This is a genomic window from Terrabacter terrigena, assembly GCF_042676085.1.
GTDB lineage: Bacteria > Actinomycetota > Actinomycetes > Actinomycetales > Dermatophilaceae > Terrabacter > Terrabacter terrigena.
Map to the genome: position 1 here is coordinate 1 of NZ_JBHTKH010000007.1, position 51,979 is coordinate 51,979.

Consider the following 51,979-nt stretch of genomic DNA (forward strand, 5'->3'; position numbering starts at 1 on the left):
GTGGCGGCCGTGGCGGCCGTGGCGGCCGTGGCGGCCGTGGCGGCCGTGGCGCCCGGGGCGGCCGTGGCGCCCGGGGCGGCCGAACCCGCTGAGCGCGCCGACGCGATGCGCCGCTTGGCCACGGTGCCGAGGAACGGCGTACGCGAGGGGCCGTGCCGGTTGCCGTCCCACGGCGCCGGCATCGACCCGCCCTCACCCGCGCTGGGGGCGGCCTTGCGGTCGGCGCGCGTCGCGTAGACGAGGGGGGCTCCCGGGCGCACGGCCTCGTCGGGGTCGACCACGAACGGCTGGGGGGTCACCCGCACGTCGAGCTCGCGGGCGATGCGCCGCGCCTCGGCCGGCGAGTCGGCCGCGACGACCGCGATCGGCTGCCCCGCCCAGCGCACCCGCCGGTCGCCGGTGCCCTCCCGGGCCAGCAGGTCGACGCCGACGACGCCCGCCGGGAAGGTGACCGGCCCCACGATGCCGGCGGCGACGTCCGAACGACGGAACGCGGCATGCAGCATGCCGGGAAGGCTGACGTCGGTCGTGTAGACCGCCGAGCCGGTGACCTTGGCGGGTGCGTCGACCCGCTCGACCGTGCCGGCGCCGCCGTCGTGCTCGCCGCGGCAGGCAGCGGCGACGGCGCGGTAGATGCCCTCGTAGGCGCCGCACCGGCAGAGGTGTCCGGCCAACGCGTCGGCGATCGTCTCGCGGTCCGGCTCGTCGGTGCCGTGCTCGGTGCGCCAACGGTCATGGAAGGCGACGGCGCCGACGACGAATCCCGGTGTGCAGTAACCACATTGGAGCCCGTCGTGGTGCGCGAACGCACGCTGCACCGGGTGCAGCTCGTCGCCGTCGGCGAGACCCTCGACCGTGGTGACGCTGGCGTCGCGCAGCCTCGTGGCCGGGGTGAGGCAACCGAGCACCGGCTCACCGTCGACGAGCATGGTGCACGCCCCGCACACCCCGCTGCCGCAGACGAGCTTCGTGCCGGTCAGGCCGAGCCGGTCGCGCACGACGTCGACCGCTGCCTCGGTGCCGGCGACCTCGACGACCCGCGACTCGTCGTTGACCGTGGTGGTGAGCTGCATGGCGCCTCCTCCGGCGGTGTCTCGGCAGGATGGCTCGAGACGGTCCAGTGGCGACGCTACCTCCGGACCGGCGCCGGGCGCGATGATGGCGTCAGGGCCCGTAGCGCGTGCCCGGGGACGAGGAGGCGCGGTCATGCGGTTCGCAGTGCTGGGCACGGGCGGGATCGGCGGCTACTTCGGCGGACGTCTCGCGGCGTCCGGCCACGACGTCACCTTCGTCGCGCGAGGTGCGCACCTCGAGGCGATCCGCGGCCGGGGCCTGCAGGTGGCGAGCGTCGCCGGCGACTTCACGGTGCACCAGGCGACGGCCACCGACGACCCGACGACGGTCGGGGAGGTCGACGCGGTGCTGCTCGCCGTCAAGACGTGGCAGCTGGCTCCGGTGCTCGAGACGCTGCCCTCGCTGGTCGGGGCCGCCACGGCCGTGGTCACGACGCAGAACGGCGTGGAGGCACCCGAGCAGGTCGCCGCCGTCGTCGGGAGGGGCGCGGTGCTGCCGGGCATCGCCAAGATCTTCGCCTTCATCGACGGCCCCGGAAGAGTCACGCATGCCGGCGGCCCCGCGTCGCTGGCCTTCGACGAGTGGGAGCCTCGTCCCGGCGGCCCCTCGCAACGGGTCGCCCGGCTGCGCGAGGCCGTCTCGGCCTCGGGTGCGGTGTCGCCGGTGCCGGACGACATCTGGGCCGAGCTGTGGTCGAAGATGCTCTTCGTCGTGCCGTTCGGGGGCCTCGGAGCCGCCCTCGCCGCCACCCTCGGCGAGCTGCGCGGCGACCCGGCCCGTCGGGGACTGCTCCAGGACGCGATGCGCGAGGTCGAGGCGGTGGCCCGGGCACGCGGCATCCGGCTGCCCGAGAAGGTCGTCGACGGCACGATGGCGTTCGTCGACGACCAGCCCGCCGATGCCACCACCTCTCTCCAGCGTGACCTGCTCGAGGGCCGTCGCTCGGAGCTGGACGCCTGGACGGGCGCGGTGGTGCGCCTCGCCGCCGAGTCGGGCGTCGACGCACCGCTGCACCGCCTCCTGCTCGAGGTGCTCAGGAGCCGTCACCCGGACGCGCTGTCCGGTTGAGCGGCGGCCCGCGGAGGCGATGACCGCAGGGCGCGGTCAGAGGTCGGGGCGGCAGCCCCCGCGACCGAGGATCGCGAGTCCGCGGCGGTCACCGTCAGCCGGCCCGTCGACGGCGCCCCCCGACTCGGACATGAGCTGCGAACCGTCGGAGACGTGGTTGAGCCCGATCACGTGTCCGATCTCGTGCTCGACCACCGCCCTCGCCGAGTCGTGGCGGCCGGCTCGCAGCAGCGCGGTCATGGCGTCGCGGTCGAGCCAGACCGAGCCGGAGACGTAGACGAGCACGCCGTCGTCGGCCGCGCGCGGCGTGCTGCCGCCGAGCCCGATCGTGCCGCCGGCGAGCCGCGGGATCTGGTCGGGCGTCGCGAAGGAGATGTAGACCGGCGCCCAGCGGTCGCCGTAGCGGTCGGGCTGGTAGGGATCCCGGTCGGGCGTCGGCGGCTCGTCGGTGAGGCCGTCGTCGACGAAACGCAGGCCGCTCGCCTCCGACATCGTCGCCACGGCCTCGTGCACGAGCGCGTCACCGCCCTCGGGGAGGCCGACCGTGCTCGTCGTGAAGTGGATCGGCCGGCACGGGTCGTACGCGACCGGCTCGGTGCCGTCGGCCTGCATCCGCATGAACGTGTAGCCGCCGCGGCCGCCGGGGGTCGCCGGGGGCGCACCGAGCGGGGCCTGCGCGGCACCGATGCCGGCGGGCGGCGCATCGGCCCCGAGCCCGAGGCGCGAGTCGAACGGCCGCGCCTGCCACCACCACACCGGCAGCGCCACGACGAGCAGCGCCATCACCACCAGCCCGAGCCAGCGTGGCCGGCGGGCGTTCCGGGCCTCCGCCCGGTGTCGACCCGGTGGCCGGGCAGCGCGGACGAGAGGCCCCTGAACCATGTCCTGCATGCTGCCGTGAACCGCCCGTCCTGTCGCCTCGAGACCCGTCCACCCCCGAGACCAGGAGGCCGGTGGACGGGTCCGCCTGTCCCGTACCCCGTGGACGGCCACCTCAGGCGCCCACACGTGCGTGGGCTAGGTTCGGCGCTCGTGAACTGGTTCGAGGCAGTACATGACCGGGCGGTCCCGGCGACCGGCGACGTCGCCCTGGTGGCACCCCGCCTCGTCGTGGTGCTCGCCGTCGCCCTGGTGCTCATCGTCGTCGAGCCGCTCTGGCGCGTGGTGCGCCTCGCCGTGACGCTCGTCCACGAGCTCGGGCACGCCGTCGTCGGAGTGCTCGTCGGGCGGCAGTTCACTGGCTTCGTGCTGCGGGGCGACATGTCGGGGCACGCCGTCACCCGGGGTCCCGTACGCGGCCCCGGACGGGTCGCGTCGACGTGGGCCGGCTACCCGATGCCCGCGCTGCTCGGCGCCGCCATGGTGTGGGCGGCCGGGCGCGGCTGGGCGGCGCCGATGGTCACCGCGGGCCTCGCCGTGCTGCTCTTCGCCCTGGTCCGGGTGCGTTCGGCGCTGACGGTGCTGGTCATGGCCGTCGCCATCGTGGGCTCTGCCGCGCTGTGGTGGTGGCGCGACGACGCCCTGCAGCCGCAGGTCCTCGTCGGGCTCGGTGTGGTGCTGCTCGTCGGCGCCTGGCGTCACCTCGGGGCCGTGCTCAAGGACCGCAGCCGCGGCAGCGACCCGGGAGTCCTCACCTCGCTCACGCGCCTGCCCCGCGCCGTCTGGAACGGCTCGTTCGTCGTGGTGTGCGCCCTGGCGACGTGGCTCGTCGTCAGCGAGATGGTCGCCACCCTCGCCTGACCCGTCGGAGACCGCGCCCCCGCGCCGCACCTCCCGCCCGGGGGCCACGCCCCGACGGCGGTCAGTTCAGGCTGAACGGCGGCACGGACGGTGGGGCGACCGCGCCCAGAGCCGAGGCGAACTCGCTCTCACGCCGCACGAGCCTGAGCCCCAGGCGCAGGCGTGACTCGGTGTCGGTGCACTCGAGGAGGCGCTGACGGTCGGCCACGTCGAGGCTGACGGTGTCGGGCACGGCATACGCGAGCATGCGGGGGTCGTCCGGCAGCTCGTCCGGCTCGGGCTCCGTGCCCAGCGACGCGGCGAACGCGACGAGCTCGGTGCGCAGCGCGGTGGCGAGCTCGGCGACCCTCGGCACGTCGCCGTCGGCCTCGTCGAGCCACGTGACGCGCGCCGTCGCGTAGGGGGTGCCCGCGTCGTCGTCGATGGCGTCCAGGCGGAAGCGGTCGGTGCCCTCGGACACGACGAAGAACCGCTCACCCTCCAGGGCGGCCGCCTGGGTCAGCAGAGCCCCGCACCCGACGGGGTGCAGAGCCTTGACCGCATCGTCGCCGACCTCGTAACCCTCGCGGATCGCGACGACTCCGAATACTGGTGACCGCTCGTCCTGACCGTCGATCAGGTCATGGAGCAGCTGGACGTAGCGCGGCTCGAAGATCTGCAGCGGCAGCCGCGCCCCGGGCATGAGCACCGTGGCGAGCGGGAAGATCGGCAGGGTCGCCATCCCGCCAGCCTAGGCGCGCGGGCAGCCGGTCAGGCCCCGCGGGCGGAGTCCTCGCGGTCGGACCGGAGCGGCGTCGGGGCCGGCGTTGCCATCGCCTGGGTCGCGGCGAGCTCGGCGTCCTCGCCGGCGCTGCCGGCGCTTCCGGCGGTGCCCGAGCCGACGGTCGCGTTGCCGTTCGAGTGCCCGACCTCCTCGGCCAGCTCCTCGACGTTCTCGATCATGTCGGCAGGAGCACCGTTGATCGCGGTCGCGAGGCCCAGCGCGAGACCGCGCAGCTCCTGGTCACCCATGCCGAGGCGAACGGCGACAGTGGCTGCGTTGGCGGGCCGCTGCTCCGGGTCCTTCTCCAGGCACTCGGTGATGAGCTCGCGGAGGTCTTCCGGCACGGTGTCCGGCAGCGGCGGCGGCGGCTCGTTGACGTGGCTCAGCGCGGTCGCGATCGGCGTGCCACGGTCGAAGGGTCGCTGGCCGACGAGCATCTCGTGGGCGACGACGCCGAGGGCGTAGAGGTCGCTCGCGCCGGTCGCCGCGTGGCCGAGGGCCTGCTCGGGACTGATGTAGTTGGGCGTGCCCAGCATCTCGCCGTGCTGCGTGTGACCGGAGGCATCCAGCGCGCGGGCGATGCCGAAGTCGGTGAGCTTCACCAGCCCGTCCTCGCGCACCATGATGTTCGCCGGCTTGATGTCGCGGTGCACGACGCGGGCCTCGTGCGCGACGCCGAGGGCCAGAGCCGCCTGACCCATGATCGAGCGCACCTCGTGCGGCGGCAGGGGGCCACGCTTGTTGAGGATCGCCGAGAGCGGCTCGCCCTCGACGAGCTCCATGACCAGGAAGGCGAGACCGTCGTCCTCGCCGTAGTCGAAGACGGTCGCGATGTTGGTGTGCATGAGGCCTGCGGAGTGCACGGCCTCGTCGCGGAACCGCAGGGCGAAGAGCCGCTCGTGGTCGGTGTCGGGGCGCATGACCTTGATCGCCACGTTGCGCTGCAGCACGTCGTCGGTGCCACGCCACACGTCGGCCATGCCGCCCGAGGCGATACGGCCCTCGAGGCGGTAACGGTCGCCGAGGACGAAGCCTTCCTGAAGACGGTTCATGAGAGGGGGCACCTGGGCCTTTCGGACGGAAGGTGCGCGTCGTGTGACATCTGAGAGGCCTTCGTCAGCGGTCATCGTACGGGACCCAACGGTTGGATCGAGCATTCGTAGACCAGTCGTGGGATTGGTCTGTGTGGTGGCCGACCCCCGGGCCATGGCTCACGCCTACATACCCCTGTGCCGCCGCTGCGAACCACCCGGCGGCACGACTTTCGCCGGTTCGGAACCCTCGGCACGCACGCGCACGACATGACCCGGCGACATACGGGAGGCGTATGCCGCCGGGTCGGGTGGGAGTCGTCGCTGCCGGCGCATGGGGCCGGCAGCTGCCGTCGACCCGTTGCGGTCAGGCGCGTCAGGCGGGCCGGGCCGGCCTGCGCCGGCTCGCGGCCACCAGGGCGACGCCGCCGGCGAGCACGGCCGCGGTCGCCGCGCCGATGCCGACCACCGGGAGGTTGGTCGGCTCCCCGAGCGGGACCTTGATCTTCGGGGTCGCAGGTGCGACCGGTGTGGCGGGGATCCCGCGCTCGGCGACGTTCGCAGAGCCCGTGAGGCTCTGCTTGGGGAAGAGCCTGGCCTCGCGGCACTCGACGATCGAGCCACCGCCCATGTAGGTGCACTCGGTCGCGGCCGGCGGCACGGGCTTCGGGCTGGGCTCCCAGGGCTGCTGGGCCAGGGCTGGGCCGGCGAGGGCCAGCGAGAGCACAGCGGAGGCACCGAGGGCTGCCGCGGAGCGGCGGCCCAGGCCCGAGGACGTGGTGGAGGACTGACTGGACATGTGGCGCTCCCTTCTGAGTGGAGAGTGACCAGCGCCGGTCGCGCCTGACCGTGATCCCATCCCCCTGGTGCCGCGCCGTCGGGAAGGTCCGTCGGGTCCGGCTGGTGGTGATCGAGCTGGGTGACAGGAAGAGGTGCGCGCCGGGCCACAGATACCGGTCGCCTGCTCAAAAGGCGAGGTTGCGGGTTATCCCTGAGGACAAGCCCTGCCATGCCCGGCCAAGGCGGACGTTGCGGACCGGCTGGTCGTACCGCTGGTTGCGCGGGCCCGACAGTGAGAGGGCCCCGACCTTGGTAGGTCGGGGCCCTCTTCTCCACGCGTGCGCGAGGGGGGATTTGAATTCCTCTCAGCGCTCGTTTGCCGCCCTCCTCGCCGCGGGGCTGAGCACGGTAGGCGTTAGTGAACCGCAGTCGGAAGGGGTGTCACGGTACCCCCGGGGTACGGCGCTCGTCCGTGGCATCTGAGGCGGCGGCGGCGCGCGACACCTCCACGTCGAGATGGGCGGTGGCGGCCTCGACGTCCTCACCGATCGAGTAGCGACGGTTGACGGTGTCCGCGAGAACCAGTTGCACGGTGTCCGGGCGACTTTCGTCGAAGACCCAGAAGAGCTCATCCCCGGGGGAGACACCCATCCTCGATGCGAACCGGGTGGGCAGCCTGAGCTGGAGCTTGGCACTCACCTTGAAGGGTCCGTCGATCGTCGCCATCGAACGAGTCTAGGTCGTTCCCTTACTTTCCTTGCCGAGTGGCGTACACTCGAGCTAAGGGCTGAACAGGACGCATGTCCTGGGTAGGCACTTTCCACCCCCCGGCCCACGGCCGGGGGGCCCTTTTATGTGGGCGGCTACTCACCTGATGACGATTCCAGGCTTCGCCCGGGCGACACGTGAGTTCACCGCGGCATGCGTAGCTGTGCCGATCTCGTCCCACATCGTCGGCGGGCACGTGGTCGCGAGGGATGCGCTGGGCGGTATGTGAGCTCGGAAGGCCGCGTAGGCAACCAGGTCCGCCATCTGGATGAAGTAGGACTGATGAGACAGGCGCGGTGAAGGGTCGTCGACGAGTCGGTCCGCCTTAAACGTCAGGCGCCCCGTCCCGAAGGCCGATCCCGCCGTGAGGTACCTCCGGGACCTGCGCACCCACTTCCGGACGGCTTCATCTTCGCCCTGGTCGTGCATGACCATGAACGAAGCCTGCTCGTAGCGGCTGGTCAACGTTAGTCGCTGCAGCAGGCCTTCCCATCCGAGGTCGAAAGTCTGGGTCGCGGATTGCCACTTGCCATGACGCTTGTCCACCACGATCGCGAAGGCGCGAGTGCCGGGCATGCGGGCGAGCGTCTGGAGATGAGCTCGGTAGATGACGTAGTGACCTCGCGGTCCGAGGCCAAGGCCTCTGAGGGCTCCCGAGCCGCGAAGCAGGAAGTTCGCCTTGACTTCGTCGCGAACCTTCAAACCGAAGTGAGCCTTGAGGCGCCGACGTAGTTGCACGAGTTCGTCGAAGGCCGGGGTCCAGGTCTCGGCGTCGACGAGGACGCAGCCCAGTGTGTAGGTGTGACTTCCCCCTGCAGCGGGGTCACCCGTGTTCCCAGACTCATCAACGTAGGCGAGCAGCACAGCCTCATGGTGACATCACAGAAATGCGGAACGGCGCATAGTCTCCGAGGACACGAGAAGGGGCCCCGCTCACCACGAGGTGAGCGGGGCCCTTCTTGTGGCCGCTGTGATGGCGTGGGGCGCCACGGCCAGCTGTTGCGATGTGGTCGCGGGCGAGAGCCTACGTCGAGGCGCCGACAGTTACTGCCGGCGGAGGAACGCGGCCGCGGCCGCGGCCCCTTTGCGCATGAACGCGAGGGCGCGCACGATGACGCCGCCCCAGTAGCCGCCGTTGGGACCGAGGCCCTGGCCGGCGCGGTCCTTGAACCACCAGCGGAGCCGCTGCCACCAGGTGAGCCGCCAGCCGAGCAGGGTCCGCAGCGTCCTCTCGATGTCGCCGGAGGACGGTCCGCTCACTCGCGCGAGCCGTCATCATGCGCAGCCGGTGACTTGCGGTCGCCGGCAGAGGTGACCGGCTCGACGTCGACCGGCGGCACGGGCTGTGGTTCGGCGGCCAACCACTTGAGGAACCGGTTCGAGCGGAGGAAGGCCTCGACCTGCGGGATGGCCATGATGCGTGTGATGACCGCGGCCACCGCGGTGACGACGGCAGCAGCGCCGAGCAGTGCGGCCCGCAGCCAGTCCGGCGCTGCCTCGCCGAGCTGCTCGAGGATCGCGTCGACGATCTGCGGGACGACCAGGCCGAGGGCGAGCAGGGTCGGGATGCCGACCTGCAGGATGGTCCGCACGACGGCGCGCGCGGAGAAGCGCACCTGGGTGGGCGCGTCGATGGTTGGTGCAGTCACGATGACTCCTTCGATCGGGTGAGACGGAGAGCGACGGCAAGACCTGTGCCGCCGCCGAGGAGAGCGCCGACCGCGAGCGACCCGTACCAGAGGACAGGGGCGAGGCTCGCGGTGCGGCGCAGAGTCACGACTGGCTCGGCGGCGCGAGTGCGGCCCCAAGGGCGGCGACGACGGCGTCAGCCACGGCGGCAGGCTGGCCGGCGGCGAGCACCGCCTCACGGACGGTCGGAGCGATGGCGCCCGCGACCTCGGCTGCGAGCTCCTTCTCGTCGAGCTGGACGCCGACCTTCGACGCCACGCCGGTCAGTGCGCTGGACAGCCAGCGGAAGCGGCCCGAGTCGACCTGGTACCGGTCGGACTCGACCTTGTAGCGGCCGTCCTCCTCGGCGTCGTGGGCGACCAGCGCCCTCTCGATCCGCTCGAGGCGGGCGCGGTCGTTGGCGTCGAACATGTCGTCGGCCTCCTGTGGGGCGGTGGGGGTGATGGTGGTGCCGCCGGCGAGCTGCAGGATGCGGGCGACGTTGAGGGCGCCGGGGTCGCCGTGGCTGTTCCCCGACGCGTGCTGGTGGCCGAGGACGCCGCGGAACGCGCCATACGTCGGCCCGGACATCCGCACCGGCGAGGCGCCGGCGGACGCGGGGTAGGGCAGGAACCTAGGGGCCACGAGCGGCGGACCGCCCCACTCGGCTCGGACCCACGCGATGAGGTCGGCGATGTCGCCGAGCTCATCGTCGGTGAGCTCGGACACGGGGAGGTGGCCGCGTTGGCGGGCAAGCTTCTCGTCGGCATACGCGACGATCTCGATCTGGACGACGTTGTCGCGGTTCTCGCGCACGACGGTGTCGGCCGGGTCGACGAGGGCCCGGGCCGAGCGGTCGAGGTAGCAGTGCTGCCGCCAGGCCCGCAGCCGCGGGTGGTAGGTGAGCGAGGGCGCCTTCGCGCCGGCGTCGTAGCCGGGCCAGCCGCCCGTCTCGGTCGTGTGCAGCAGCACCTTCTCGATGCTCGAGAACGTGCCGCGGCTGAAGGCCGTTTCCCACCACTGGGTCTGCGCGTCGGCCTTCGGGTAGATGCGGGTGCGTGCCACGGGAGCCTCCTCGGCTGGGGTATGAGTGAGCCCCGCGCCGGCGGTGGTGCCGGGCGGGGCTCGAGGGGTGGGCGTGGACGTCAGTCCGCTGGGCTGGGGCTGCCCCAGTGGCGCAGCATCGGGTCGATCAGATCTCGCAGCTCGCCGGGGACTGCGGGCTCGGGCCCGTGTGCGCCGGAGCGCAGGTACCGGATCAGCTGCTCGATGTAGCGCAGCGCCGCGCTGAGCGAGGAGTCGAGCGTCTCGACGGACGAGGCGAGCGAGACTACCTGCCCCTCGAGGCGCAGCTGGTTGGCCTGTGCCTCGAGCTTCACGTTGGAGAGGTCGGCCCGCAGGTCCTTGATGTCCTGGCGGAAGTCGCTGGCGACGCCGCGCATCATCTCGACAGCCTCGGCCGACGTGGCCACGGCCGCTGACTGCTTCGGGATGGGATCCTTCTGGTTGTCTCGCCGCCGGATCAGGTAGCCGAGGCCTCCGCCTCCGGCGATCAGCAGGGTGACGAGTGCCCCGATCACTCCTTCGCTCATGCCACGCCTGCCCTTCTCATCCGCGCGCGCACGCGTTTCTCCTCACGGCGGGTGGCCCACAGCCGCAGAGACGGCGCGCCGGCGCCGACAAGCAGGCACAGCAACCACGTCAGGACGCTGGACGGGAACGACCAGACGATCGCGATGAAGAAGGCGAGCCACGCGGCGATCGTGAGCACCAGTCCGGTCCGCTCGATCTTCCAGCCCTGCATCAGGTCGTCGTCGTCGTCGAGCAGCCCACGGACGATCTGGATGCCGCCGAGCGCGAAGAGGATGCCGGTCGCTGCGACTAGCGGCTGAGGCAGGCGTTCGATGGCCTGGCTGACGGTGAAGCTGAACAGGGTCGTGAGGACGGCGAGCGCGCCGGCGATGACCTGCCAGACGGCGAAGGTGATGGCGTATGGGTGTGCGAGTAGGTGGTCGAGCACGGTTGGTGGCCGGTTGTCGGTGCTGTAGCCGCGCAGGGGCATAAGCCTCTCCTCGGGTTCGGGGTCAAGCGTCGATGCGGTTCGGTCCGTGGAGGTGCTTTTCGGGCATTTCGTGCACAGGCGTGCTGTGGGCGGTTTACGGTCTGCGCATGGTGAGGTTCTGGAGGTGGCTGCGGTACCAGTGGGTCCGCTCGACGCTGTGGTGCGAGATCTGCGGCGAGCCGGCCATGCCAGACATGCGGAACTGCTGCAGCGAAGAGCACGCCGCCCAGGCGCAGGCCCTCTCGTTCTGACGCCGGTGACACAGGTCGCCACGTGGGTCCTCGGTCGTCGGCCCGCTCTCGACGGGCTCCGCGGGCTCGCGATCCTTCTGGTGCTGTGCCATCACCTGCAGGTGCTTCACATGGACGGCGCCGGCGCGGGCGGCGTCACCGTCTTCTTCACCCTGTCGGGGTTCCTCATCACCGCGCTGCTGCTCGAGGAGCGTGAGCGCGTCGGGCGGATCAACCTGCGCCGCTTCTACGAGCGGCGCGCACGCAGACTCCTGCCCGCGCTAATCCTCAGCACCGCCCTCGTGCTCGCCTTCGCGCCCGTGTTCCGGCCGATCTTCGGCGACGCCTATCTACAGCCGCGGGACCTGCCCGCGGTGATCTTCTACTACGGCAACTGGATCGAGGCCCGACCCCACGATGACATCGGGGTGCTTGGAGCGACATGGTCCCTTGCCGTGGAGGAGCAGTTCTACCTCGTCTGGCCCCTCGCCGTCATCGCCATAGCAGCGTTGGGGCGCCGGCAGACCGTCATGCTCGTCGCGCTCCTCGGAGCGGCTGTATCTCTGCTCGTGCGCGTTGAGCTCCTCGCGGAGGGTGCGTCGAAGGACCGCATCTACTACGCGAGCGACACCACCGCATTCGCGATCCTGCTGGGCTGCGCCCTGGCTGCATGGCTCGGCACGCGGCGAGCGCCGCGGCCGCGCTGGGTCTACACGGTGGCGGGGATGGGTCTCGTGATCCTGCCGAGCTGGTGGGTGGCCGAGATCGCCAACCGGATCGCGCCGCCGATTGTGGCGGTCGGCGCCGTGCTGCTCCTGGTGAATATCGCCGGCGACCGGCCGCGGCGCGTCCTCGAGCTGCCGGTGCTGCGGTGGTTCGGCACCCGGTCCTACGGCCTGTACCTCTACCACGCGCCGCTCTTCCTGCTGCTCGCTCGGCTCTACGGCTGGTCCGGATGGCAACTGGCTGCCGGGGTACTGCCCCTCTCGTTCGTGCTCGCCGAGTGGTCCTACCGCCGGGTCGAGATGCCGTGGCGCCGTGGACCGTCGGCGGCCGAGGCAGCGCCCGCAGGTACGGCGCCGGCGGTGTCATCCGGGTCAGTCGGGCACGAGCCACGCGACGTGGTCCCACCACGCCACGCCTGACTCGTCGAGACGCTTCACCTTGAGCGGCATGCCGCCCGGCGGACGATTGTCGGGTCCGTGTACGGCGTACTCGGCCGCGGTCAGGTCGCGCCAGCGGCCACCGCTCGGCACGCGGAAGATGCGCGTCTCGGTGTCGGGCTTGCCGAACCCGACCGGGCACCAGTCGCCTTCGCCGGCCTTGACGAAGAAGCGGGGCTCGAGCTCGGGCGCCGGGACGGCGGCCGGGTCGAACCACTCGTAGGCCGGGACGGCCAGGTGCGGGTCGGGTCGGGTGAACCCGGCGAACACGGTGGAGAACGTGTCCTCGGTGGGGGCGGTGAACCACAGCGGCGCGAACGCGGAGAGCAGCAGGAACGGGGCGTCCGGCAGGCGCATCTCCCCGGCGGCGGGGAACTGGGTGATCGCCGCGCCGGTGGGGAGCCGGAAGTCGACGCCGCCGTAGAACCCGCCGACCGGGACGAACGGGGGCCGGCCCGGCAGGGCCTCGACGGCGAGCCCGCCGGGGCCGTCGATGTGCGCGGTCGCGCCACCCCAGCTGGTGAACTCGGCGATCAGCGGGCCGCCGCCGACGGCGCGGACCGTGCTGGTCTTCTCGTACTGGTGCTCGTGTGGGTCGACGCCAGCGGTGACGCCGGAGCCGGGCTGCACGTCGGTGATGACGCGCGGGTTGGCGGCGAGCACAGCGAGCCCGTAGTTGCCGGCGGCGAACGGCTGGAACGGCTCGGAGGTGAAGTTGCCCGAGACGTTGAAGTGCATCTGCGCCGACCCGTCGGTGGCGAACTGCCACTCGGTGGGGCCCTCGGCGGCAGCCAGGCCGGTCTTGCCGAGCGACCATGCCTCCTCGAGGGTGGGCACCTGCGGCGACTCGTACCCGAGCGAAGTGCCGTTCCAGATGGCGACGCCGCCGGAGTTGACCAGGTCCCAGCCGGGCGCCGCGGTGGTGACCCATGCCCCGCCGGCGCCTTGGGCTGGCCACACCCGGAGCTTGACCTGCTTGACCTGCAGCGCACCTGACACACAGTCGACCCGCACGACGGGCAGGTCGTCGCCGGCGACGAGCATCGCGTGGGTGATCCCGGTGACGGGCGCGGAGACTAGGGTTGTCGGGCCGGTGACGGCATACGCCCCGAGCGCCTCGGTCGCCGAGGTCGGGTTGCTCGCGTTCCAGGTCGGGTCGATTCCCGAGGCCAGCTCGACGGTGCCGGAACCGGCCGTGACCTCGAGCACCCACCGCACCGTGACGTCGCCCGTGTAGGCCGCGAACGCTGCAGAGTCGAACGAGTCGGCCATGCACCCCAGCAGCCACGCGGCGCCGCCGGCGAGCGGTTGCGCATCGTCCTCGAAGTGATAGAACAGCTCGCCCAGCGGAACCTCCGGGCCAGCGAGCACCGTACCGATGGTGTAGCCGAACGACTCCCCGTACCAGTCAGCCACGGTTGACTCCTCCCGCTACTCGCCGGACGTGTCGAGCCACGGCGTGCCGACCTGCCACGACAGGTTCTCCTCGGGCCCGATCTGCACCAGGAGGGCCGCCGTCTCGGACTTGTCTCGTTGACGGCGCAGCTGCTCGATGTCCTTGCGGATCGCGGCCAGGTCTCTGCGGATGCCCTCGTCGCCGCGCGGGCTCGGGTTGGGGGTGGGCACGTCACGCCTCCTCGAGTGAGACCATCAGACGAAGGCCGTCAGGATGGGTCTGCCGCTTGGTGATCCGAGCGAGTTGGTCGATGTCCCAGGGCTCGTCGAGGATGAGTCGCACCGTGTCGCCCTTGCTGGTGTGGGCGAGCACATCCGGGATCGCCCACGGGTCGATGTCGAGCCAGTACGCCGGCGTCGAGCGGCGCGCCCAGCCGAGCTCGGCGACGGCCGTCTCTGTGAGCTCGTTGGCCGGAGTCTCCTGCTCGGCGGTGATGAGCCGTTCGAGGCGCAGCCCGCCCAGGGCGCGGCTGTCGATCGCGTATCCCTCGTCCCGGACGGAGCCGCCGTCCTGCGCCTGGGCGATGACGAGCGAGCCGACGTCGCGGGTCGCGGCGGGGACCGCCCGCGCGACGTTGCTGCCGAGGGCGAGCACGTAGTCGGTGACTTGGCCTTGGCGCGGGTAGTAGGTCGTGACGGTCGTCTTCGTAGGGTGTGGCGGGACGTCGATGTCCATGCCGGCGAAGAGGCCTTGGAACTCGGCGAGGACCTCCTCGACCGCCTGCCGGCCGGAGTGCGGGTAGATGCGGTCGCGCTTCACGCCCGTGTTGGGTGTGCGCGTGCCGACCTCGATCGACCACTGCTTGCCCATCGCCGGGTCTTGCATGTGCTCGACGACGCCGCGGACGATGCCGGCCTGGTCGGCGCCCCAGAAGTACAGCTGCTCCTGCGGCTCGAGTCGGACCCTGGTGTACGAGGCGAGCGCCGCTGGAGCGTAGAGGTAGACCTCGACGGTATAGGTGCGGCCGTCGGGCGGGATCCGGACGGAGGCGCCCTGCTTGAGCCAGCGGCCCACCGGGTCCGTGTCGCTGATGCTCGAGGAGCCCTCGTCGTGGATGGTCGTCCAGCCCTTGCGGCGAGCCACGATCCGGACCGTCATCATGTTGGCATCCGCGACGGACCAGTCATCATCGATCTTGACCCACGCGGCCGCGGCCAGCTCGAGCTCGTAACGGGCTGCCTTCGGGTGGGTCACCTCGACGAGCTGCTTGATGAACTGCTTCGACTTGCCGCTGATGGTCTGGTCGTAGCTGATGACGACGCGGCGCTGCTCCTGGCTGTTCTTCGGGAACTTCGGGTTCGGGTCGTAGTAGCCCACGCCCTTGGCCGAGATGACGGCCTTCGGGCGCAGCTTCGCGATGCGGGCCTTCGCCGCGTTCGCGCGGCGCAGCGAGAGGCCCAGACCGTCCCCGGTGCCGTCGTTGGCGGTGTGGCCGACGATGCTCACCTTGAGGCCGTCGGTCTCCGGCATCGCCTTCGCGACGTCGTCGACGGCCGACTCCCCGCCCGGGCGGAACTTCGCGCTGTTCGGGAAGAAGACGGCGTTCGAGGAGAGCTCGGACTGGGTCACGGACTCGACGCCGGTGATCTGCGCCGCCTGGATGGGGACTGCGTCCTCGTAGTGCAGGATCTCCTCGGAGACGACGTGCACGTTCGGGCGCGCCTTCGGGATCGAGTCGACGTCGTATCCGCGGCGCCAGCCCGCCAGCCCGCGTGTGAAGTCGCCGTTGCGCAGCAGGTTCCGGTTCGGGACCCGGCCGATGCGGCGGCGGCCGGCGCGCCAGAACCACGACGGGTCGTGCACCCGGTAGGTGATGGTGGCGCCGTCGTCGGACGGGTTGCCGGGCAGGATCGGGCCACGGAGCAGCAGCTGGTTGCCGCGCCACACCTGGCACTGCCGCGAGACGGGCCGGATGAGGCCGTGCTCGAGGCTGTCGACCGGGATCGTGAAGTCCATGGTGGCCGGGTCGACCACGGCGTCTTCGACCGGCGAGTGCTCGATCTCGGTCAGTTCGCCGACGGGCGTGCCGTCGAGCTCGACGACGACGTAGCGCCACTGCTCGCGCAGGGTTCGGGGGTCGGTCGCGAGCGCGGCTGCCGGGCGGGCGGTCACGGTCGCGCCGGCGCGCAGGCTCATCGGCGCCATGGGCTTGACCGGGCGGATGGCGGCGACGTGGATCGGGCCGCCCGCGCCGGTGAGCTCGACCGGGCCCATGCGCACGACGGTGACGGTGCGCAGCGCGTCGATCGTGACGGTGCCCGCGCCGAGTAGCAGGGCGGTCTCGCCAGCGTTGGTGAGGAACGAGCGGCTGCTCGACCCAACCCCGACCGGCGACGTGCCGGTTACGACGGCGGCCCCCACCGTGGCTGCCGCACTCGACGACTCGATCGAGACCGGCGCCGACCCAGACGCCGTCAGGATCAGCAGTGCGGCGGACGACGACCCGACTCCGACCGGCGACGTGCCGGTGACGGCCGGCGTCGAGGGTGTCGACGACCCGGCGTCACCGGGGGCGGTCTGCCCAGGGAGCGCGAGGCCCGGGTATGCCGGCGCGGCGCCGCTGCTCGAGTCGCCGGGGATCGCCTGACCGGGGATCGCCTGACCGGGGAATGCGGCCACGGGCCCGCCCTTCTGCTAGGTCAGCTGACGCCAGAGACGCGGCGCAGGAACTCGTAGGACATGACGCCCTTCGTGCTGGTGCCCCAGAGCGACCCGACGAGACCGACGTGTGTCGGCGTCAGCGTCTTTGTGAGAGTCGCCGGGCCGGTCATCCAAGCAACACCGTTTGGTGAGATGTCGTGCCGCCAGGTGTTCGCTGCGATGAGCGAGAGTCGCAGGAAGATCGGGCAGCCCGACCGGCACATCACGTCGCCGGCCTGACCGCTCAGCGACCAGCCGGTGCCGTTCCAGATGTTGTTCGTCATCTGGTCGCCGTTGGCGCCGGTGCCGTAGGAGAGCGCGGCCACCTGTCCGCCCGCACCCGCGGCCGTGCTGTCAGTGAGCACGATCCCGGCCATGAGGAAGTTCGCGGTTGGGCCGAAGTGGGTCACTGCGGTGACGAACCCGTCGCCGACCGCGAGCGCCCCGCCTATGCCGGACAGGGGGCGGATCAGCCCGTGGATCTGGTTCGCCGGGGTTCCGCCGGCCAGTTGGTTGCACGAGAGCGAGTCGCCGCCCTCAGACCAGCTGATCGAGGACGCGACACTAGCCGGGTCGACCCGCGTCCATGCGGCGTCGAGACTGTCGTCGTCGAACTCGTCGACCGACGTCGTCGACGACGGGATGAGGAACTTCCGGTCGCGCACCGCCCGGGAGATGGCTTCGAGGTCGGCGGCCATGATGAGCGTCGAGGTGTCCGGCGCGTCCTTCCAGTCCTTGTTCGCCTGCGCCTGAGTGATCGCCATGTCACGCCCCCGCGAACGGGCCGACGCCGATGGACAGCTTGATCTGCGCCTGCCCCGTCGGCGACTGCGACGACGACAGGACGTTGCCCTGCCGGAACGTGCCGGCGGACGCGGCCGACCATGCGCCCCAATGGCTGTACGTGGCGGCGTCGACGTCGAACGTCACCTCGGACGACCACGCGACGCCGACCGTCGCAGGCTGCGCCGACGCGCCGAGCGGGCCCACAGCGCCAGCAGCGTTGAAGGTGACGGCCTTCCGCGCGTAGGCCGGCGAGCCGCCCGCGGCCTCGTTCGCGCCGGTCACGCCGGGCGAGCCCTCGTGCAGCGACAGGTGTGTGATGCGAGCAGCCTCCTGGTCGGCCAGGTAGTTGCGCTCGGCGTCAGGGATCAGGGTTGCCATCAGTTCTCCTAGCGGATCAGGACGCGGGCACGAGAGCGACGGCGAAGTCGCCGGCGTCGAACAGGGGAGACTCGCCGACCGCCCACGCCGCGGGGAACGTGGGGGAGTCGTGCAGCCACTTGAGCTCGTCGGTGGCCGGGTCGTGCAGGCTGATCGCGGCGACCGCATCGGACGCGACCGGCATCTCGACGACGACGAACGCAGCCGCGTTGGTGGCCTTCGCGATCTGCCCGCCGGTCGCGGCCTCGGCCGGGTTGAAGACGACGGTCGGCGGCGTGTAGCCGACCACCTCGGTGCCGCCGACGCCGGTGAAGTCGGGTGCGATCGTCCAGAAGTGCACGTCGACGCCGCCCGTGAGGACCATGTCGAGGATGTCGCACCCGGTGGGGACAGACGGTCCAGAAGCCATTGCGCCTCCTACGGCGGTGTCAGGGGTAGGTCGGGAAGTAGCGGATCGACAGGCCGGCGGTGCCTGCCTGGTGGATCGTGTTGTCGCCCGGGGCGATCGCCGGCCACTGCATCGGCTGCACGATGTGGCTGAACAGGTTCGAGTTCGCCGGCAGCGCGGAGCGGATCGTGCGCTTCGGTCGGGCGAACCCGGGCCCGGAGGTCAGGACCGCGCCCGAGGGGAGCGAGCTTGCGCGCAGGCGCAGTTGCCCGATCGTCAGGTCGACCGAGCCGGCACTGGTCAGGGTGACCTCGATCTCCGCCGGGGCTTTGCCCGCGGCTGTGTGCTCGACCGTCGCGCCGGCGAGGACCGGGATCGTGACCGCTGCCAGCTCGCGCTTGAAGGGGTACTCGGCCAGGAGCTTGAGGGTGAACTCGAACGCGCCGTTGACCGGCTCGCCGACCTCGGGCGGGCCGTCCTGCACGACGCGCAGCCGCTTGACTGGCTCCTCGTGGACGACGAGGTCCATCGCGCCCTGGATGCCGGGCAGGGCGCCCGTGCACCGGTAGTAGGCGTCCCAGGCCGCGGTGCGGGTGGGTGCCTCGACGAGGCCGTGTACCTCGAGCGAGCGCCCGCCGTAGATGGCGCGCGGCCGCAGGGTGCCCGGGCCGCTGGTCGGGTCGAAGCGGGTGTCGCGCTGGCTGGCGGCGGCCCAGCCGTCGATGCGGTGCACGAACCACTCTGCGCCGTCGGCGGTCGGCTCGAGCGTGCTCGTGACGACGTCTCCGAGGTCGACCTGGACGTGGTCGCCGAGAGCGAGCATCAGTCCCTACTTCCTGCGAGCGCGGTGTCGAGCTGGCGGATGCCCATGCGGGGGGCCGGTCCGCGGGAGACCGCCTCGGCGATGTCGAGGACGCTCTTGCGGCTGAGCGTGACCTGGCCGAGGGCTCCGCCGAGCTGGGACTGGTTGTAGATGTGGCCGGCGGTGTCGGGCACGAACAGCTCGGTGGTGCGGTTCCACGAGCCGTCGGGGTTGTCGCCGACGGCGTAGACGCCACTGGGTGACACCGGGCCGCCGGTCGCGCGCGGGGCGGGCACCAGCTGGCCGTTGCCGCCGTAGACCATGCGGGTGTTGACCTCGGCTGTGACGGTCCAGCCCTTGTCGAGGAACTCGCGGTGCAGCGCCTCGATCGCGAGGTTGGCCTGCTCCGTGTCGATGTTGACCTGCAGGTCGTCCTTGATCTGGTCGAGCTTCTCGTTGGCCTTGTCCTTGAAGGTGTTGAACTGGTCCGCGGCGCCCTGGAGCTTCGGGCCGATGCCGGGCACCCAGCCGAACGCCTTCGCGGCCCCGTCGAGGAGGCCGCCGACGACGGTGAGCCACACGTTGGCGAGGAACTGGAAGGCCGTCACGGCCACCTTCGCGAGGGTGAGCGCGCCGATCTTCACCATGCTGAACGCGGTGCTCACGTAGGAGCGGAACGTCTCGCTGTTCTGGTAGGCGTAGATGAGGCCGGCTGCGAGCGCGGCGATCGCCACCACGACGATGCCGATGGGGTTCGCGGTGAGCACGCCGTTGAGGAAGAGCTGCGCCGCGGCGTAGGCCTTGGTGTAACCGGTGATGACCGTCATCGTGATCTTGTAGATCTTGAAGACCGCGAGCGCCGTGCCGAGGCCGGTGACGAGCGCTCCGACGAGGGTGGTGTGCTCGCTCATCCACTTGGCCGCGACCTTGAGGGCGCCGGCGAGGCTCTCGATGATGCCGGGCAGGGCCTCGAGCGCGGCCTTGAACAGGTCCCAGGTGGAGATCCCGATGTTCTGGTAGGCGCCGTACAGCTGGGTGGCGATCTCACCGATGGGTGGGCCGAGGGACTTGGCGGCGTCGAACACCTTGCCGAGGGCGCCCTTGAACGCGTCGAGCACGGGGGAGGCTGCGGCGCCGACCTTGGGCAGGACATCGCGCAGGTAGTCGAAGACCTTGCGGCCGGCGTTGGCTGCTCGCTCCATGAAGCCGGCGAACCCGCTCGAGGTGACGTCGCCGTCGTTGGCCTTCCACGCGGCGCTGAACGCCTTGACGCCGCCGACGAGCGAGGTGAACGCGTCGCGGATCCCGAACAGGAACCCGACGACCGCGGAGTCCTCCTCGATGTGGAATGCCTGGCTGAAGCCCTTGGTGAAGTCGCCCTTGAACAGGATGTCGATGACGCCTTGGAGCGCGGGCAGGACCTTGCTCTGGGTCCACGTCGCGAGCTTGTCGATGAGCGGCAGGGCGGTGGTGCCGATGCCCTCCTTGAAGTTGCCCCACGCGGTGGACAGCTTCTCGCCGGCGGTGGCCGACGCGGCGGCCGCGCCGCCGACCTGGGACTCGACCTCCTTGAGGATGATCCTCTGCGCGTCGAGGGTCTTGCCGTGCTCGACGAGCGTCTTGATCTGCTTCTTCTGCGCCTCGGAGAACGTGACGCCCGAGCGGCCGAGTGCGGAGATGCCCTTGATCGGGTCGTTGAGCGCCTTTCCGAGCATCTTGCTCTGGCCGGCCATGTCGCCGAACCCGGCCGCGGACAGGTCGGCCGCGGCCGCGGTGGCGCGGTCGAAGATGTTGGCGCCCTTGCCGACCTCGTTCTTCACGTTCTTGAACGTGAGGAGCATGTTGGCGCCGGACTGGATCGCCTCGTCGTCGACGCCGGTCTTGTTGCTGATCGCGGTGGCGAGGTCTCCGACCTGGCCGGCGGTGATCTTCGCGGCGCCGCCGGTCGAGCGGATGATCGACTCGGTGAGCGCGCCGACCTTCTGCGACTCGCGCGCCTCGGCGACGGAGTCCTTCGCGAACGACATCGCCTTGCCGGCGAGCTCGGCGATGCCGAGGGTGGCGATGACTCCGGTGACGGCGCCCTTGAGCGAGGAGCCGAAGCCGTTGCCGAAGATCTTGCCCGAGGACTTGCCGGCCGTCTCCATCTCGCCGCCGAGCTGCGACTGGAGGCGGCCGGCGAAGCCCTGAGCCGAGGGGATGACCTCGAGGTAGGCGGTGCCGACGTTGGTGCCCTCGGACATCGGTCAGGCCTCCTTGCGGTGTCGTCTCTGGAACGCGCGTGCGCGCGCGGCGATGAGCCCGGTCCGGCGCTCCTTCTGGAGGTCCTCGCCGGGGTGGGGGATGCGCTTCGGCTTGTCGCCCTTGCCGCCGCCGCGCTGCCAGTTGGCGATCTGCCCGACGTCGATGGCGAGCGCCTGCAGGTGCTCGCCCGGCGTCCAGGCGGCCGACGTGCCGAGCGCGAGATGGACGGCAGCTCCGGGCGGGAGGTGCCGGGCGAAGAGTGCGACCTTGCGCGGTGTGATCCGGCGGCGCCAGAGGTCGAGTAGGTCCGTGTCGAAGAAGCGTTGCAGGTCGGCCTCGAGCGCCTCGCCGTGCTCGCGCAGGAGCAGGGCGAGGCCGGTCAGTTTCCCGCGACGGCGTCGGCGGCCTTGAAGAAGTCGCCGAGGTGGTCGATCGAGACGCGGCCGTTCTCGCCGCGGTTGGCGTCCTTGAAGGCCTTGTACTGCTTGGGGCCCAGGAGCATCTGGACGACCTTGGGCAGCAGGTAGGACTTCTCCTGCATCTCGCCGATGAGCTCGAAGAACTCGACGTCGTCGACGACGTCGCGCTCGATCGTGTAGTCGGCGCCGTTGTAGCTGACGGTGAGCGAGTCGCCGAGTGCCTCGGCCTTCTGCGCCTTGCTCTTCTTGGGTGCCTTCTTCTTGCGGTCCTGGGGGACGATGGCGCCCTCGGGGATCTCCGGCATGGTGGTGCTCTCTTCCTTGCAGGCTGCAGGCAGGCCAGCGCCCCCGGTGCCTGCGAACCGGGGGCGCTGGGTTCAGGTGGCTCCGGTCAGGAGCCGACGACGCCGGGGGCGTCGGTGATGACGAAGTAGTCGCCGTTGACGCCGACGGTGAACTCGTAGACCGTCATCTCGTCGGTCTTCCACACGACGTCGGCCGTGGTCTCGGCGGTGCCGGAGGGGATGACGTAGCGGATGGTCGAGCCGTCGTCGAGGTGCTCGTCGAGGACCCAGGCGCGCTCGTCGTTGATCGTCTGGTTTGTGACGTGGATCGTGGCCACGCCGGCGGCGATGGTCGGCGTCTGGCCCTTGTAGAGCAGGCCGAGGGTGATGGCGGTCGTCTCGAGGCACTGGAACTTGAAGGTGTCGTCCACGCTCGACGTGCGGCGCTTGACGATCTTGCCGCCCTGGTGGCCACGGAAGACCTGACGGTCCTCCGAGCGGGAGAACGAGATGCCGTCCTCGGAGAGCCAGCCGAGCTCCGCGTGGGGCGCGCTCGGGGCGGCGAGGGTCGTCGGGCCGGTGGTGCCCTTCGGTGCGGTCCAGACGGCGGAGTCGTCGCCGCCGCCGCCCAGGATGTTGGCGAGGTCCTTGGACATGGTGGTCAGGCTCCGTTCGGGTCGGCGTCGCCACTGCCGGCGTCGCTGTGGTCCTCGGAGCCGGACGGCTCGTCGGCGTCGTCGGGCACGCGGGCGAGGCCCTCGTGCAGCAGGCGGTTCGCCTCGGCGCGGTCGAGGGTGACCGTCGTGTCGGCGTCGTGGTGCTTCTTGACCTTGCCGTCGCTCCGCAGCTCGGAGTACGGGTAGGCCAGGGTGACCTTCTTCTTCATGACTGCACTCCCTTGGTGAGCAGCTCGAGGGTGAACAACGCCAACCGCTTGGCCGGGTTGGCGGGGTCGGGGAGCAGGACGGGCGAGGCGACGTCGCGGGTGCGCAGGGCGGCGCGTGCGCGGCCGTGCAGGATCCGGGCCATGCGCAGCGCGGTGGCCTGGGTGCGGACTGTGCCGTCGGCCCAGACGAGGACGTCGACGCGGGGCCGGTCGTGGGTGCGGCCCTCGCCGACGCCGCCGATGTGGCGGCAGTACACCTTCATCGCTGGCGTCGTGCCCGACGGGATGTCGCTGCCGGCGAACGTGAAGCCGGCGGGCTCGTCGACGGCCGGGACCGCCTGGCTGAGGAAGTCGGCCATGACCTGCAGCGCGTCGGCCTGCGTGACGATCGGGGACATCAGGACCTCCCGGAGTCGATCGCCGTGCCGAGCGCGCGGTCGTTGGCCTCGCCGCGGGCGCCGGTGCCGAGGCGGGTGACGTAGAAGCGGGCGCGGTTGACGCCGCCCTCGTTGACGACGACCTCGTCGCCGCTGGCGGCCGAGGCCGCGGCGGCCATCCGCTCGGCCCGGGCGCGCAGCTCGTCCCTCACGCCCTGCGAGGTGAGCGCGGCGGCGCGGACGCCGGCGCGGTCGAGCTCGATGCGGGCGCGGCGAGGCATCAGCCGGCCACGTTCTTGAGGCGGATGACCAGGTGGTCGAGCGGGGTGCCGACCTCCCAGCGCTCGATGGCGCCGTCGATCTCGTAGTCGGTGCCCGCGAACTCGACGCGGTCCGAGTCGAGCACGTCCGCGGAGATGGGCGCCCAGACGGTGTAGAGCGTGGTGATCGCCTCGCGGCGGTCGGCGAACTCGCTGCCGCCGCCGGGCTGCACCGAGCAGCCGGGGATCGGCTTCGCGTCGGGCTCGGTCCAGTCGGGCACCGTGTTGCCGTGGCCGGCGGTGGCGGTGCCGGTGGACCGCTTGCGCGTGATGGTCTGGGCGCCGAGGTTCACGAGCGCACCGGCAGCACGTAGCGGTCGAGGACGGCCTGCTGCTCGAGCATGAACGAGGCGGCACCGGGGACGCCGTCGACGCCGCCCATGCGGACCTGCCCGACCTGGGACACGGCGGATCCGGTGATGCCTCGCGAGGCTGCCTCGCGGAGCACGCCGAGGATCTCGCCGGGGCACGTCTCGTAGCCGTGGGTCATCGTGGCGGTGATGCCGCGGTACCGCCCGGTCCAGCTGCCGCGGACCATTCCGGCCTGTGACCACTCCGGGTCGCTGACTGCGGCGCCGTCGTTGGTGACGTCGGCGAGCGCCGTCAGGTGGAGCGTCGGCAGGAGCAGGACGCCGGTGCCGGGTCCGTCGAGAGTGACGGACTCGGTGAAGGACGGGGCGACGTGCCACCCGCAGTACGCACGGACCGCGGCGCACGCCGCCGTCCAGGCGTCAGCGTCGACACCGTCGGGGGTGTCGGCGAGGGCGGGCAGCACGTCGGCCACGGGTCAGGCGCCCTTGTTCTCGGCGTCGCCGGCCTTGTTGGCAGCAGCACCCTCGGTGTTCGAGGCGGTCGCGGCCTTGCGGGACCGGGTCGCCTTGACCTCCTTGGCGTTCTCGCCGTAGAGCGCCTCGGCGTCCTCGGGCTCGAGGAGCATCGAGTGCTCGATGCCGTTGATGTCGACGGCGTACTCCTTGCGCTTGTCGGCCATGCCGACTCCTTCCGTGGTGGTTGTGGAGCGGGGGGGGTGGAGGGGGCCGCCCGGGTTGGTGGCCCCCTCCTGGTGGGTCAGACCAGCGTCACCTTGACGGTGGCCGCCGGGATCCGGTTGGCGAGCGCGATGCGCTCCTCGATGCGGGTCGTCACGATGTCCTTGGTGAACTTCGAGGCGTCGCTGTTGGTGGACTCGACCCGGACGCCGCCCTTGCGGTACAGCGTGGTCGAGGCCTTGAGCGCGCCGACCACGACCGTCTTCGGGGCGACGGCCGCAGAGACGACCGTCTTGAGGCCCCACACCGGCGGCTGGAACTCCACGCCGCCGACGCCGTAGAGGCCCGAGAAGAAGCCGCCGCCGTAGTACTGGCCGTTGCCGTCCTTGCTCAGGCGCAGGGCCTGGTAGTCGGCCGGGTTGATGATGATGGCGTCGGCCTGCAGACCGGTGGCGGTCTGGACCTTCGTCATCGCGCGGAAGATCGCGTCCTGGGCGGAATCGCCCGTGGCCGCCTGCGTCTCGGTCTGGATGCCCGAGCGGTTGAGCAGGCCGAGGACGTTGGACCCGGTGCCGTCACCGTTGAGGACCTGGGACTCCTCGACGAGCGAGAGCAGGTACAGGCCGCGGTTGTTGATCTCGGACACCCAGAAGTCGAGGTCCTCGATCATCTCGTCGGCGGTGTCCCACCAGCCGGCGATCTTCTTGGCCGCGTCGGTCTTGGCGACCGGGTCTGCGATGTGCAGCTGCGGCTTCTGCCCGCCCTCGGCGACGGTGGCGAAGTTGCCCTCGGCCGCGCCCTCGACGAAGTAGGTGATCGCGTTGCTGCCGGCGCCGATGTTGCCGACGCCGAGCAGGTCGGAGACCGTCGCGCGGCGGAAGGCCGGCACGACGGTCCGGTCGACCTGCGTGAGGACGGGCCCGAACGCCGAGGGCGTGAGCTGCGGGTCGGTGTTGGCCTTGAACTCGGCCGTCGACAGCGACGTGCCGCGCACGCCCTTGAGTCGCGTGAGTCCCTCCTGACCGATCGACTTGGCGAAGAACTCGCCGAGGCTCTTGGCGGAGACCTCGTCGCCGTCCTTCTCGTCGTCGGCCTGGCCGCCGCCGAGACCGGCCAGCTGCGCCATGAGCGCGTCGGAGCCCTCGGCCGCCTTGATCCGCTCGTCGAGCTCGCGGATCTCGGCGAACTTGGCCTCGACCTGGGCCTGCTCGTCCTTGGTGAGGTCGCGGGCCGCGGCCTTGGCTCCCTCGATGAGGTCCTGCGCCGCCTTCAGCGCGGCGGCGCGCATCTGCTTGAGGTTCACGGTCGAACCCCTTCCTGCGCTCCCGTGAGCGCGTAGATGTGTGCTTCTGCCGCCAGCAGAGCGACGGACGGACCAGCCTTGGGCTCCTCGTCGGGCTCGGTCGACTTGGCCCCGTCGGGCTCCTCGTCGCCTGTGCCGGACTTGGCCGTGGGCTCGCCGCTGGCCTTCTCCTGGTCGTCGCCTCCCGCGTCGATCGCGGAGAGGACGTTCTTGATCTCGTCGGCCGCGCCGACGAGCTGCTCGTGGGCCGAGCGGAGTGCGGTTTCGTTCTTCGCCGACAGGACGCGCCCGGCCTTGGCCATGAGTGCGTCGGTGGCGGACTTGACCGCGAGGATCTCGGTCTCCTGGTTGGCGCCGATCGTGACGACCGAGACCTCGTAGAGCTTGAGCTGGCGCAGCTCGTAGACGCTCTTCTCGTCCTGGGTGACGGCGCCGCCGTCGATGACGTCGTAGGCGAACGACATCTGGTTGACGCGGCGGCCCTTGATCATCCGGTAGACCTGCGCGGCCTTGGCGTTCTCGAGGTCCAGCTGGGCCCGGACCTTGAGGCCGTAGTCGTCCTCGACGGCCTCGACGACGTGGCCGATGTTGAAGTCGGGGTCGGCCATGTTGTGGCCGAACAGGAGCGGGATGTTCTGGCCGGACTCCTTCCAGCGCGCGAGGTCGGCAGCGAAGGCGCCCTGGACGACGATGTCGCCGTAGGAGTCCTCGTTGCCGAAGACGCTTGCGTAGGCGGTGAACTCGCCCTCGGTCAGCCCGTCATCCGGGCCGGCCTTGACCTGCCGCGCGGTGAGCGCGGTGTCCTTGACCTTCATGTGCCCTCCTCGGGGCTAGGGGATGTTGATCTCCAGCTCGCAGTTGCATCCGGCGACCTCGTCGGCGTCGCCGGCGTCCCCGGGCCACGCGAGCCCGTTGGAGAAGTTCTCGGAGAGCGGCACCGTCTCGCCCGACATGGATGCGTGAGACGGGCGTGCGTTCGCGCCGGCGATCCACGTCTTCGTCGCAGCGTCGCCCGCGACCTGCTTCGCGGCCTCGCTCGAGGCGAACCCCGAGCAGGCGGTCACAGCGGTGATCGCGATCTGCGTCGAGCGTGAGGACTTCGCGACGTCGAACACGCCGGAGACGGCGTCCATCGGGTCGTCGTCCTCGAGGGCCGCTTCGATCTGCTTGCGGGTCGTGGCGTTGATGTTCGCGGCGCGCGACTTGGAGACTGCGTCGAGGAACGCGAGCGTGCGGTCGACGTCGTACTCGTCGGGCGAGACGCCGAGGCGCTTGAGCGTTGCCGCGGCGACCTGCTGCGATGTCGCGACCGCCAGTTTGTAGAGGTCCGAGGCGAGCTCGCCGTCCCAGCGCTCCTCGTCCCACCAGTCGTCGTCGGCCTTCGCGCCGAGACGCGACCGGACAGCCGCGGCCTGGCGCTTGAAGAACGCCTGCAGGACCTGCTCGTGCTTCGTGACGTAGGTGGCCGGTGCTCGGCCCTTGAGCGCCGGTGCCTTGCCCGCGTTGCGGTTCTGCGAGCCGGAGTCCGTCGGGGATGCCTGGCCGCCGGAGAGGACGTTGAGGGGCACCACGAGCTCGTCCGCGCCGGGGACGGCCGGGAGGTTCATCCGCGCCCGGGCCTCGCTACGCAGCATCCACGGCGCGCCCGTCGCCGACTGCATCGCGGCGGCCTGCTCCTCGAACGAGCCCTGCAGCTTCTCGGCGATGTTGAACTCGCCGTAGAAGCGCTCCGCGTCGACGCCGAGCATGGGCAGCAGGAAGGTGTTGACGCGCGCCTCGATCTGCGCCAGCAGCGGCCCGAGCGTGTCGCCGTACAGCATGCGCCGGAACTCGCGGACGTTGCTGTAGTTGGCGCCGTCGTTCTGGCCGATCATCGTCGGGTTGACGTGGAAGGCCGATGCCACGGTGACGAGGGAGAGCTTGGCCGCCTCGACGAACTGCTGCTCCTGGGCGTTGAAGTCGACGCGCTGCAGGGTCATGCCGTCCTCGAGGATCGGCGTGCCGCCGGCCTTCGGGCCGCGCCCGGTGTACTTGGCGTACCAGTCCTCGCGGAAGGCTTCGCGCGCAGGGTCGCTCCACTTCGGGGCGTTGGCCGGGCGCTGCAGCACGGACGAGACGCGGCCGCCGCGCTTCCATACCTGGGCGCGGTACTTCGACGCCTCGACCTGCTCCTGCAGCGTGGTGCGCAGCGACTCGATCGTGGGCGACCCCTTCTTGGGGTCGGTGGGCGAGTAGCCGGTGAAGGCGAGGATCTGCGACGCGTCGACGACGATCGACTGGTTGCCCTGGGAGATCCGCCACTTCTTGACCGTGAACAGGTCGGACTCCTCCACCGAGACCCACGACGGGGGCAGGCGCCGGATCATCCAGCCGGTCGGCGTCGCGGTCGACTCTGCGACGAACCAGAACGCGCGGTCGTAGAGGCAGACATCACCGACCAGCGCGTAGATCAGGTCGTAGCCGGTCATCGTCCCGTCAGGGAAGGCGAGCGTGCGAGCGACGAGCGAGGTGCGGTCGCGGCGGCGGTCAGTCTCGTCGACGCGCTCGAAGAACTGGAGGCCGAGCTGGGCGACGTTGCGGGCCAGGAACGACACGACGGTGCGCAGGTGCGGCTGCGTGCGCCACAGCGAGGCCGGTGTGGCGTGGTCGAAGGACGACGCGATGCCGTAGTGGTCGGCCAGCTCCTCGTTGCCGCCGATGTACTCGACGCGCGGGGAGAACACGGCCACCTGGTCGCGACGCAGGATGCTGTCCCAGAAGCCCATGCCACCCCTCTCAGATCGTCAGGACGCCACGCGCCTCGTAGGCGCTCTCGGCGGGTTTCTCGGTCGGTCGGGTCAGGAGCCAGTGCGCGCCGTTTGCCGCGCGCAGCGGGGCGATGTCGGTGGTGGACTTGGCGTCGTCCCAGAGGAAGGCGCCGGCGCCGAGCATCTTGGGAACCGCGGTGGCGGCGGCGATGTCGAGCGGGGGCTGGGGTAGGTGGTCGAACTCCCCGTCGCGGACGGCGTCGTAGAAGCGGCCGGTGCCCTCGGCGAGCGCCGACCCTTCCCACTTCGTTACCGGCATGCCGGCGAGGAGCAGATCCTCGAGGAGCTGTGACTCGGGGGCGCCCTTGCCCTGGCCCGTGATCTCCTCGATGAGGTCGACGCGCTTGTCCTCCTGCAGCCACGCCTTGACCCAGTCAATCCCGGCGCGGCGGGCGACGAGCTCGATCTGGGGGCGGCCGCGGTCGTTCGTGCCGGCGAAGGCGATCGAGCACATCGTCCGGTCCCGGGAGAGCGCGATGCCGGCCTTGACCTTGCCGACGATCTGGGGGATCTCGTCCTCGGTCTTGGCCTTGACGCGGCTGTCGTCCCACGAGCCCGGAGGGAAGGGCCCCTCGAGGGTCCCGTCGGACCACTGGCAGAGGACCTCGGTGCGGAAGATCCACTCGGGGTCGGTGCGGGCGGCCGAGGCGATCGTGCGCTCGGTGATCGTGTAGCCGAGCGAGGGGTTGGCCTGAGCCCAGCCGGCGCGGTCGTTGATGTCGCACCCGGGCGGGGCGGACCACTCGAAGAAGCCGAGGCTGTCGTCGTCGATCTCGAGGTCCTCGAGGTCGAGGTCCGGGTCGTCGAGGTCTTCCTCGTCCGGCAGGAGCGACTCGGGATCGTCGGCTGCGTTGATGCCGTCCGGGTCGCCGAGCTCGGCGTGCGCGAGCTTGCGCAGGTAGCGCAGCACGACCGAGGTGGCGTCGCCGGCGTTGGACAGGGCGAGCACGATGGCGATTGCGCGGGCCATCGTGGTCTTGGTGATCGCGCCCCAGGCGTCCCACGTCTGGTGCTCGCGCAGCTCGTCGAGCAGGATGAAGTCGCCGGAGAGGCCGCGGCCGGCGCGGCGGTTGGCGGCCTTCACCTTGTAGCGCTTCTTCGTCGTGAGGTTCAGGCTCTTCTTGCCGTTCACCTGCACGACCTTGTCCACGAGCGCGGCGAGCTCTGGGCGGACGTACTCGTCGGTCTCGTCGTCCGTCTCGGTGACGAGGTTGACCGCGCCCTCCCACACCTCCTCAGCGGTGTCGAGGTCCTGCGCGGTGCCGAGCACGAGCTTGAAGCCGTAGACGTACATGAACCACAGGGCGAGGACCTGCGAGAGGGTCGACTTGCCGTTCTGCCGGGCGACCAGGACGACGACGTTGCGGAACCGCGGCGTGTTGTCCGGCAGCAGCTCGAGCATGTGGATGAGCAGCCACTTCTGCCACGGCAGGAGTTCCATGCCGAGCAGCTCGCGCGCGAACTCGATGACGGCGAAGCCCAGCGAGGTCTGGGGCGTGAGCTTGCGCAGCGGCGGGGTGTAGATCCGCGGTGTCTCGCAGCCGTAGACCTTGGGCCGGACCTTGCGGGGCGCGGCCCGCTTGGTGCTACGCCGGGCGCGGGATGTTGCTGACGCTCGCAAGCTTGCCACGCGTCGGCTCCTTCGACTCCGGCAGCTTCGATCGGCTCGAGGGCGTCAGGCCGAGCGCCTCGCAGTAGCGCAGGAACAGCGCCGGCGTGTCCTTGTCGACGATGAGGGTCTCGGTGAACTGATCCATCCGCCGGGCCAGCAGCCGCAGCACCGCGACCGCGGCCGCGTCCTGGTCACCGAGGCGGCCCTCAACGGCGGCGAGCGCCGTCTCGACCTGCTCGACGACGGTGCCGGGGGTGACCGGCTCGGCCTTGCCCTGCTCGTCGGTGACCACGTCGACACTCGAGGGGTTCCGTCGGTGCGCTGCGCGGCAGGCCGCCGAGCAGAACCGCGAGGTCGCCCGCTTCGCCGGGTAGGTGGCGTGGCACTGGTCGCACTGCCGTTCGATCACGGGCATGGACGGTCACCACCAATTCGCTTGCAGCCCAACCGTGTTGGCGATCACGAGCCGCCCGCACGCTAAGGGGAGGGAGAGACGGGGGAGGGACGGACCACTACCGGCGAACTGGTCCGTCGGTCGACGGCCAGCGATCGCGACCCCCTACCCTCACCAGTCGCGCGATCTCGTCCCGAGCTGCGGCTCGTGGCGCGTCTGTGCCGACTGATTGCACCTCAAATGGGCAGCAGCGAGGTTCGCTGGGTCCTCGGCGAGGTGCGGATGGGTCGAGAGCGGATAAGGGAAGTGGTCGACGCTCTTCGACTCGGGGTCAGGTGTGCCCGTCGTCGCGCTGAGGTACGGGAGCGAGTAGTCGATGGCCTGGCCACACCGGCAGCACGGCGAGCGCCGCGCATACACCTCGGACTTGAGCCGCTTCCACGGCCGGCCCGAACGACCGGAGTGCTTGGGCATGAGCTCGGCGCCTCCCGAAGTCGTCGCCGGTGTGGCGCGTCCGTCTCCTGGCGTGAGCCCCATGCGGGGCTGGTGCCGGTCCACGTACCGCAACGGGCCGACCGGCGAGGCCATCGCGCCGGTCGAGCGCCCTCCACAAGCACCCGACCGACGCGTGGAATGAGGAAGGCCCGAGCCGCTGGGCGGTTCGGGCCTGATCGCGGAGACAGTTCTTCCGCTGACACTCATTGTGACAAATCGGCACCGTTGTGTCGAGCACGGCCGCGCGGGTTCTTCCGCGTGTTGTGCTCGACGTCCCACAGGTCGGCGAGCGCCAGCAGTAGCCGGCCGTCCACCTTCGTCGAGCGCACCTTGTAGCGGCGCTTCCACTGCCTGATCGTCGCCGCGGGGACGCCGAGACGTGCAGCTGCCTCGTCGACGGTGACCAGGGCGACGGCGCCTACATCGAGAGGTGTCATGCCTTGGCCGTCTTCTGGTCCTTGGCGGCCGCGACGGCCACGCGCACGAGCCACTGGTACTCGTCCTCGGTCCAGCGCCGGCGGCATCGCTCGCAGTGCACGACGTCCTCGCCGTCGATGCGGATGAGCGCGCGCCGGTCGCAGTGCGGGCATGCGCCGAGGTGGTGCACCAGCTCGTCGCGGCCGGAGAGTTTCTCCGCCCGCTTCGCCAGGCGCTGGACCTCGAGGCCCCACCGCTCGGCCTCGGGCAGCGACCACGTCACCGGGCGGGCGAGGATCCACCACACCGAGGTCGACAGCACGGTCGCGCGATGCTCGCTCGTGCCGTTCCACCAGTCTCCGTCGCGGGCCTCGATGCCGAGCCGGGCCCGCACCTTGTCCTCGACGGCGGCCGCCCAGGTGACGATCTCGTCGCAGGCATCCCACGACGGCGACAGGGACGGTGAGCCCTTCGTCGACGAGCCTCGCTCGGCGCGCACGGTCGAGAGCCGGCCGAGGTCGATGCCGGCGCCGGCGTGCCCGCGGTCCCACAGCCACGCCGCGAGGTCCGGCAGCCGGCGGACCGCACCCTTGATCGCGTCGAGGCAGTCGGTGCACCACACCGGGTCGCCGAGCATCGGCTCGATCGAGAGGCGCAGCAGCCGGCCCTGCTCGATCGACGTCAGGTTCCGCTCCTTCTGAGCGGCGAGCAGCTGGTCGCGCTCATCGGAGAAAGCCTGCGCCTTGCGCCACGCACGGTTGCAGTCGCCCGGGCAGACGGCCTGGTCGTTCACGCGGTCTCCTCTCGTCGGCAGCGGTAGAGCGGGCAGATGTCGCACCGGAGGCCGATGGCTCGTCGGCAGTCCGGCATCAGGCGTCGCCGGCGACGTGCCGGTCCCAGGGCGTGACCTCGCGGCGGATGGCGTACTCGTTGAGGTTCCAGCCCTCTTTGGACGTCGGTTCGTCCGGCGGGCACGCGTCTGCCCAAGCACCGGCCATGGCTGCCACCTGGATCAGCTCGCGACGTAGCCGTCCGGCGTCGACGGATCGCTCTTCGACCTCAGCGTCGTTGAGCTCCTTGGCGACCTCGCCGACCTCCTCGAGGAGGATGCGCAGCCGGCGCTCGGCCGTCCACGGTGCCGACTCCATCGACTTGTTGCCGTGCTTCGCGTGCGCCCGCTCGCGCTCGGCGTGCACCTCGGTCCAGATGTCGGGGAACAGGCGCATGAGCGTCCTCTTCTGCCAGGGCAGCAGCGGGATGTCGTGCTGCTCGGCGAACGCGATGATCGCGGGTGCGCCGGTCGCGCGGCGCTGGCCGGCGGCGACGTCGTCGGCCCAGAAGTCGGTCGGGGTGCAGGGCGAGGTGTCGCTCATGGTGAGCCTTCCTGGTGGAGTGAGTGCATCTGCTCGAGGAGCTGCTCTTCCTCGGGGGTGAGGCCGCAGCCGAGGTGGCGCCGTATGCCGGCGTCGACGAGGACCTGGGCGACGGGCGCGCCGTCGGCCGGGCACCGGACGGTGGAGTCGGGGAAGCGGCGCCCGTCGGGGCCGGCCTTCGCGGGACGGCCGGCGACGAGCTGGAGGTGGCCGCGGCGGCGCATCTGGCCGGCGGACGGGCAGGTCGCGAAGTGCGTGCGGTAGGCCCGCTCGGGTCGCGGCGCTGACTTGGGGACGACGTGAGCGAGGATCCCTCGACCGCGGCGCTCGAGACGCAGGTTTCCGTTCGGGTGTGGGAGCGGGTCGATCGGCATGGCCTTGTCGTTCTTCACGGACTCGACCCACTGGACCGGGGCGCCGCAGGCCTTGCACGAGTCGCGGACGCCGGAGCGCTGCCGGGTGATCCAGTCGAGGCCCTTCTCGGCCTGGGACCAGCTCGTCGACGTGACCCGCCGGTCGCCGATCGCGTCGACGAGCAGGGCACGGATCTGCTTGTCCCGGAGCTCGTTGACGGTGACCCCGCGGTCAGCTGCAGCCTCCACCAACATTCGGGAGACCTCACCAGGCACCAGCGTCTTGAGGGTGGTCATGTGCCCTCCCGAGGCTGAGGCGGTTTCCCACGACGACCACGACGACGAGACCTTGAGCGAGACGGGCTCCCGTCACGACCAGTCCCTTCCCGACCAGACCTGACCTGCCCCGGCCCGACCCGACCCGACCCGACCCGGTCGCCAGACCTCGTAACGGGAGTCCGGTCCGGGTCCGATCCCGGGTCCGTGCCGGATCCCGGTTCCGTGGCGGGGCGCCCGGAGGCGTCCTGCGCGGCGCTGCGAGCCTCTCGGCGAGCGCTTGGTGTCGTCGTGCCGGCGGGGGCCTGTTCGGGTCGCACAGCGGCCTGAGGGGCGCGTGCGGGGTCCGTGGGCTCGCCGAGGCGGGCGGCGACCTTCTCGGGGCCGAAGTAGGCCTCAAGGACGGAGCGGGTCTTGGCGGTGTAGTACGGGACGGTGGGGACGGGCAAGAGCGGGTGCTTGGTGTCGGCGTGCTCGTCGTTGAGGCGGGCGCTGTTGCACTGCTTGCAGGCGACGACGTAGGTCTCGACGGTGGCGGCCTGGCCGGGCTCGCGGTGGTCGTAGGTGCCGGCGCGGCCGGAGCGGTGGTCGGACCAGGAGACGACCTGGTTGCAGTAGCGGCAGGCGTCGCCGTCGCGGAGCCGGACCGGCATGGTGAGGTCCTTGTTGCGGCGGTCGCTGTCGCGTTGGCGGTCCCACTGGACGGCGGCCTTCTTGCGGATGTGCATGAACTCGTCGTCCTCGACGATCTGCCAGCGGCGGCCGCGGCCTTCGCCGGAGACGAGGCGCATGAGGCCGGTGGAGCAGGCCTGCTCGACGAGGAGCTCGAACCGGGTGGGGGACATGAGCTTCACGTCGCCGTAGCCGATGAGGTAGTCGGTCATGTGGGCGGCGCTGTGGAGGCCGAGGCGGTAGACGAAGCCGGCGACCTCGTTGACGGACCAGTCCTCCGCGGTGGGGAGTTCGTCGACGGCCAGCAGCGCGGGGTAGGACGCTGCGGTGTCGCCGGACTTCATCCAAGGCATGCGGGGTGGTCTCCTTTGAGTGGTGAGGGGCGTTGCGCGAGAACGAAGTCGGCCGCGGGGGCTACGGCGGCGGCTCGGCGAGCGCGGCGTGGATCCGGGCGAGGGCCGAACCAGGGATGGGCTCGGCCTCGACCGGGGCGTGCGCGGCCGCGAGCGCCTCGCGGGCGGTGAGGACCTGGGCGATCGAGACGTGGACCTGCGCGGTGGTTGCGTAGGCGAGGGAGGTGTCCCCGAAGCCGTGGTTGCCGTGCTCGACCGCGATCGCGGCGAGCCGGGTCGCGCGGGCGAGGTGCTCGTCGACGCTGAGCTGCTCGGGCTGCATCAGGCGCCGCCGGTCGCCTCGTAGAGGTGCCACACGAAGGGCGGTGCGATGACGGATCCGATGTGGCGCGTGACGTCGTTGGGGATGGGGTTGCCGGTGCCGACGACGCGCAGGTGTCGCTCGGTCTGCGAACGGTTGGGGTCGACCTCTGCCCAGATGAGCAGTCCCGTGGGTCCGTCGGGGGCGACGTGGACGATGTTGAGCGGCGCGGGCCCGTTCAGGTCGAACTCGTCCTGCACCGGGGCCTGGAACTTCCAGATGGTGCGGCTCACGCGGGCGCACCTTGCTGCTCCGTGCCGCAGGTGACGCAGTGTCCGAGCTGCGCGCTGCGCGCGTGGGCCTGGTCGCGCTCGTCGGCGCGGATTACGGACTCCCAGCACTCGCCGCACGCGACGCCGCCCACGCTGTTGCGGCCCTTGGACTTGTGCCCGAGGCGGATGCAGCGGGCCCGTGCGAGGCGGCCGAGGTTGTGGTCGACTCCCAGGTGCGGGTGGCCGGTGCTGTTGGGCTTGCCGACCTTGCCGGAGGCGAGGCGGCCGCGGCGGACCGCGTCGCCGAGGTTCATCTGGCCGGCGCGGAGCATCTCCTGCTCGTCGATGGGCAAGGAGAGGATCGCGAGACGGGACGAGACGTGCGCTTGGGATCGGCCGATGCGAGCGCCGAGGGCGGCGTCGGAGATGCCGCCCAGCTGTGCCTTGAGTCGGCGGAGGGCTCGGGCCTCCTCGACGGGGTCGAGGTCAGCGCGCTGGCCGTTCTCGATGAGCATGGCGGCGAGGACGTCGTCGGGGCGCATGCCGGCGCGGACGATGACCTGGACGCGCTGCCAGCCGAGGTGCTTGACGGCGGCGAGGCGGCGGTGGCCGGCGACGACGATGAGGCGGCCCTGGTGGCGTCGGACGACGAGTGGCTGCAGGAGCCCGGCTGCCTCAATAGAGGCCGCGAGCTCGCGGATGTCGCCGACGTTCTCGCGGGCGTTGTCCGGGTCGGGGTGCACGTCGGTGACGAGCACCTCGAGCAGGAGGGCGTCCTCGTCTCCGGCACCGGGCATCGGGGCCGCGGGCTTGGCTGCGCGGCCGGCCGAAGGTGTGGGGGTCACCCGGCCGCCGCTTTGGTCGACCGTGATGTCCGCCTGGCCGAGGTGGATGAGCTGCGCGGCCGCGGTGCGGAGCGCCGCGGTGCTCGGGTAGCCGTGGGCGTCTCGGAGGAGGACGACGACGTTCTCGGGCAGGGCCCGCTCGCGTGCGATGCGTGTGGTGGAGCGGCCCCGCAGCACGTCCTCGAGGACGAGGGCGGCCTTGCGGGCCGGGCCTCTCCAGGAGAGTGCGGCGACGACGGTGGTCGTGGTCATGGCGCTCACTCCTCGTCGATCGTCGAGAGGGTGAGGACGCCGGCGCCGTCGAGCAGACGGCGGGAGCCGCACATGTGGTCGACGGCCTTCGACCGGGCGCGCAGCTTGAGCGTCGTGTCGTCGCCCGTTCCCTCGGTGAGCACCGAGGAGAGGCGCACGAGGATGGTCTCGAGGGAGCCGCACCTGGGGCACGGCACGTCGACGATGTGGGTGCCGATGGACAGCGGCGGGGCGGGCTTCTCGATCTTGGCCATCAGTCCTGCCCTCCGATCAGCGCGAAGCGGCCGCTGTTCTCGAGCCCGGCCGCGAGGTCCCAGCAGTCCCGGGTGCAGAGCTCGCCCTGGCCGTAGATGGCGTCGAACGCTGCCTCGAGGAAGGGGCTGACCGCGGTGACGTACTTGCTGCCCTGCGGGCGCCACTCCGGCTTGGGGACGAATGGCATGAGCAGGCCGACGACTTCGTCGTCACGGAGGAGCGGCTGGGGCAGACGTGCGTCAGGTGCGTCGCCGACCGTGATGCCGGCCTGCGCGAGGGGTGCCAGCAGTCCCGCCCAGAACAAGGGTGAGGCCTCGACGGTGTCGGCGAAGCGTCCGGGCAGGTACGGGTCGACGAGGCGAGCGAGGATCTCGTTCGACTCCGCGGGCGTGAACGGCGTCAGGGTCGGCCGGTCGTCATCGTCGAGCGACTCGAGGGGCGGCAGCTGGTCGGCGCGCACGATGACCAGGCGGTTGGTGATCCAGTCGTGGCCTGCGTGCTCGATCTTGTAGAGCAGCTCGTAGCCGGGGGAGTCCTCCCACTCGCCCACGACGATGTCCTCGACGAAGTAGTCCCACGTCAGGGGCGTCGTCTCGGTGGGGATGGCCAGCGCGGTCACTGGTCGTCTCCGTCCTCGTCGGCGGGCGCGGCCGCGGCGAAGCAGTCGCGCTCGAAGGTGGAGGGCGTGTAGCCGTAGACGTCGACGAGCCGCTGGAACCAGGCGCGGGGGTGGGGCTCATCCCACCTGTCGTTGGCCAGCTCGTCCTCCTCGTAGGCGTGGAAGGCGACATCGAGCACGACGGCCAGCTGCCCGATCGAGAGGTCCGCGAGCGCCTGCGTCCAGAAGGCCTCCACGCGCTCGGTGCGGCCGTCGCCGTAGGTGACGACGTCGGCGACGTCGATTCCCACGAGGGACCCGACCAGGGTGATGACCTCGCTGGCCCCGTTGCCCCAGTAGCCGTCCTCGCCGGGTTGCGCGAGCGCGGACCGGAGGCAGTCGGTCGCGAGCTCGTCCGAGGGGCCGGCCGTGACGATCGCGGCGAGGTGGTCGAGACGGGTGCGCTGGGCGGCGTCGAGGTCGACGCGGCGGGCCTCGCGAGCCTTCTGCTGCTCCTCGAACTCCCGCTGCCGCTGTGCCTCGCGAGGCGAGATGGCAGGAGCCTCTCCGACTGTGTCGGTGGCGGCGCTCGTGGCAGCCGCGGGGGTGTGAGCGTCGGGAGTGAGGCAGTAGTACCGGACGATCCTCGACTCAGGCACCGCCTGGGCGGCGTGGCCAGGGCAGGCCGCGTGCTTCGCCGCGTGGACGTCGGCGTCCTGCGACCACTCGTGCACGTAGTCGACGCCTGGCATGTAGACGCTCAGGCTCTTGTACGACGGCGAGAGGGTGCCCGCGCTCGTCTCGATGCGGGGCAGGGCGTCAAGGTCGTCCTGGGTGAGGAAGCGGACGCCCTTGCCCTCGAGGGTGCGGACCCGATCGGCGAAGCGGCGCTCGTCCTCCTTGACGCGGCGGACACGGTTGACCGTGTGAGCCCAGTCGTCGGTGCCCACGGCCTCCGTCAGCTTGGCGAGCGCCTCCTCGTCGTCCTTGAACTCGTCGAAGGCGAGCGCGTCGGTGAGGGTGATCTGGCCGGCGTGGGTGAGGTCCTGCACGGTCTCGGGGATGCGGGTGAGCTTGAGGCGGTCGCGGACGCGGGCCTGGGTCTGGCCCGTGGTGGTGGCGATCTGCTTGACCGGGACCTTGAGGTCGAGCAGTTCCTGGTAGGCGTGGGCCTCCTCGACCGGGGTCAGGTCGGAGCGCTGCAGGTTCTCGACGACCATGGCCTCGATCTGTGAGGCGATGTTGTCGAGGTCGTTGCGCACGAACGCCGGCACGGACTTGAGCCCGGCCTCCTTCGCGCCGGCGAGGCGGCGGTGGCCGGCGATGAGGATGTGCGTGGCTGAGCGGGGCGCCTTCTGGTCGGTGTCGGTCGGCCAGGGCGCGACGACGACGGGCTCGAGGATGCCCTTGGTCTTGATCGACGCGGCCAGGTCGGCGACGTCGCCGACCGATCGGCGCGGGTTGTGCGGGTGCGGCGCTATCTTCGCGAACGTGAGCGTGAGCAGCTCCGGCGCGGAGGTCTTCGTGGTGGTCATGAGGCTGCTTTCTGTGTGGAGTGGGTGGTGCTGATGACTGCGGCGGCCGCCCGTGCAGCCGCGAGGTTGTCGACCCGGACGGCCGGGGCGCGGGCGACGAGGACGACCCCGTATGCCGCGGCTCCGGCGATGGCGGTGCCGGGCTCGTACCGGAAGACGGGGCGGCCGATGACGCGGGCGTGGGCTCGGGCGGCGACCTGCTCGAGGTCCTCCGTGGCTTCCCGCATGACGCGCGTGTAGGTCGCGGTCTGGTCGTTGATCGGCCACCAGGCGAGCAGGGTGTGCGTCGGCTCCGGCAGCTCCTCCTCGTCGTCGTGCAGGGCGGTCACCGGACGACCTCGACGAACGCGGAGTGCGTCTCGCGCCCGGTCGCGTCGCGGTAGACCGCCCAGATCTCGACCTCGGTCTTGAGGCGGGCTGCGACCTTCTTCGCCTGCTCGCGGGCGTCGGGGAGCTTGACCCAGCGAAGGGTCCGGGCGCCCTTCCGGGGGTCGCGGTAGGAGATCTCGTGCCACGCGAGACGCGAGCCCGTGGGGGTCGACGCCCCGGCCCCCGACAGGGGGGTAGGGGCCGGGACGTCGACGAGGTTGCGCGCAGGACGACGCGAGGGCTGAGGAACAGCGGCCCGCGGCTCGAGGCCGTCCTTCCTGTCCAGCGACGGTCGGAACGGACCGTCGGTGGTGAGGTTGACGCGCGTGTCAGTGGGTGTCGTGGGGCCGCTCGAGAACGGCGGTGAGGCGGCCATCAGCGGGCCTCGTCCGGGAGCTGTGCGAGGCGGTAGACCCGGGCGGGCTTGCCGTTGTTGCCGGACGTCGAGCCGGTCGTGATGACCCAGCGCTCGGGCAGCTCGTCCCAGACCAGGACGCCGGCGGCGCGCAGCGAGGCGACGGTCGCGCCGATGGTGTTCGGGTGCACGGTCGAGACGCCGTCACCGTCGAGGAGCTTGGGTCGCCACTCGTTCGGGTCGGCGAGGCGGTCCTCGCGGGCGAGCGCCGTCTCGACGACGGCGCGGATGACGGTGAGGCGGTCGCTGGCGTGGATGGGGTCGATGTCCATCAGGGCCAGGACAGAGCGGGTGTGGTCGTCGATCGCGGCGGCTTGGGGCGAGTCGAAGAGGGTGGGCTCGTGGAAGAGGGTGCTCATCGCTTGCCTCCGGTGCGGTCGCGGCGCGGGTACCTCGTGCAGGCCATGGCGTATGCCGTGATGCCGAGGATCAGCAGGAACGGGGACAGGACGACGACTGCGACCTCGCCGCCGCTCATCGGGTCCACGTCCGCAGCTCGGGGTGGATGCACACGGCGGTCTCGAGGTACTGGGCGGTGATGCGCGCCGTCGGGCCGGGGGTCAGCCCGACGGCGCGCAGCCGGGTCACCATCTGCAAGGCCCTGCGGATGGTGTCGGCGGCCACCGCGTCGTGGGAGGCGCGGTGGTGGGCGTGCAGCTCGGCGACGGCCGCAGGGGACGGCGCCATCGCGTGGGAGGGCTGCACGGGGTTCGTGGTGGCGAGGTGGTTGAGGACCGCGAGGCCGCGAGCCTCGTCCTGGGTGAGGTCGGCGAGGCTCATGCGGACGGCACCGCCTCGAGCATCTGCGCGACGACGGCCTCGAACCACTCCGGGGCGGCGGGCACCCACGCCGGCGGCGGCGTGGTGTTCAGGCCCACGGCGAGCGCCGGCGAGGTGCGGTACCAGGAGTAGTTCTCGTGGCGGGCGAAGGCGGTCACCGAGACGATGACGCCGCGGTCGGAGCGGTTGGCGCGCCACTGCACGTCGGTGACGCGAGGGGCCTCGCCGTAGAAGTAGGTCCGGCTGGAGCGGGACGGGAGCTCGTGGTCGCCGGTGATGGGCAGGGAGGTCTCGACGCGGAGCGGGGCGGTGGTGCTCATCGGGTCGCCGCCGGCATCTGCAGGACCGTGCCGGTCGCGGCGTTCGCGCACCACGCGCACTGCAGGTGGTCGAGGACGGTCGGGTCCTCGGAGCGGACGACGGCGCCGCAGGTGCCGCACGGGTAGATGGCCTCGAACTTGCCGGAGGCGACGAACACGGCCGACGTCGCGGTCTCGGCGTGGAGGCGGCGGACGGTCGCGCGGCGGTCGGCCTCCGCCTGCTCGGCGCGGCGCGCACGGCGCGACTCGCGGAGGACGAGGACCAGGGCGACCAGCAGGCCGCCGAGGATCAGGAGCAGGCTGGTCGGCGTGTCAGCCGTGGCGGGGAGCGAGTCGCTCATGAGAGCATTCCTTTCGTCGCGAGCGCCCGTGTTTCCGGTCCAAGGGAGCGGGCGCTCCGTCATGTGGTGGTGGAGTGGGTCAGGCGGTGGTGCGGTCGGCCCGAGTGCGGGCGGCTCGAGCGCGCTGGGCGCTGCTGCGGGTGGAGCGGCCCCACGAGATGTCGGCGACCTCGGTGGGCGTGGCGGCCTCCGGTGCAGAGGTCTCGGCCGGCGGGTTGACCTCGAGGAGCTCGGAGATCCGGGTGACGTGGGCGTCGGTGAAGCGGTAGCGGCCGGCGACCTTGAGGTGCGGCCAGCGCTTGGCGCGGCACTGCTGCTGGACGAACCAGGCGGAGACCTGCAGCTGCTCGGCGAGCTCGCGGTCGGTGACGAACGTCGTCACGTTCACGCTGCGCCTCGCTGCTCCGCGGCCAGCTCGGCGAGCGCCTCGATGAGGGCCTCGTAGGTCTCGCGACTGATGACGCGTTCGCCGCGCTCGCACCGGCTCAGGTGACCCGGCGAGATGCCGACCCGGCTGGCCAGGTCTGCCTGCTCCACGCCCGCCTCTTCGCGACGGGCTCGGATCGTTGCACCAAGTGGCGTTGAGGAAAGTGAGGGGGAAACTGCGGAAGGCATGGCACGAACGTAGGTGATTGCCGCAATTCGGTCAAGCGTTCCCTCAGAAGTTTCTGACCGAGTCGCGCAGATTCCTCGATTGTGACTTGCGGGATTCGCGCCCATAGGCTGTATCAGTTGCGGCAAACTTGCCTCTACTGAGTGCGCCTCCAGCGTCGGGCGCCACGAAAGGTGCCGATCATGAATGGGATGACCCAGCGTCAGAAGACCGATCTCGGCAACGAGATCCGGCGTGTCCGCGAGATGCGGCCGCTCATCAGCATCGACCGCCTCGCCCAGGAGGCCGGCATCGCGCCGAACACGGTCGCCTCAGTCGAGCAGGGCCACGGCCGCGACAACAGCGCGCGCAAGATCCTTGAGGCCCTCGGTCGCCTCGGGCGGCCGGTGACGATCGCCGACACCGCGCCACAGTCTCCCGTCGCCGAGCGTGAGGCCTCCGTGCCCGACGGTATCCAGTCCACCGGGGACCTCATCGTGGCCATTCTGCGAGCCGCGCCGCCCGAGGAGCGCGAGCAGCTGCAGTCCAACATCTGGCTGCTCGTCCGCGGCCGCAACGAGGAGCTCATCGAGCGGCTACGCCATACCGCTCAGTAGGTTGTCCGTTCTGTCGCGAGCGTCGGTTCTGTCCCTTATGGTGCAACCGACTCCCTTGGCGCCGCCGGTTCAGACCACAGCCGGCTTCCACTCACGCCGGGGGCAACCTCACACACAGGGTCAGGGACATGCGCGGATGCGAGCTGTTGTACGGGACGGAGCAGGCCGATCGCCTGCAGGCGGCGTTCGAGGAGCTCGAGGGAGGACCATGCCCGTGCCGACTCGACCAGGCGTGCCCGCTGCTTCCCGTCCGGATCCGGCTTGAACTCGTGGAGCCGGGCGCTGCCTGACCCGCAGTGATGCATTGATATGCACTGCTTCGTCAGCACATCAGTGCATCTCTGCGAGCCAGCGCGCGCGCCGAGATCAGCAGCGGAATCCTCGGCGCCATGGAGGGTTGGGTGCGGCTCGGACGCCGGGTCGCAGCCGAGCGCGGCCGCCACTGGCGCTCTCGGGCAGCCTTCGCCCGCGCCGCCGGCCTGTCCAAGCGTGTCGTCGACGACCTCGAGCTCGGCCGGCGCAGCAACTACGCCGAGACCACCTTGGCCGCGATCGAGGCGGCCCTGGGCTGGACGCCCGGCACGTGCCTGCGGGTCGTGCAGGGCGGGAAGGTGCAGCGCGAGGTCGACCCGTCGATGGTGCGCCTGATGGACGCTTGGGTGCGGCTGCCCGAGGAGGCGCGGGCCATGCTCGTCGAGATCGCCGAGCGTGCCGCCCGCGACGGGCGCTGGCCCGGCCGCTAGCTGGCGGCCTCGAACGCCGGCGTGATGGCCTCGCCGAGTCCTTGGCCGACGCTGAGCAGCTGGACGTAGTCGTCACGAACCAGGTGCACGTAGCGGTCGATCGTCGTCGTGATCGACTCGTGGCCCATCTGCCGCTGGATGACCGGCAGCTGCACACGGTCCTGGATGGCCCAGGAGGCGTAGGTGTGCCGCAGGTCATGGATCCGCGGGTGCTTGCCCGGGCCTCGGGCGACGACGCGCTGGCGCGGGCGGCCGCGTGTGTCAGTCTCCGTGGCCACCTCGTCACCGGCGAATCGGTGCACCATGGGCTGCCAGACCCGGCCGTGGAACGTGCCGGAGCGGACCGGTCGGCCGGCCTTGTTGAGGATGACGAACTCGTCGGGGGCCTTGCCCTGCAGCAACGGGACGATCGCGTCCATGGCCAGCGGTGGGATCGCGACGGTTCGCCGCGAGCGCTGCGACTTCGGCGGGCCCAGGCGCATGCCCTCGCCCTCGGTGTGCTTCCACGCGCGGCGGATCCGCGCGGAGTGGTCGGCGACGTCGATGTCCTTGACCTGCAGGGCCGTCGCCTCGCCCCACCGCACGCCGGTCAGGACGAGAAGCAGCACGAGCGGGCGCCAGTGCGGGTCGAGCAGGCGCAGGACCTGGGCGACCTCGGGCTGGCTCAGGAAGATCATCTCGTCAGCGTCGTGGTCGACCCGGGGCAGCCGTAGGCGGTAGGCCGGGTTTGTCGGGGTGAGACCGGCGTCGACGGCCGAGGAGAGGGCCGCGGAGAGCAGGCCGTGCCAGTTGCGCAGCGTCTTGGCCGACGGCGGGGTGCCGTCGTCGAGGCGGACCTTGTTGACCCAAGCCGCGACGTGGTCGCGCGTCAGGTCGGACAGCAGGATCTTGTCGAAGTGCGGCCGCAGCTTGTCGCGGGCGATGTTCCGGTAGCGCCGCCGGGTGCCCTCGTCGATGCCGGTCAGGTGCTCGACGTGGTGGTCGACCTGGTCCGCCACGGTGCGGGTCGTGGTCGGCGTCTTCTCCTCCGTCAGGAGCGCGAGCGCCTTGCCCGGGCCGAGTGAGTCGAGCACGCCCTGCCACGAGCGCGCGGCCGCCTCTGTGGTGAAGGTCACGGCGCGGTTCTGGGTTCCGATCCGGAATCGGATGCGGTGCGCCACGTTCCCGGTCTTGGGGTTCGTGCGGGTCTCGTAGCTCGACATGAGCGCCTCGGGAGGTGTGGAGTGGCTGCTGCGGTACCCCACGGTACCCAATAGAAACAGGTCAGGGGCCCGATTGGGCCCCTGACCTGCTGTTTCTTGCGTGCGCGAGGGGGGATTTGAACCCCCACGCCCTTTCGGACACTGGCACCTGAAGCCAGCGCGTCTGCCGTTCCGCCACTCGCGCGTGACAAGGAGACAGTGTGGTGCATCCCCCACCAGATCGCCAAACCGGGACACGCGACGTCCCGCCAGGCGTCCACGGCGGAGGCGTCATCGACCCCCGTGCGGCTCGCCGAGCCTGTAGTCGGGCTGCGTGAAGCCCCCGCCCAGGAAGGGTGACGACGGTGCGGCGGACAGGTGCCCGCCCGCGCAGGCGTACGTCTCGGCGTCGTCCTGCGGGTCGAAGCCGATCGCCAGCCCGGGCGAGAGGTCGACGTGTCGGCGCGTGTTGCGCGAGACGCCCCACACGACGTGGTGCCCGGTGGCCTCGGTGGTGAGCGCGGCCAGCACCAGCCGGGTCATGTCGTCGGACGAGAGCCAGGAGCGCAGGGACCGACGGTCGGTGCCGTCGGCGAAGGTCATGATGCGGGCGCTCACGACGGTCATGCCGAACCGGGCGGCGTACAGAGCCCCGAGCGCCTCGAGTGCCGCCTTGCTCACGCCGTAGTACGTGTCGGGTGCGGGGAGCGGCATGCCCTGCCGCAACGCCGGCGAGTCGACCGGCACGAAGCCGGCCGCGTGGACCGAGCTGGCGAGCAGCAGCCGCGGCACACCCGCCAGGCGCGCGGCCTCGCACACCGCGCGGGTGCCGTCGATGTTGACCGACAGCAGGTCGGCCCAGGCCTGCTCGTCGGAGTGCGCACCGAGATGCACGACGAGGTCTGCGCCCGCGAACGCCTCCGCCTGGGCGTCGATGTCGCGCAGGTCGCACTCGACGAACCGCTCGAGGTCATCATCGACGTCGGCGACCGGGACACCGGGTCCCTCGCAGAGCACGAGCCGGTGGCCGGCCGCGCGCAGGCGCGGCCGCACGGCCGTCGCGATGCGCCCGGCCGCACCGGTCAGCGCGAGAAGGGCCATGTCGACGGCATACCCGGTCGGGCGGGAAGACGCGCCGAGGTCAGAGACCGTCGACGACGACGGCGGCCATCTCCATGCACGCATCGTGCGTCTTCTTGCTGATCTTGAGCGGGTCGAGGTGCAGGCCCGGCGCGAGCATCTGGTCGTAGGGGATGTCGACGACCGCGCGCACCCACTGCTCGAAGTGCTCACGCGTGTGCACCCCGGCACCGATGTCGTTGCCCTTGGCCGACGTGTGCGAGATGACGCAGACGGCGTTGCGCACGAGGTCTCCGCGGCCCATCGCGACGAGCGCGTCGAGGTTCTTGGCCGCCACGACGGACGTGTCGTCCTTGAGCGACGTCGCGAAGACGAGCATGTCGGCGCGCGCGGCGGCCGCCAGCCAGTTCGGGGAGAGACGGTTGTTGCCGGTGTCGACGACGATCATGCGGTAGAAGCGCGACAGCTGCGTGTGGAGGTCCTCGAACTCCTGCTCGCCGATGATGCGCATGGCCTCGTCGTCGTCGGCCGAGGCCAGCACGTCGAACGACAGCCCGCGCTGCTCACGCACCCAGTGCTCGAGCTCCGACGTCCCGGCGTTGGGGTCGTTGGCGATGGTCGGCAGCGCACCGAGCAGGTCGACCACCGTGCGGTGGTGGCTCTGCGACGGCGCCCGCATGCCGAGCGTGCCCTCGGTCTCGTTGTTGTCCCACGCGAGCACCGAGCCCGAGCGGTAGCGACCGAGATAGCTCGCGAGCATGAGCGTGACGAGCGTCTTGCCGCCACCGCCCTTGGTGTTGATCACCATGATCGTCTTGCGGCCGTTGAGCGGACGCGCGATGCGGTCGATGCGGTCGCGCTCGAGCAGCTCCTTGCTGCTGGGGCCCAGACCGAAGGCCTTGCGCAGCCCGGAGTTGGCCTTGACTTTCTGGCGCTCACCCTTGGAGCGCGCCGTGATGAGGTCCTCGGCGCTCGGGCGGTCGCTGTTGCCCTGTCGCGCCGCCGGCGTCAGGTCGTATGCCGTGTCATCGGTCGTGTAGCCCTCGGCGACCGCGGCGGCCACGTCGGGGTCGACTGCCGGGCGAGCGGCATACGCCTGCTGGGCCGCGCTGTGGTCGGTGCCGTAGTGGCTCTCCCGGGCGGACGTCGCGCCTGAGTCCGAGGGCGAGACGGAGCCCGCTGGGGCCCAGCCGGAGTACTCCTCCTCGGAGGCGGCCGCCGTGTCGGCGTTGTGCTGGAGGGTCGACCAGTGGCTGGTCGACGGGTTCGCATCGCTCGCGGGCCCTGAGCTGCCGGCCGCGGGCCAGTCGCCGGTGCCGGGGTCGGAGCACTCCCAGTCGGTCCACGAGGTCGTGGAGGACCCGTTGTGGTCGCGGCCGTCGGAGTCGGTCGAGCCGTTCGCCGACGCGTGCTCGCCGCCGTACTCGTAGGAGTCGGTCCACTGGTTGGAGCCGGCGCCGTCGGAAGTGCCCACGGTCGGCTGCTGACCGGTGTCGCCGGACTGCCAGGAGGTGTCCTCCCACGTCGAGCTCCACGGGTCGGCAGGAGCCACGTCCTCGTGCGGCTCGCCTGCCGTCGCGGTGGGGATCGGAAGGGTGAAGCCACCCGGGATGGAGTTGTTGGCGGAGAAGCCGGGGATGCCCTGACCCTCGTTGCTTCCGGTCTCGTCCTTGCTCATCGAGCGCTCCTTGCTGGCCTACCACGTGCGAGGGACCCGCGGCGGGACCCCGAGAGATCGTCCCATGCTTCCGTCACACATCAAACCCGCTGACCAGCGGCGCGGCGCATGGCAGAGGCGTCCGGAACGCGTCCTCGAAGGGCCCGCCACGGGCCGCGCACGCCCGTCGGTTGGGGGCTGGGCGGGCTGACCCGGTTACGATGAAGCGCCCGGCAGCAGCGCTCACCAGAAGGAGGAGACGGCGTGGGAATCATCAACCGTGTCGAGCACGGTCTCGCCAAGGCTGTCCACGGTGCCTTCGCCAAGGCGTTCAAGTCCGAGGTGCAGCCCGTCGAGATCGCCTCCGCGATCCGGCGAGCCATGGACGACCGCGCGGCCCTGCTCGGGCACGGCCGAGCCATGGTTCCCAACCTCTACACCATCGAGCTCAGCCAGACCGACTACGAGCGTCTCGGTGACTACGAGGACGACCTCTCCGACGACCTGGTCGCCGCAGCGCAGGAGCACGCCGACTCGCAGGGCTACCAGCCGGGCGGTCCGCTCGAGGTGCAGCTCGTCGAGGGCGAGGGCCTCGAGACCGGCGTCTTCCGGGTGCGTCCCGCGACCGCGAAGCAGGCCGGCCGCGAGCCGGCAGCCGCGTCGCAGGGCCCCGGTCCCCGCCCCCAGACCACCAACGGCACGGCCATCGACCAGGCACCGGTGCACCGCCCGGCCCCGCGGTCCAACCCGTCCGCCCGGCCCTGGCTCGACATCGGCGGCGACCGCTACCCCCTGCTCGGCAGCCTCACGACCATCGGGCGTGACGAGACCGCCGACATCGTCATCGACGACCCCGGGGTGTCCCGTCGTCACAGCGAGGTCCGCGTCACGACCGACGGACCGCACCTCGTCACCTCGATCCGCGACCTCAACTCGACGAACGGCACGTTCGTCAACGGCGAGCGCATCTCCGCCCAGCGACTCCAGGACGGCGACCGCCTCACGATCGGGCGCACGTCCGCGACCTTCCGAGCCGGGCGCCGGTGACGCATGAGTGAACTGACCCTGACCCTGCTGCGGCTGGGTCTGCTCGCGCTGCTGTGGATCTTCATCTTCAGCGTCGTCGGCGTGCTCCGCACCGACATCTACGGCACGGCCGTGAGCCGCCGCGGCCGCCGCAAGGCACGCAAGGAGGCCGAGCAGCAGAGCCGCCAGCGCACGCCCGCCCGGACGCCCGCACCGGCCGCCGCCGGGGCTGCCGGGGCCGCCGGGGCCGCCGGGGCCGCCGCACCCGCCCCCGAGCCCGCAGGCGGCTCCGGCTGGCGCGGTCGCGGACGCCCGAAGGGCGCACCGACGACGCTCGTCGTCACCGAGGGACCGCTCGCCGGCACCTCGCTCCCGCTGCGCAGCGGCGGCATCCTCATCGGTCGCAACCCCGAGTGCGCGCTCGTGCTCGACGACGACTACGCGTCCGGCCGGCACTGCCGCATCTACCCCGACCCGTCCGGCCGCGACGGCTGGGTCGTCGAGGACCTCGGCTCGACCAACGGCACCTTCATCGGCCGTGACCGCCTGACCGGGAAACGTCCCGTGGAGGTGGGCACCAGCCTGCGGATCGGCAAGACCGTCCTCGAACTGCGAGGCTGACCCGATGGCCATCGCCCTGCGCTACGCCGCGCGCTCCGACCTCGGGCTGGGACCCAAGTCCCGCAACGAGGACTCCGCGTACGCCGGCCCCAACCTGCTCGTCCTCGCGGACGGCATGGGTGGGCACGCCGCGGGCGACGTCGCGAGCTCGATGATCGTCGGCGAGCTCGCGCCGCTCGACGAGGAGGACGTCACCGCCGACCAGGCGATCCCACTCCTCGAGGAGGCACTGCACTCGGCCAACGCCAAGCTGACCAAGGCGATGCGTGAGAACTCCGACCTCGCCGGCATGGGCAGCACGACGATCGTCATGCTCCGCACCGGCAACAAGCTCGCGATGGCCCACATCGGCGACTCGCGAGCCTTCATGCTCCGCGGCGACACGTTCTCGCAGATCACCAAGGACCACTCGTTCGTCCAGCAGCTCATCGACGAGGGCCGCATCAGCAAGGACGAAGCCGGTCACCACCCGCAGCGCTCGGTCGTGACCCGCGTCATGACGGGCCAGCCCGACGACGAGCCCGACACGTCGCTGCGCGAGGCGAAGATCGGCGACCGCTTCCTCATGTGCTCCGACGGGCTGTCCGACTTCGTCGGTGCCGACGTCATCGAGGAGATCCTCCGCGAGGCGCGCACCCCCGACGAGGCCGCCGACCGGTGCATCGAGGTCGCGCTCAAGGCGAGCACCCGCGACAACGTCACCGTGATCGTGGCCGACGTCGTCGACGCCAAGGGCGACGACCTGCCGGCCACGGTCCCGCAGGTCGTCGGCGCGGCGGGCAAGCGGATGCGCAACAAGACGCGCGCCATCCCCACGAGCCCGGCCGAGAAGGCGGCGGCGCTGTCGCGCGAGGCCACCGGGCGCGCACACCCCGACGACGACGGCCTCGAGCTGGCCGAGGACCGCACCCGCTCGAAGCGTTCGAAGGTCGTGCGCCGGACGATCGGTGTCCTGCTCGTCGTGGCCGTGCTCGCCGGCGGCGGCTACGCCGCCTGGGCCTGGTCGCAGAAGCAGTACTACGTCGCCGCCGAGGGCGGCCGCGTCGCGATCTTCCAGGGCGTCTCCCAGGACCTCGGCCCGCTCAACCTCTCGCACCTGCAGTCGCAGTCCGACGTGCTCGTGTCCGACCTGCCCACCGACGTCCAGGGCTCGGTCGGCAACACGATCACTGCCCGCGACCTCGCCGATGCCGAGCTCAAGGTCGCCGCCCTGCGCACCGAGGCGCAGCGCTGCCAGCAGATCGCCGCGACCGGCACCCCGTGCGGCACGAGCCCCGCTCCCACGCCGACGCCCACACCGACGCCGACGAGCCCCACCCCGACGAGCCCGACCCCCACGGTCCCGACCCCGTCGCCGTCGCCCACGACCTCAACCACCACGCCGGTCCCCGCCGTGGCAGCCGCGTCCTCGGGGGTGGGCGCATGACGACGACCGTCGAGCCCCTGACGCCGCGCACCCGCCGGGGCGCCGAGCTCGTCCTGCTGCTGCTCGCCGTCGCCATCGTGCTGGTCGCGTGGATCACCACCGACCTCAACCGCAACGGCACGGTGCCGGCCAACATCGTCCCGGTCGCCGGCGGCTTCGTCGTGCTCGCACTCGCCGTCCACCTCGTGCTGCGCTGGAAGGCCGCGTACGCCGATCCGGTGCTCCTGCCGATCACGACGGTGCTCAACGGGCTCGGCCTCGTCATGATCCACCGCCTCGACCTGGCCCGCGGCAAGCTCGGTGCCGACGGCGACGCGTACCGCCAGATCGTCTGGACGACGCTCGCGGTGGCGCTCGCCGTCGCCGTCCTGTTCCTGCTGCGTGACCACCGGCTCCTGCGCCGCTACACCTTCGTGACGATGGCCGCCGGCTTCGTGCTGCTCCTGCTGCCCCTCGTGCCCGGCGTCGGGCGCTCGATCAACGGCTCGCAGATCTGGATCACGATCGGCCCCCTCAACTTCCAGCCGGGCGAGTTCGCCAAGATCGCGCTCGCGGTCTTCTTCGCGGGCTACCTCGTGCAGACCCGCGACGTGCTGTCGCTGGCCGGCAAGAAGGTGCTGGGCTTCACCTTCCCGCGTGGGCGCGACCTCGGGCCGATCCTCGTGGCGTGGGTGCTGGCGCTGCTCATCCTCGTCTTCCAGAAGGACCTCGGCTCGGCGCTGCTCTTCTTCGGCCTCTTCGTCGCGATGCTCTACGTCGCGACCGAGCGCGTGTCGTGGATCGCCATCGGCCTGCTCCTCTTCGCCGCGGCCGTCGCGTTCGCGCTCTCGGCCTTCACCCACTTCCAGAAGCGCGTCGACCTGTGGCTCGACCCGTTCTCCCAGGACAACCTCGAGCGGTCCAACCAGCTGGCCAACGGTCTCTGGGGCATGGCCTCGGGCGGCCTCACCGGCACGGGACTCGGCGCCGGCCGGCCCTATCTCACGTCCTTCGCCGAGAGCGACTTCATCTTCCCGGCTCTCGGCGAGGAGCTCGGCCTCTTCGGCGCGGTGGCCATCATCGTGCTCTACCTCGTCTTCTGCGAGCGCGGCATCCGCACGGCCCTGGGCGTGCGTGACGGCTTCGGCAAGCTCCTCGCGATCGGCCTCGCCTTCTCCGTCGCCTTCCAGCTGTTCATCGTCATCGGCGGCGTCACGCGGGTCATCCCGCTGACCGGCCTCACGACCCCCTTCATGTCGCTCGGTGGCTCCTCCCTGCTCGCGAACTGGGTGATCATGGCGCTGCTGCTGCGCATCTCCGACCAGGCGCGTCGTCCTATACCCGAGATCCCGGTCGGCGTCGCGGTCGACGACCCGTCGCCGGCCGAGGCGACCCAGGTGGTGAAGCTGCCGTGAACACCCCGATCCGCCGGCTCTCGGTCGTCATCGCGTGCCTCTTCACGGCGCTGCTCGTCGCCTCGACCATCGTGCAGTTCACGCAGGCCAGGTCGCTGGGCGCGATGGCGAGCAACAAGCGCACCCTGCTCGACAGCTACTCCCGTGAGCGCGGGTCGATCATCGCCGGAGGCCAGGCCATCGCGAAGTCGGTGCCCGTCGAAGACCAGTACCGCTTCCTGCGCACCTACTCCCAGGGCAACCTCTACGCCCAGCTCACGGGCTTCTACTCGTATGCCGTCGGGGCCCCCTACGGCCTCGAGCACGCCGCCGACGACCTCCTCTCCGGCGATGCCGACACCCTCTTCGTCCGCCGCATCACCGACCTCATCACCGGTCGCAAGACGTCCGGGGCGACCATCGAGCTGACGATCGACCCCAAGGCGCAGGCCGCGGCCGACAAGGCCCTCGGCGACAACAAGGGCGCCGTCGTGGCGCTCGACCCGAAGACCGGCGCGATCCTCGCCATGGTCAGTCACCCGACCTACGACCCCAACCCGCTCTCGAGCCACGACCTCTCCAAGGCGGCGAAGGCGTGGCAGATGCTCTCGACCGACAAGGACAAGGCCTACCTCAACCGGGCCGTCAGCGGCGTCTACCCGCCCGGCTCCACGTTCAAGGTCGTCACCGCGGCAGCGGCGCTCGAGAACGGCGTCGTCACCGACGAGAACTCGTCGGTGCCGGGCCCGCCCGAGCTCGACCTGCCGCTCACCAGCACCAACCTGCCCAACGAGAACGGCCGCTCGTGCGGTCCGAACGACAAGACGACGCTCATCCACGCGCTCGAGATCTCGTGCAACACGGCGTTCGGCTCGCTCGGCCTCGACCTCGGCGGAGAGAAGCTGCGGGCCCAGGCCGCCAAGTTCGGCTTCGGCGACTCGCTGCAGGTCCCGATGCGCGTGGCCACCAGCTCGGTCCCGGCCGACCTCAACGCGCCGCAGGCCGCGCA

General features: G+C 71.1%; 69 protein-coding genes and 1 tRNA gene (1 of these 70 cut by a window edge). 12 read left to right on the plus strand and 58 right to left on the minus strand.

The annotated features are described in order from the left end of the window. A partial coding sequence (locus ACFQ2V_RS11805) for a (2Fe-2S)-binding protein (RefSeq protein WP_386052893.1) occupies positions 1-1,073 on the minus strand: 1,073 nt, incomplete at its 3' end. Positions 1,074-1,206: 133 nt separating this feature from the next. On the opposite strand from ACFQ2V_RS11805, the gene ACFQ2V_RS11810 reads away from it, so the two are divergent. Then, the gene (locus ACFQ2V_RS11810) at positions 1,207-2,142 is read left to right on the plus strand and encodes a 2-dehydropantoate 2-reductase (RefSeq protein WP_386052894.1); all 936 of its coding nucleotides are present in this window, start codon (positions 1,207-1,209) and stop codon (positions 2,140-2,142) included. Positions 2,143-2,178: 36 nt separating this feature from the next. On the opposite strand, the gene ACFQ2V_RS11815 is transcribed toward ACFQ2V_RS11810, so the two are convergent. Then, complete coding sequence (locus ACFQ2V_RS11815; protein WP_386052895.1) at positions 2,179-3,024, minus strand: peptidase M10A and M12B matrixin and adamalysin; 846 nt, start codon at positions 3,022-3,024, stop codon at positions 2,179-2,181. A gap of 150 nt (positions 3,025-3,174) precedes the next feature. Between ACFQ2V_RS11815 and ACFQ2V_RS11820 the strand changes: the two genes are divergently transcribed. After that, positions 3,175-3,882, plus strand: coding sequence for a M50 family metallopeptidase (locus ACFQ2V_RS11820; RefSeq protein ID WP_386052896.1), 708 nt, complete (start codon positions 3,175-3,177; stop codon positions 3,880-3,882). 61 nt (positions 3,883-3,943) lie between these two features. Here the strand turns inward: ACFQ2V_RS11820 and ACFQ2V_RS11825 are convergent, their stop codons facing one another. The 10 genes from ACFQ2V_RS11825 to ACFQ2V_RS11870 all read right to left on the minus strand — a co-directional run bounded on the left by ACFQ2V_RS11825 (position 3,944) and on the right by ACFQ2V_RS11870 (position 10,954). Then, on the minus strand, positions 3,944-4,603 hold the full coding sequence (locus ACFQ2V_RS11825; protein ID WP_386052897.1) for an LON peptidase substrate-binding domain-containing protein: 660 nt from the start codon (positions 4,601-4,603) through the stop codon (positions 3,944-3,946). Between the two features lie 29 nt (positions 4,604-4,632). Continuing rightward, positions 4,633-5,697, minus strand: coding sequence for a serine/threonine-protein kinase (locus tag ACFQ2V_RS11830; RefSeq protein WP_386052898.1), 1,065 nt, complete (start codon positions 5,695-5,697; stop codon positions 4,633-4,635). A gap of 355 nt (positions 5,698-6,052) precedes the next feature. Next, complete coding sequence (locus ACFQ2V_RS11835; protein ID WP_386052899.1) at positions 6,053-6,475, minus strand: hypothetical protein; 423 nt, start codon at positions 6,473-6,475, stop codon at positions 6,053-6,055. A gap of 422 nt (positions 6,476-6,897) precedes the next feature. After that, positions 6,898-7,182 (minus strand): AbrB/MazE/SpoVT family DNA-binding domain-containing protein, encoded by a 285-nt coding sequence (locus ACFQ2V_RS11840; RefSeq protein WP_386052900.1) that lies wholly within the window; start codon positions 7,180-7,182, stop codon positions 6,898-6,900. A gap of 141 nt (positions 7,183-7,323) precedes the next feature. After that, the gene (locus tag ACFQ2V_RS11845; RefSeq protein WP_386052901.1) at positions 7,324-8,088 is read right to left on the minus strand and encodes a DUF3800 domain-containing protein; all 765 of its coding nucleotides are present in this window, start codon (positions 8,086-8,088) and stop codon (positions 7,324-7,326) included. A 180-nt stretch (positions 8,089-8,268) separates the two neighbouring features. Continuing rightward, positions 8,269-8,484, minus strand: a complete 216-nt coding sequence (locus ACFQ2V_RS11850; protein WP_386052902.1) for a hypothetical protein — start codon at positions 8,482-8,484, stop codon at positions 8,269-8,271. Next, positions 8,481-8,873: a hypothetical protein gene (locus tag ACFQ2V_RS11855; RefSeq protein ID WP_386052903.1), complete on the minus strand. Its 393-nt coding sequence runs from the start codon at positions 8,871-8,873 to the stop codon at positions 8,481-8,483. Before ACFQ2V_RS11855 ends, ACFQ2V_RS11850 begins: the two co-directional genes overlap by 4 nt. A gap of 124 nt (positions 8,874-8,997) precedes the next feature. Then, positions 8,998-9,957, minus strand: a complete 960-nt coding sequence (locus ACFQ2V_RS11860) for a hypothetical protein (RefSeq protein WP_386052904.1) — start codon at positions 9,955-9,957, stop codon at positions 8,998-9,000. Positions 9,958-10,037: 80 nt separating this feature from the next. Further along, on the minus strand, positions 10,038-10,484 hold the full coding sequence (locus ACFQ2V_RS11865) for a hypothetical protein (RefSeq protein ID WP_386052905.1): 447 nt from the start codon (positions 10,482-10,484) through the stop codon (positions 10,038-10,040). Continuing rightward, the gene (locus ACFQ2V_RS11870; protein ID WP_386052906.1) at positions 10,481-10,954 is read right to left on the minus strand and encodes a hypothetical protein; all 474 of its coding nucleotides are present in this window, start codon (positions 10,952-10,954) and stop codon (positions 10,481-10,483) included. Before ACFQ2V_RS11870 ends, ACFQ2V_RS11865 begins: the two co-directional genes overlap by 4 nt. Positions 10,955-11,061: 107 nt before the next feature. Between ACFQ2V_RS11870 and ACFQ2V_RS11875 the strand changes: the two genes are divergently transcribed. Then, positions 11,062-11,205 carry a hypothetical protein gene (locus ACFQ2V_RS11875; protein WP_386052907.1) on the plus strand — a complete coding sequence of 48 codons (144 nt, stop codon included), beginning with the start codon at positions 11,062-11,064 and terminating at the stop codon, positions 11,203-11,205. Between the two features lie 5 nt (positions 11,206-11,210). Further along, a complete protein-coding gene (locus tag ACFQ2V_RS11880) occupies positions 11,211-12,329 on the plus strand; it encodes an acyltransferase family protein (RefSeq protein ID WP_386052908.1) in 1,119 nt (372 codons plus the stop codon). Here the strand turns inward: ACFQ2V_RS11880 and ACFQ2V_RS11885 are convergent. Genes ACFQ2V_RS11885 through ACFQ2V_RS11920 form a run of 8 tightly spaced genes read right to left on the minus strand, consistent with a single transcriptional unit; the run spans position 12,282 to position 21,040 of the window. Then, entirely contained in the window at positions 12,282-13,763 is a 1,482-nt protein-coding gene (locus tag ACFQ2V_RS11885) for a hypothetical protein (protein WP_386052909.1), read from the minus strand. The two genes, ACFQ2V_RS11880 and ACFQ2V_RS11885, sit on opposite strands and share 48 nt — an antisense overlap. Positions 13,764-13,778: 15 nt before the next feature. Further along, positions 13,779-13,973 (minus strand): hypothetical protein, encoded by a 195-nt coding sequence (locus ACFQ2V_RS11890; RefSeq protein WP_386052910.1) that lies wholly within the window; start codon positions 13,971-13,973, stop codon positions 13,779-13,781. Between the two features lies 1 nt (position 13,974). Further along, the gene (locus ACFQ2V_RS11895) at positions 13,975-16,422 is read right to left on the minus strand and encodes a hypothetical protein (protein ID WP_386052911.1); all 2,448 of its coding nucleotides are present in this window, start codon (positions 16,420-16,422) and stop codon (positions 13,975-13,977) included. A gap of 20 nt (positions 16,423-16,442) precedes the next feature. Beyond that, a complete protein-coding gene (locus tag ACFQ2V_RS11900; RefSeq protein WP_386052912.1) occupies positions 16,443-17,207 on the minus strand; it encodes a hypothetical protein in 765 nt (254 codons plus the stop codon). Between the two features lies 1 nt (position 17,208). Beyond that, on the minus strand, positions 17,209-17,607 hold the full coding sequence (locus tag ACFQ2V_RS11905; RefSeq protein ID WP_386052913.1) for a phage tail fiber protein: 399 nt from the start codon (positions 17,605-17,607) through the stop codon (positions 17,209-17,211). A 16-nt stretch (positions 17,608-17,623) separates the two neighbouring features. Then, positions 17,624-18,016: a hypothetical protein gene (locus ACFQ2V_RS11910; RefSeq protein WP_386052914.1), complete on the minus strand. Its 393-nt coding sequence runs from the start codon at positions 18,014-18,016 to the stop codon at positions 17,624-17,626. Between the two features lie 19 nt (positions 18,017-18,035). Further along, positions 18,036-18,818 carry a hypothetical protein gene (locus ACFQ2V_RS11915; RefSeq protein WP_386052915.1) on the minus strand — a complete coding sequence of 261 codons (783 nt, stop codon included), beginning with the start codon at positions 18,816-18,818 and terminating at the stop codon, positions 18,036-18,038. Continuing rightward, a complete protein-coding gene (locus ACFQ2V_RS11920; protein ID WP_386052916.1) occupies positions 18,818-21,040 on the minus strand; it encodes a hypothetical protein in 2,223 nt (740 codons plus the stop codon). Before ACFQ2V_RS11920 ends, ACFQ2V_RS11915 begins: the two co-directional genes overlap by 1 nt. A gap of 18 nt (positions 21,041-21,058) precedes the next feature. On the opposite strand from ACFQ2V_RS11920, the gene ACFQ2V_RS11925 reads away from it, so the two are divergent. After that, positions 21,059-21,346: a hypothetical protein gene (locus ACFQ2V_RS11925; protein WP_386052917.1), complete on the plus strand. Its 288-nt coding sequence runs from the start codon at positions 21,059-21,061 to the stop codon at positions 21,344-21,346. 74 nt (positions 21,347-21,420) lie between these two features. On the opposite strand, the gene ACFQ2V_RS11930 is transcribed toward ACFQ2V_RS11925, so the two are convergent. From ACFQ2V_RS11930 to ACFQ2V_RS12095, 34 genes are all read right to left on the minus strand, one after another. Beyond that, positions 21,421-21,765: a hypothetical protein gene (locus tag ACFQ2V_RS11930; protein ID WP_386052918.1), complete on the minus strand. Its 345-nt coding sequence runs from the start codon at positions 21,763-21,765 to the stop codon at positions 21,421-21,423. A gap of 86 nt (positions 21,766-21,851) precedes the next feature. Then, positions 21,852-22,400, minus strand: coding sequence for a phage tail tube protein (locus tag ACFQ2V_RS11935; RefSeq protein ID WP_386052919.1), 549 nt, complete (start codon positions 22,398-22,400; stop codon positions 21,852-21,854). A gap of 5 nt (positions 22,401-22,405) precedes the next feature. Next, complete coding sequence (locus ACFQ2V_RS11940) at positions 22,406-22,630, minus strand: hypothetical protein (protein WP_386052920.1); 225 nt, start codon at positions 22,628-22,630, stop codon at positions 22,406-22,408. Further along, on the minus strand, positions 22,627-23,028 hold the full coding sequence (locus tag ACFQ2V_RS11945; RefSeq protein ID WP_386052921.1) for a hypothetical protein: 402 nt from the start codon (positions 23,026-23,028) through the stop codon (positions 22,627-22,629). Before ACFQ2V_RS11945 ends, ACFQ2V_RS11940 begins: the two co-directional genes overlap by 4 nt. Continuing rightward, a complete protein-coding gene (locus ACFQ2V_RS11950; protein WP_386052922.1) occupies positions 23,028-23,288 on the minus strand; it encodes a hypothetical protein in 261 nt (86 codons plus the stop codon). Before ACFQ2V_RS11950 ends, ACFQ2V_RS11945 begins: the two co-directional genes overlap by 1 nt. After that, positions 23,288-23,620, minus strand: coding sequence for a hypothetical protein (locus ACFQ2V_RS11955; RefSeq protein WP_386052923.1), 333 nt, complete (start codon positions 23,618-23,620; stop codon positions 23,288-23,290). Before ACFQ2V_RS11955 ends, ACFQ2V_RS11950 begins: the two co-directional genes overlap by 1 nt. Further along, positions 23,617-24,111 (minus strand): hypothetical protein, encoded by a 495-nt coding sequence (locus tag ACFQ2V_RS11960; protein WP_386052924.1) that lies wholly within the window; start codon positions 24,109-24,111, stop codon positions 23,617-23,619. Before ACFQ2V_RS11960 ends, ACFQ2V_RS11955 begins: the two co-directional genes overlap by 4 nt. A gap of 3 nt (positions 24,112-24,114) precedes the next feature. Then, entirely contained in the window at positions 24,115-24,318 is a 204-nt protein-coding gene (locus tag ACFQ2V_RS11965; protein WP_386052925.1) for a hypothetical protein, read from the minus strand. 77 nt (positions 24,319-24,395) lie between these two features. Beyond that, the gene (locus ACFQ2V_RS11970) at positions 24,396-25,619 is read right to left on the minus strand and encodes a phage major capsid protein (RefSeq protein WP_386052926.1); all 1,224 of its coding nucleotides are present in this window, start codon (positions 25,617-25,619) and stop codon (positions 24,396-24,398) included. Next, a complete protein-coding gene (locus tag ACFQ2V_RS11975; protein ID WP_386052927.1) occupies positions 25,616-26,434 on the minus strand; it encodes an HK97 family phage prohead protease in 819 nt (272 codons plus the stop codon). Before ACFQ2V_RS11975 ends, ACFQ2V_RS11970 begins: the two co-directional genes overlap by 4 nt. 15 nt (positions 26,435-26,449) lie before the next feature. Beyond that, positions 26,450-28,384, minus strand: coding sequence for a phage portal protein (locus ACFQ2V_RS11980; protein WP_386052928.1), 1,935 nt, complete (start codon positions 28,382-28,384; stop codon positions 26,450-26,452). A 10-nt stretch (positions 28,385-28,394) separates the two neighbouring features. After that, complete coding sequence (locus tag ACFQ2V_RS11985) at positions 28,395-30,056, minus strand: hypothetical protein (RefSeq protein ID WP_386052929.1); 1,662 nt, start codon at positions 30,054-30,056, stop codon at positions 28,395-28,397. Next, on the minus strand, positions 30,013-30,453 hold the full coding sequence (locus ACFQ2V_RS11990) for a terminase small subunit (protein ID WP_386052930.1): 441 nt from the start codon (positions 30,451-30,453) through the stop codon (positions 30,013-30,015). The genes ACFQ2V_RS11985 and ACFQ2V_RS11990 overlap by 44 nt, the downstream gene beginning before the upstream one ends. Before the next feature lie 150 nt (positions 30,454-30,603). Beyond that, entirely contained in the window at positions 30,604-30,906 is a 303-nt protein-coding gene (locus ACFQ2V_RS11995; RefSeq protein ID WP_386052931.1) for a hypothetical protein, read from the minus strand. 224 nt (positions 30,907-31,130) lie between these two features. Then, entirely contained in the window at positions 31,131-31,364 is a 234-nt protein-coding gene (locus tag ACFQ2V_RS12000; protein ID WP_386052932.1) for a MerR family transcriptional regulator, read from the minus strand. Then, positions 31,361-32,137 (minus strand): hypothetical protein, encoded by a 777-nt coding sequence (locus tag ACFQ2V_RS12005; RefSeq protein WP_386052933.1) that lies wholly within the window; start codon positions 32,135-32,137, stop codon positions 31,361-31,363. Before ACFQ2V_RS12005 ends, ACFQ2V_RS12000 begins: the two co-directional genes overlap by 4 nt. Positions 32,138-32,213: 76 nt before the next feature. Then, positions 32,214-32,717, minus strand: a complete 504-nt coding sequence (locus ACFQ2V_RS12010; protein WP_386052934.1) for a hypothetical protein — start codon at positions 32,715-32,717, stop codon at positions 32,214-32,216. Next, positions 32,714-33,367 (minus strand): hypothetical protein, encoded by a 654-nt coding sequence (locus ACFQ2V_RS12015; protein WP_386052935.1) that lies wholly within the window; start codon positions 33,365-33,367, stop codon positions 32,714-32,716. The genes ACFQ2V_RS12010 and ACFQ2V_RS12015 overlap by 4 nt, the downstream gene beginning before the upstream one ends. After that, the gene (locus ACFQ2V_RS12020) at positions 33,364-34,371 is read right to left on the minus strand and encodes a hypothetical protein (RefSeq protein WP_386052936.1); all 1,008 of its coding nucleotides are present in this window, start codon (positions 34,369-34,371) and stop codon (positions 33,364-33,366) included. Before ACFQ2V_RS12020 ends, ACFQ2V_RS12015 begins: the two co-directional genes overlap by 4 nt. Before the next feature lie 61 nt (positions 34,372-34,432). Then, positions 34,433-34,693: a hypothetical protein gene (locus ACFQ2V_RS12025; RefSeq protein ID WP_386052937.1), complete on the minus strand. Its 261-nt coding sequence runs from the start codon at positions 34,691-34,693 to the stop codon at positions 34,433-34,435. Next, entirely contained in the window at positions 34,693-34,965 is a 273-nt protein-coding gene (locus ACFQ2V_RS12030; RefSeq protein WP_386052938.1) for a DUF7352 domain-containing protein, read from the minus strand. Before ACFQ2V_RS12030 ends, ACFQ2V_RS12025 begins: the two co-directional genes overlap by 1 nt. After that, entirely contained in the window at positions 34,962-36,041 is a 1,080-nt protein-coding gene (locus tag ACFQ2V_RS12035) for a ParB/RepB/Spo0J family partition protein (RefSeq protein ID WP_386052939.1), read from the minus strand. Before ACFQ2V_RS12035 ends, ACFQ2V_RS12030 begins: the two co-directional genes overlap by 4 nt. A gap of 5 nt (positions 36,042-36,046) precedes the next feature. Continuing rightward, positions 36,047-36,295 carry a hypothetical protein gene (locus ACFQ2V_RS12040; protein WP_386052940.1) on the minus strand — a complete coding sequence of 83 codons (249 nt, stop codon included), beginning with the start codon at positions 36,293-36,295 and terminating at the stop codon, positions 36,047-36,049. Continuing rightward, entirely contained in the window at positions 36,295-36,915 is a 621-nt protein-coding gene (locus ACFQ2V_RS12045) for a hypothetical protein (RefSeq protein ID WP_386052941.1), read from the minus strand. The genes ACFQ2V_RS12040 and ACFQ2V_RS12045 overlap by 1 nt, the downstream gene beginning before the upstream one ends. Next, positions 36,912-38,429 carry a ParB/RepB/Spo0J family partition protein gene (locus ACFQ2V_RS12050; RefSeq protein ID WP_386052942.1) on the minus strand — a complete coding sequence of 506 codons (1,518 nt, stop codon included), beginning with the start codon at positions 38,427-38,429 and terminating at the stop codon, positions 36,912-36,914. Before ACFQ2V_RS12050 ends, ACFQ2V_RS12045 begins: the two co-directional genes overlap by 4 nt. Further along, a complete protein-coding gene (locus ACFQ2V_RS12055) occupies positions 38,426-38,758 on the minus strand; it encodes a hypothetical protein (RefSeq protein ID WP_386052943.1) in 333 nt (110 codons plus the stop codon). Before ACFQ2V_RS12055 ends, ACFQ2V_RS12050 begins: the two co-directional genes overlap by 4 nt. After that, positions 38,755-39,174 carry a hypothetical protein gene (locus tag ACFQ2V_RS12060; protein WP_386052944.1) on the minus strand — a complete coding sequence of 140 codons (420 nt, stop codon included), beginning with the start codon at positions 39,172-39,174 and terminating at the stop codon, positions 38,755-38,757. The genes ACFQ2V_RS12055 and ACFQ2V_RS12060 overlap by 4 nt, the downstream gene beginning before the upstream one ends. After that, a complete protein-coding gene (locus tag ACFQ2V_RS12065) occupies positions 39,174-39,572 on the minus strand; it encodes a hypothetical protein (RefSeq protein ID WP_386052945.1) in 399 nt (132 codons plus the stop codon). The genes ACFQ2V_RS12060 and ACFQ2V_RS12065 overlap by 1 nt, the downstream gene beginning before the upstream one ends. Continuing rightward, on the minus strand, positions 39,569-39,691 hold the full coding sequence (locus ACFQ2V_RS12070; RefSeq protein ID WP_386052946.1) for a hypothetical protein: 123 nt from the start codon (positions 39,689-39,691) through the stop codon (positions 39,569-39,571). Before ACFQ2V_RS12070 ends, ACFQ2V_RS12065 begins: the two co-directional genes overlap by 4 nt. After that, a complete protein-coding gene (locus tag ACFQ2V_RS12075) occupies positions 39,688-39,993 on the minus strand; it encodes a hypothetical protein (protein ID WP_386052947.1) in 306 nt (101 codons plus the stop codon). Before ACFQ2V_RS12075 ends, ACFQ2V_RS12070 begins: the two co-directional genes overlap by 4 nt. Further along, positions 39,990-40,313 (minus strand): hypothetical protein, encoded by a 324-nt coding sequence (locus ACFQ2V_RS12080; protein ID WP_386052948.1) that lies wholly within the window; start codon positions 40,311-40,313, stop codon positions 39,990-39,992. The genes ACFQ2V_RS12075 and ACFQ2V_RS12080 overlap by 4 nt, the downstream gene beginning before the upstream one ends. Next, complete coding sequence (locus ACFQ2V_RS12085; protein WP_386052949.1) at positions 40,310-40,654, minus strand: LPXTG cell wall anchor domain-containing protein; 345 nt, start codon at positions 40,652-40,654, stop codon at positions 40,310-40,312. Before ACFQ2V_RS12085 ends, ACFQ2V_RS12080 begins: the two co-directional genes overlap by 4 nt. 79 nt (positions 40,655-40,733) lie before the next feature. Then, on the minus strand, positions 40,734-41,042 hold the full coding sequence (locus tag ACFQ2V_RS12090) for a hypothetical protein (protein WP_386052950.1): 309 nt from the start codon (positions 41,040-41,042) through the stop codon (positions 40,734-40,736). After that, the gene (locus ACFQ2V_RS12095) at positions 41,039-41,374 is read right to left on the minus strand and encodes a helix-turn-helix domain-containing protein (protein ID WP_386052951.1); all 336 of its coding nucleotides are present in this window, start codon (positions 41,372-41,374) and stop codon (positions 41,039-41,041) included. The genes ACFQ2V_RS12090 and ACFQ2V_RS12095 overlap by 4 nt, the downstream gene beginning before the upstream one ends. 84 nt (positions 41,375-41,458) lie before the next feature. Here ACFQ2V_RS12095 and ACFQ2V_RS12100 point away from each other — a divergent pair, with 84 nt between their 5' ends. Beyond that, positions 41,459-41,863: a hypothetical protein gene (locus tag ACFQ2V_RS12100; protein ID WP_386052952.1), complete on the plus strand. Its 405-nt coding sequence runs from the start codon at positions 41,459-41,461 to the stop codon at positions 41,861-41,863. A gap of 389 nt (positions 41,864-42,252) precedes the next feature. Then, the gene (locus ACFQ2V_RS12105; protein ID WP_386052953.1) at positions 42,253-42,606 is read left to right on the plus strand and encodes a hypothetical protein; all 354 of its coding nucleotides are present in this window, start codon (positions 42,253-42,255) and stop codon (positions 42,604-42,606) included. On the opposite strand, the gene ACFQ2V_RS12110 is transcribed toward ACFQ2V_RS12105, so the two are convergent. The 4 genes from ACFQ2V_RS12110 to ACFQ2V_RS12125 form a co-directional block, all read right to left on the minus strand. Continuing rightward, positions 42,603-43,850, minus strand: a complete 1,248-nt coding sequence (locus ACFQ2V_RS12110) for a tyrosine-type recombinase/integrase (protein WP_386052954.1) — start codon at positions 43,848-43,850, stop codon at positions 42,603-42,605. The genes ACFQ2V_RS12105 and ACFQ2V_RS12110 overlap by 4 nt on opposite strands. A gap of 59 nt (positions 43,851-43,909) precedes the next feature. After that, positions 43,910-43,992 (minus strand) — tRNA-Leu (locus ACFQ2V_RS12115). 86 nt (positions 43,993-44,078) lie between these two features. After that, positions 44,079-44,972, minus strand: a complete 894-nt coding sequence (locus ACFQ2V_RS12120) for an NAD-dependent epimerase/dehydratase family protein (protein ID WP_386052955.1) — start codon at positions 44,970-44,972, stop codon at positions 44,079-44,081. Continuing rightward, positions 44,929-46,545 (minus strand): MinD/ParA family ATP-binding protein, encoded by a 1,617-nt coding sequence (locus ACFQ2V_RS12125; protein ID WP_386052956.1) that lies wholly within the window; start codon positions 46,543-46,545, stop codon positions 44,929-44,931. The genes ACFQ2V_RS12120 and ACFQ2V_RS12125 overlap by 44 nt, the downstream gene beginning before the upstream one ends. Positions 46,546-46,788: 243 nt before the next feature. Between ACFQ2V_RS12125 and ACFQ2V_RS12130 the strand changes: the two genes are divergently transcribed. The 5 genes in view from ACFQ2V_RS12130 to ACFQ2V_RS12150 are tightly spaced (at most 4 nt apart) and all read left to right on the plus strand, a layout consistent with a single transcriptional unit that may run on beyond the window. After that, positions 46,789-47,571 carry an FhaA domain-containing protein gene (locus tag ACFQ2V_RS12130; protein WP_386052957.1) on the plus strand — a complete coding sequence of 261 codons (783 nt, stop codon included), beginning with the start codon at positions 46,789-46,791 and terminating at the stop codon, positions 47,569-47,571. 3 nt (positions 47,572-47,574) lie between these two features. Next, a complete protein-coding gene (locus tag ACFQ2V_RS12135; RefSeq protein ID WP_386052958.1) occupies positions 47,575-48,171 on the plus strand; it encodes an FHA domain-containing protein FhaB/FipA in 597 nt (198 codons plus the stop codon). A 4-nt stretch (positions 48,172-48,175) separates the two neighbouring features. Then, entirely contained in the window at positions 48,176-49,597 is a 1,422-nt protein-coding gene (locus tag ACFQ2V_RS12140; protein WP_386052959.1) for a PP2C family protein-serine/threonine phosphatase, read from the plus strand. Further along, a complete protein-coding gene (locus ACFQ2V_RS12145; protein WP_386053161.1) occupies positions 49,594-50,991 on the plus strand; it encodes an FtsW/RodA/SpoVE family cell cycle protein in 1,398 nt (465 codons plus the stop codon). The genes ACFQ2V_RS12140 and ACFQ2V_RS12145 overlap by 4 nt, the downstream gene beginning before the upstream one ends. Beyond that, a protein-coding gene (locus ACFQ2V_RS12150) for a peptidoglycan D,D-transpeptidase FtsI family protein (protein ID WP_386052960.1) crosses the window boundary here: on the plus strand, positions 50,988-51,979 show its 5' portion. 469 nt of this gene lie beyond the right edge of the window; 992 of the gene's 1,461 nt are visible here — the first part of the coding sequence; its start codon is at positions 50,988-50,990; its stop codon lies off the right edge, out of view. The genes ACFQ2V_RS12145 and ACFQ2V_RS12150 overlap by 4 nt, the downstream gene beginning before the upstream one ends.

Coding starts and splice junctions, on each gene's coding strand:
- ACFQ2V_RS12035 (WP_386052939.1), bottom strand. CDS start 36,041: ATGACCACGACCACCGTCGTCGCCGCACTCTCCTGGAGAGGCCCGGCC.
- ACFQ2V_RS12000 (WP_386052932.1), bottom strand. CDS start 31,364: ATGACACCTCTCGATGTAGGCGCCGTCGCCCTGGTCACCGTCGACGAG.
- ACFQ2V_RS12120 (WP_386052955.1), bottom strand. CDS start 44,972: ATGCGTGCATGGAGATGGCCGCCGTCGTCGTCGACGGTCTCTGACCTC.
- ACFQ2V_RS12135 (WP_386052958.1), top strand. CDS start 47,575: ATGAGTGAACTGACCCTGACCCTGCTGCGGCTGGGTCTGCTCGCGCTG.
- ACFQ2V_RS12125 (WP_386052956.1), bottom strand. CDS start 46,545: ATGAGCAAGGACGAGACCGGAAGCAACGAGGGTCAGGGCATCCCCGGC.
- ACFQ2V_RS12100 (WP_386052952.1), top strand. CDS start 41,459: ATGACCCAGCGTCAGAAGACCGATCTCGGCAACGAGATCCGGCGTGTC.
- ACFQ2V_RS12065 (WP_386052945.1), bottom strand. CDS start 39,572: ATGAGCACCCTCTTCCACGAGCCCACCCTCTTCGACTCGCCCCAAGCC.
- ACFQ2V_RS11815 (WP_386052895.1), bottom strand. CDS start 3,024: ATGGTTCAGGGGCCTCTCGTCCGCGCTGCCCGGCCACCGGGTCGACAC.
- ACFQ2V_RS11920 (WP_386052916.1), bottom strand. CDS start 21,040: ATGTCCGAGGGCACCAACGTCGGCACCGCCTACCTCGAGGTCATCCCC.
- ACFQ2V_RS11945 (WP_386052921.1), bottom strand. CDS start 23,028: ATGTCCCCGATCGTCACGCAGGCCGACGCGCTGCAGGTCATGGCCGAC.
- ACFQ2V_RS11975 (WP_386052927.1), bottom strand. CDS start 26,434: ATGAAGGTCAAGGACACCGCGCTCACCGCGCGGCAGGTCAAGGCCGGC.
- ACFQ2V_RS12025 (WP_386052937.1), bottom strand. CDS start 34,693: ATGCAGCCCGAGCAGCTCAGCGTCGACGAGCACCTCGCCCGCGCGACC.
- ACFQ2V_RS12060 (WP_386052944.1), bottom strand. CDS start 39,174: ATGGCCGCCTCACCGCCGTTCTCGAGCGGCCCCACGACACCCACTGAC.
- ACFQ2V_RS11965 (WP_386052925.1), bottom strand. CDS start 24,318: ATGGCCGACAAGCGCAAGGAGTACGCCGTCGACATCAACGGCATCGAG.
- ACFQ2V_RS11990 (WP_386052930.1), bottom strand. CDS start 30,453: ATGCCCGTGATCGAACGGCAGTGCGACCAGTGCCACGCCACCTACCCG.
- ACFQ2V_RS11840 (WP_386052900.1), bottom strand. CDS start 7,182: ATGGCGACGATCGACGGACCCTTCAAGGTGAGTGCCAAGCTCCAGCTC.
- ACFQ2V_RS12145 (WP_386053161.1), top strand. CDS start 49,594: ATGACGACGACCGTCGAGCCCCTGACGCCGCGCACCCGCCGGGGCGCC.
- ACFQ2V_RS12070 (WP_386052946.1), bottom strand. CDS start 39,691: ATGAGCGGCGGCGAGGTCGCAGTCGTCGTCCTGTCCCCGTTCCTGCTG.
- ACFQ2V_RS11995 (WP_386052931.1), bottom strand. CDS start 30,906: ATGCCCAAGCACTCCGGTCGTTCGGGCCGGCCGTGGAAGCGGCTCAAG.
- ACFQ2V_RS12015 (WP_386052935.1), bottom strand. CDS start 33,367: ATGACCACCCTCAAGACGCTGGTGCCTGGTGAGGTCTCCCGAATGTTG.
- ACFQ2V_RS11810 (WP_386052894.1), top strand. CDS start 1,207: ATGCGGTTCGCAGTGCTGGGCACGGGCGGGATCGGCGGCTACTTCGGC.
- ACFQ2V_RS12140 (WP_386052959.1), top strand. CDS start 48,176: ATGGCCATCGCCCTGCGCTACGCCGCGCGCTCCGACCTCGGGCTGGGA.
- ACFQ2V_RS11875 (WP_386052907.1), top strand. CDS start 11,062: ATGGTGAGGTTCTGGAGGTGGCTGCGGTACCAGTGGGTCCGCTCGACG.
- ACFQ2V_RS12095 (WP_386052951.1), bottom strand. CDS start 41,374: ATGGGCGCGAATCCCGCAAGTCACAATCGAGGAATCTGCGCGACTCGG.
- ACFQ2V_RS11980 (WP_386052928.1), bottom strand. CDS start 28,384: ATGGGCTTCTGGGACAGCATCCTGCGTCGCGACCAGGTGGCCGTGTTC.
- ACFQ2V_RS12040 (WP_386052940.1), bottom strand. CDS start 36,295: ATGGCCAAGATCGAGAAGCCCGCCCCGCCGCTGTCCATCGGCACCCAC.
- ACFQ2V_RS12080 (WP_386052948.1), bottom strand. CDS start 40,313: ATGAGCACCACCGCCCCGCTCCGCGTCGAGACCTCCCTGCCCATCACC.
- ACFQ2V_RS12075 (WP_386052947.1), bottom strand. CDS start 39,993: ATGAGCCTCGCCGACCTCACCCAGGACGAGGCTCGCGGCCTCGCGGTC.
- ACFQ2V_RS12050 (WP_386052942.1), bottom strand. CDS start 38,429: ATGACCACCACGAAGACCTCCGCGCCGGAGCTGCTCACGCTCACGTTC.
- ACFQ2V_RS11835 (WP_386052899.1), bottom strand. CDS start 6,475: ATGTCCAGTCAGTCCTCCACCACGTCCTCGGGCCTGGGCCGCCGCTCC.
- ACFQ2V_RS12020 (WP_386052936.1), bottom strand. CDS start 34,371: ATGCCTTGGATGAAGTCCGGCGACACCGCAGCGTCCTACCCCGCGCTG.
- ACFQ2V_RS11865 (WP_386052905.1), bottom strand. CDS start 10,484: ATGAGCGAAGGAGTGATCGGGGCACTCGTCACCCTGCTGATCGCCGGA.
- ACFQ2V_RS11940 (WP_386052920.1), bottom strand. CDS start 22,630: ATGAAGAAGAAGGTCACCCTGGCCTACCCGTACTCCGAGCTGCGGAGC.
- ACFQ2V_RS12010 (WP_386052934.1), bottom strand. CDS start 32,717: ATGAGCGACACCTCGCCCTGCACCCCGACCGACTTCTGGGCCGACGAC.
- ACFQ2V_RS11830 (WP_386052898.1), bottom strand. CDS start 5,697: ATGAACCGTCTTCAGGAAGGCTTCGTCCTCGGCGACCGTTACCGCCTC.
- ACFQ2V_RS11915 (WP_386052915.1), bottom strand. CDS start 18,818: ATGCTCGCTCTCGGCGACCACGTCCAGGTCGACCTCGGAGACGTCGTC.
- ACFQ2V_RS11950 (WP_386052922.1), bottom strand. CDS start 23,288: ATGCCTCGCCGCGCCCGCATCGAGCTCGACCGCGCCGGCGTCCGCGCC.
- ACFQ2V_RS12105 (WP_386052953.1), top strand. CDS start 42,253: ATGGAGGGTTGGGTGCGGCTCGGACGCCGGGTCGCAGCCGAGCGCGGC.
- ACFQ2V_RS11900 (WP_386052912.1), bottom strand. CDS start 17,207: ATGGCGATCACTCAGGCGCAGGCGAACAAGGACTGGAAGGACGCGCCG.
- ACFQ2V_RS11825 (WP_386052897.1), bottom strand. CDS start 4,603: ATGGCGACCCTGCCGATCTTCCCGCTCGCCACGGTGCTCATGCCCGGG.
- ACFQ2V_RS11935 (WP_386052919.1), bottom strand. CDS start 22,400: ATGTCCAAGGACCTCGCCAACATCCTGGGCGGCGGCGGCGACGACTCC.
- ACFQ2V_RS11905 (WP_386052913.1), bottom strand. CDS start 17,607: ATGGCAACCCTGATCCCTGACGCCGAGCGCAACTACCTGGCCGACCAG.
- ACFQ2V_RS11870 (WP_386052906.1), bottom strand. CDS start 10,954: ATGCCCCTGCGCGGCTACAGCACCGACAACCGGCCACCAACCGTGCTC.
- ACFQ2V_RS11930 (WP_386052918.1), bottom strand. CDS start 21,765: ATGCCGGAGATCCCCGAGGGCGCCATCGTCCCCCAGGACCGCAAGAAG.
- ACFQ2V_RS12085 (WP_386052949.1), bottom strand. CDS start 40,654: ATGAGCGACTCGCTCCCCGCCACGGCTGACACGCCGACCAGCCTGCTC.
- ACFQ2V_RS11910 (WP_386052914.1), bottom strand. CDS start 18,016: ATGGCTTCTGGACCGTCTGTCCCCACCGGGTGCGACATCCTCGACATG.